The following is a 48,980-nucleotide window of genomic DNA, read 5'->3' on the forward strand; positions in this document are numbered from 1 at the left end:
AACCCCGTTATCGACATTTACTGTTGCAATAACGAGGCGGACCATACATTTTTGTTCTTATATCCTGTACTGCACACCCGCGCTCTGTATTCATCCTGTCCCCTTTGTATAAAGACACATACTTCATAAAGGACCCGCCCAAACTAAAATACAAGCCTGTAGTCCGTTCAGCTTATGAGTTGCCTTCCGGCGTCACGTAAGAGATTTCTGCTGCAACCCTCCGGGTGTAAAACAGGAAGATAAACGGTTAATTGTGCTCAAAGTGAAGACAGTGATTCATTGTCCCCACGTAAGGTTTTATTTATGAAATTTAATAAAATTATGAGTGTCGCCACACTGGTTGCGTCAGGGATATTCATCGTACCTGCACAGGCTACCAGTTGGAGCAGTAAGTGTGGCGATAGTCACACCGGCTGCTCAGCCAGTGACTACTTTGCTGAAGATTTGCGTTACATGATTGCCAACGATGGTATCACCAGCGCCGTTGTCGATGGCGTGACAATCAGTACAACAGCGTATTCGGATACGGGAGGCCAGGGCTTTTCTTCCCGTAATTACGATTACACCTACAGCCAGTCCAACGGCAAACATTACCTCAGCGATGACATAGTAGAAACCGCCAGCCTGATTAATTATGGCGAGGGTTACGGTATCATCAATAAAGATGTGACTAATACGCCGTTTACCAGTGACACCCGCAGTGGCGAATATGGTGTCCCCCAGCATGCCGCAGATAATATTAATCTGGACTGGTATGCCAGCGGTTATCACATAATTGAAACCGATTACGATTTTTACCTTATCTCCTTTGATGAAGAGGTTAATGTAACCGGAGCAACGTTCAGCTGGCTCTGGAACAGCGGTGATACGCAGGTATCTGTAGCAGCTCTGAACGACACCTCTATGCTGACATCCGGTGCAAACACCTGGGCAGATATAGCCGGAGAGGCGCTGGCAGTGGGTTCGTATGACGTACTCAATTGCGAAGACACCAATCTGGCGATGGTGGATATGGATACAACCTATTCCCAATACTGGCTGATTGGAGCGTATAACCTCGTGTTCGGAGATATTGGCGGAACCTTGTATGACGATGCCTTTAAACTGGCTTCTATCGGTTTTTCCAAAAAAGAAATGCCACAAACCGATGTACCTGAACCCGGTACTCTGGCGCTGTTCCTGATGGGTGGCTCACTGGCATTCTGGAGACGCAAACAACAAAAGTCTTCAGTGACTCAATGAACTCAGTTCATTAATGAATAAAAAAGACCCCTCTGCCAGGCAGAGGGGTCTTTCATTTTGTCCGGACATCTTATTTCCAAACCAGAGACGGAATGGCTTACATCACGATAAGGTGATCGTCCTTCACATCAATACGAATCGTTGATTCAGGCAACAACACACCGGATAACAGCTGCTGTGCCAGCGGGTTTTCGATTTGTGTCTGAATAGCCCGCTTCAGTGGACGGGCACCGAACACCGGATCAAAACCTGCGTCAGCCAGCTTATCCATGGCCGCACCGGACAACTCCAGTTTGTAACCTTTTTCAGATAAACGCTGACGTAATGATGCCAGCTGTATTTTAGCAATGGATTTAATTTGCTCTTTACCCAGCGGATGGAATACCACCAGATCATCCACACGGTTAATAAACTCTGGCCTGAAGTGCTGTCCGACCACGCCCATCACACGTTGCTTCATTTCGTCATACTGACTGTCGTCGTGGGTGTCCTGAATCACGTCAGAACCCAGGTTCGATGTCATGATCACAACGGTATTTTTGAAGTCTACCGTACGCCCCTGCCCGTCTGTCAGACGACCATCGTCTAACACCTGCAACAAAATATTAAACACATCAGGATGGGCCTTTTCGACTTCATCCAGCAGGATCACGGAATACGGTTTACGCCGCACAGCTTCAGTAAGATAACCCCCTTCTTCATAGCCAACGTAGCCCGGAGGTGCCCCTACTAAACGGGATACCGAATGCTTCTCCATGAACTCAGACATGTCGATACGTACCAGTGCATCTTCCGTGTCAAACAGGAAACCGGCCAGTGCCTTCGACAGTTCGGTTTTCCCTACACCGGTAGGCCCCAAAAACAGGAACGAACCAATGGGACGGTTTGGATCTGCCAGGCCAGCCCGTGAGCGTCTGATAGCGTTGGACACAGCATTTACCGCTTCCGCCTGCCCCACTACCCGCTTATGGAGTACATCTTCCATTCTGAGTAGTTTTTCCCGTTCACCCTCAAGCATTTTGGATACGGGAATACCTGTCCAGCGGGACAGCACATCTGCAATTTCAGCGTCGGTAACCTTATTTTTCAATAAGAAGGTTTCTTTTGTTTCGTTCTCCGCCGCTTTTTCCAGTTTCATTTCCAGCTCAGGAATACGACCGTACTGCAGCTCTGACATACGATTCAGATCTGACGCCCGGCGGGCGATTTCCAAATCGAGTTTCGCCTGCTCCAGTTCAGACTTGATGGTTTGCGTACCCTGCATCGCATCCTTTTCTTCGCGCCAGATTTTATCCAGACCGGACAATTTGTTTTCAGCCTGTTCACGCTCCAGCTCGATCATTTCCAGGCGCTTGTGGCTGGCATCGTCTGTTTCTTTTGCCAGTGCCTGCTCTTCCAGTTTTAACTGGATGATGCGGCGCTCAAGCCTGTCCATATCTTCAGGCTTGGAATCAATTTGCAGACGAATGCTGGAAGCCGCTTCATCAATAAGATCGATAGCTTTATCAGGCAACTGACGGTCACTGATATAACGGTGTGACAATGTAGCCGCCGCGACAATGGCCGGGTCGGTGATATCTACCGAGTGGTGAAGCTCATAACGTTCTTTCAAACCACGTAAAATGGCGATGGTATCTTCCACACTCGGCTCATCCACCAGCACTTTCTGGAAGCGACGTTCAAGAGCGGCGTCTTTCTCGATATACTGACGGTATTCGTCCAGCGTGGTTGCGCCCACACAATGCAGTTCACCGCGAGCGAGAGCTGGCTTAAGCATATTACCGGCATCCATCGCGCCGTCGCCTTTACCGGCGCCGACCATGGTATGGAGCTCATCAATGAACAGAATGACACGGCCTTCTTCTTTGGCCAGTTCATTGAGTACCGCTTTCAGCCGTTCTTCAAATTCACCACGGTACTTCGCACCGGCCACTAACGCGCCCATGTCGAGGGACAGTACCCGCTTATCCTTCAGCCCTTCCGGTACTTCACCATTAATAATACGCTGGGCAAGTCCTTCAACAATGGCGGTTTTACCTACACCGGGTTCACCAATTAACACAGGGTTATTCTTAGTCCGGCGTTGCAATACCTGTACGGTGCGGCGGATTTCGTCATCACGGCCTATCACCGGGTCCAGCTTGCCCTGTTCTGCCCGTTCGGTCAGATCAGTGGTGTATTTTTCCAGCGCCTGACGCACATCTTCAGCGTTAGGATCTGTCACTTTCTGACCGCCACGCATTTTATCAATGGCCGTTTCGATTTGATCCTTTGTCACATTCAGGCTTTTCAGCAAATCACCTAATTTGCCTTTGTCCTGAAGCGCTGCCAGCACAAAAATTTCAGATGTGATGTATTCATCTTTGCGCTGCTGGGCAATCTTGTCGCACAGGTTCAGCAAAATTCCGCTGTCCTTGCTTAACTGTACATCGCCACCGATGCCGTCAACCCGTGGAAGCCGCTCGATCGCTTCAGCCAGAGAAGAGCGTAATGCATTCACATTTACGTGGGCTTGATCGAGTAACGGACGTACAGAGCCGCCCTGTTGATTCAGCATGGCTGTCATCAGGTGCACGGGCTCAATAAACTGATGATCCCGACCCAGTGCCAGAGACTGTGCGTCGGAAATCGCTAATTGAAATTTACTGGTAAATCTATCTAATCGCATGAAAAATCCCCTGCAAAAGTAGTGCTATTTAAATAGGTATCGTACACATGCTATTCAAGTTCATTACGCAAAAAATTAGTGACGAACCTATCCACTTATTGACGTCAGTCAATCTTTTTAGTGGGTCATTTCGATTCTTCCTTCCACAATCGAAAAATTTGCAAACGGCTCTCACGTTTCGCGTACAGCGTTCAGGTTATGAACATGCCAGACAATCGCATTGTTCATTAGCTGGACATTTTCGATACCTATTGCCCGAAAACAGCGGCTGGCACAGGTGATGCTGTTAATCTGGCACAGGTGATGCTGTTAATAAGGTGTACATCGACACCGATGAATCATTCACTGGCTCTGAGAGCCTGAGCGAAAGAGGTTGTAATGACAGAATCATTCATTGCCAATGCGATTTGGCAGGAAAAACTATTTACCGGCAAATGGGTATCCGGTTCAGCCAAGCCGGTTATTGTGACTGAACCTGCGTCTGGAAAAGAACTTGGACAAATCGCCATGGCGAGTCCGGAAGATGTGAGTCGAAGCTGTACAACAGCGAAAAAAGCGTCTCCCACCTGGTCTGCCACCCACTTTGAAGAGCGGGCTGCGGTATTGCGCAAAGCCGCTCAGGTGATGCAAGAGCACTTTAACGACATCACCGATGTGTTGATCCGTGAAAGTGGTTCAATCAGAGCAAAAGCCGAATTTGAAGTTTCACTCAGTATAAAAGTACTGAACGAAAGCGCAGCCTTGCCTTCACAAAGCCAGGGAGAAGTCTTACCTGCCGCGCCGGGCAAAATCAGTATCGCCCGTCGTAAACCTCTGGGTGTTATAGGCGTTATCTCGCCATTTAACTTTCCATTGTATCTTGCCATTCGGGCGGTTGCTCCGGCGCTTGCAGTGGGCAATGCGGTTGTGCTTAAACCTGATCCCCGAACCGCCGTGTGCGGCGGCGTTACTATCGCCCGGGTGTTCGAATTAGCCGGATTACCTGAAGGTATACTGCATATGTTACCGGGTGATGGCGCGGCCGGTGCCGCATTAACCGGGCACCCGGATGTGGCGATGATTCAGTTTACCGGCTCGACCAGCGCAGGTAAAAAAGTAGGCGAAGCTGCCAGCCGCCACCTCAAAAAAGTGTCCCTTGAACTGGGTGGAAAGAACTCACTGATTATTCTGGACGATGCCGACATAGATCTTGCTATCTCGAACGCGACCTGGGGTGCCTGGCTACACCAGGGGCAAATTTGTATGTCTACCGGCCGCATTCTTGTGCAGCGTAAAATTTATCAGGCGTTTGTCAGTAAACTGGCAGAAAAAGCCGGGCAACTGCCAGTGGGAGATCCTGCCACCGGGCAGGTCGCACTTGGCCCAATCATTAATGAGCAACAGCGCGATAACATTAGCCGAATTCTCAAAGCGGCAGTAGAAGGTGGCGCCAAAATAGAGGCTGGCGGCGATTATTCCGGTTTGTTTTTCCAACCGACAGTGCTCAGCGGTGTGACGCCGGAAAGTCCGGCATTTAATGAAGAAATTTTTGGTCCGGTAGCCGTTGTTATCCCTTTCGATACCGACGAGGAAGCAGCGCAACTGGCGAATCAAACCGAGTATGGCTTATCAGCGGGCATCATCGCCAGTAATGTCGGGCGGGCGCTCAACTTAAGTCAGCAACTCAACACGGGTCTGCTTCATATTAATGATCAGACTGTCAATGATGAGGTAGTTAATCCATTTGGTGGAACCGGCGCATCCGGCAACGGCACCAGTGTGGGCGGCGCTGCTAATTGGGAAGAATTCACCCAATGGCAATGGCTGACTATCCAATCTGAAGCCCCTCGATATCCATTATAAGGAACAAGATAATGTCTGAAATTACGCAAATTCGCGCGGCAGTGACTCGCGCCAAAGGCGCCCCTTTTGAATTAGAAGAGGCGCAAATCCGTGCACCGAAAGACGATGAAGTATTGGTTAAAATAGTGGCAACCGGTATGTGCCACACGGATATGATTGTGCGTGATCAATACTATCCCGTCCCTCTTCCTGCGGTATTAGGTCATGAGGGTTCCGGGGTGATTACGGCGGTGGGCCCGCTGGTAAAAGATCTTCAGGTGGGCGACCACGTGGTACTCACATTCGGTTACTGCACACACTGTAAACCCTGTAACCACGGTCACGCCACCTATTGCCAGGAATTCTATCCCCGCAACTTCAGTGGCATAGGAACCGATGGCGAAACCGCTATTCAAGATGCCAATGGTAAGCCACTGCACGATCATTTCTTTGCTCAGTCGTCCTTTGCCACCTATGCACTGAGTTTGGAAAGTAACGCCATCAAGGTAAGTAAAGACGCCAAATTGGAGCTGCTAGGTCCGCTCGGTTGCGGTATTCAAACCGGTGCTGGTGCGGTAATTAATTCACTGAAAGTCACGCCGGGTAGCAGTTTTGTGTCTTATGGTTCAGGTGCGGTAGGCTTGTCATCAGTAATGGCGGCACGGGTTGCCGGCGCCACCACGATTATTGCAACCGACGTGGTTGAATCCCGTCTTGAACTGGCAAAGGAACTCGGTGCAACCCATGTTATTAACAGTAAAGACGAAGACGTGATTGAACGGGTAAAAGAAATTACCGGTGGTGGCGCCGACTTTGCCCTTGAGTCAACCGGCCGCCCTGCGGTGTTAAGACAAGGGATTGATGCCCTGGGGCTGATGGGCACCATTGGTGTAGTCGGTGCGCCAGCACTAGGAACCGATGCTACCTTTGACGTAAATGATGTACTGCTCGGCGGTAAATCGATTCGCGGTATCGTTGAAGGTGATTCCACCCCAAAAACCTTCATTCCACAACTTGTAGAATTGTTTAATCAAGGCCGCTTTCCCTTCGATAAATTAGTTAAATTCTACGAATTTGGCGATATCAATCAGGCTGCTGAAGATAGCGAAAAAGGCATAACCTTGAAGCCGATCATCAAAATCGGCGAACTGTAACCTTGCCGCCACTGGAAGGGGTGAAATCACTCCTTCCTGCCATCAATGGCCAACCGTCAATTTTACATTGTGATAACATCGACACCAGATAAACTGGTGAAGGTGTTGCCGTGTTCAATAATCATGATCAAGAACTTATGATAAATCCTGATTTGCTGGATGATGCAAGGCGCCAGTTATTATTGGGGCACCCTCTTCCAGAGAATCTGTTACCGGATGCGGTAGCCCGTTCATGGCAGCGTTCCCGGGATGCGGGTTTACACCCCTGGGAAAGCCGGTTAGCAAACCGCGTAAATGACAACTACCCACTGTCAGAAACCGATGAACACTTAGCAGCCACCGCCCAACCGGAAATCGACCGTTTATGGGACGTGTTCGGTGGTGAAGATTGGTGTCTTTTCTGTGTAAATAGTGACGCGGTGATAGTGCGGAGCAAAACCAATGCCGAAACCCCGCCGCTGAGCATGCTCAAGACAGGTGTACGTGTACAGGAAGCGGATATCGGTACCACGGCGCCAGCATGCACTTTGCGGGAAAAGAGGGCTTTTGTCTTCACCGGCCCACAGCATTATCTAAAAGAATTTGACCGTTTTTTCTGTGTATCAGTGCCGGTTTTTGGCCCTGACAATCAACTTGCCGGTGCCCTCGATATGACGGGGATCGGCGAGCGTAATACCCAGGTTGTATTCGAACAGCTGCGCTTATCGGCAATGGCAATAGAAAACCAGTTATTTACCGACCACTATGCTGGCTGTGATATTTTCAGTATTCAATCATCTCCCACGTTGTTGAACACACCTTTTCAAGGTTTAGTTGCTTTGTCAGCAGACGGCGATTTTGTGGCGGCCAGTCACTCTGCAAGACAATTGCTACAACTACGCATTTCTTCCCGGTCATTACCGTTTAATCAGAGCAGCCTGAAAAACCTTGGGGCCAGAACCGAAAAGCGCGCTTTACCCGATGGCACCTACATCTATGTGCGCAATCTTGCCGCTGGTGTCACCACATTTAGCAATGGTCAGCAACAAAGCTATGTGCCGGTAAGTGTAAGTACCGAACCGGCCATCGAAAAGCAGTTCGGGATTGCGGTAAAAGCGTGCAAAGCCGATATTCCCATTATGATTACCGGCGAGACCGGTACAGGTAAAGAAGTCTTCGCCAAAGCACTACACGACACTATTGATGCTGACTCGCCCTTTATTGCAATTAACTGTTCAGCAATGCCCGAAAACTTAATTGAATCGGAATTATTCGGTTACGAAGAAGGCAGTTTTACCGGCGCTAAAAAAGGTGGGGCGAGAGGAAAATTGGAAGACGCGGATGGTGGCACTCTACTACTTGATGAAATCGGTGACATGCCTCTTCGACTACAAACCCGCTTACTCCGGTTTTTACAAGAGCGACAAATCACCCGCATCGGCAGCTCAATGAGTCGCCCGCTATCAATACGCATTATTTGCGCTACCCACAGAGATTTACCTGCCATGGTGGCAAAGCAGATGTTCCGCGAAGACCTATATTATCGCCTGAAAGGTATGCAGGTAAAGTTGCCGCCACTGCATCTTCGTCAGGATTTACGCCGATTGATCACCACCATCGTGGCATCGTTCAACCACGCTGAAATTACTGAAGATGCCATGCAGTGGCTGATCAATCAGCCCTGGCCGGGCAACATCAGGCAATTGAGACAAACCATTCATTTAGCCACGGTAATCGCTGATGGAGAGAAAGCGCTAAAACCTGAGCATTTTGTCGAATTCGACGCCCAGCCTCAGGAAGTTGAGCTGCTAACGTTGGCTGATATTGAGAAAAATGCTATTGAGGCGGCGGTGCAGCGGCACCATGGAAATCTCACTGCGGCAGCGCGTGAACTTGGAATATCCCGCACAACCCTTTATAAAAAGCGGGGAAATTAACCCGGCTCTACGGCTTTCATACCAATAACAGAGACCATTCTGCCAGTGGTTTGATGGTGTTGATGGGTTGCACGACGGTGAGAAAAAAACCGTGTTTCGTCGCGATAAGTGCATAAACCTGAGTTCACTACATGCTTTACGCCACAAGCCGCTAATTGTTTCGCGGCTATGCCAGCCAAATCAAGTAATGACTTTCCGTCGACGCCCGCAGGTTTAATTACACCGTCGTGTTGGGCAAATCGACCCGCAAGGGAATCGGGCACTTCATAACACGCCTGACTGATAGCAGGACCAATCCAGGCGAGTAAATCCTGACTACAGGCATGCATGCGTTTAACGGTTTCAGCAATTATCTGACTTTCCAGACCTTGCCAGCCAGCATGAACCGCTGCGACTTCTGTTCCCGCTTTGTTAGTAAGCAATACGGGAACACAATCAGCGGTCATGATTGCGCAGGCAACATCTGGCGTTCGACTGAGTGACGCATCCGCATCAATGGCACTGGTTTCTGGTGCGAGTGATGTGGCATTCAATTCTACAACCGTGTTGCCATGTACTTGATTGAGCCATACCAGCCTGTCAGATTTCGGCAAACCCGCACGATTAGCAAGCACATGGCTGGCATTATCACCAACATGCAAGCCCACGTTGCATCCAGCGTAAATACCGGTGCTTCCCCCACCCTGGCGGGTCGAGGTATAAGCAAAGATATTTGATGGCGCTGGCCAGTCTGGAACAATCAGCGATAACAATTAATAGTCGTCCATGCCTTTAATTTTGGTGTCTTCACGCACAGTGGCGATCAGTTGCACCATGTCATCAGGTAGCGGCGCCTGCCAGGTCATCCATTCATCGGTTTCAGGGTGGAACAGAGACAATTGCGCAGCATGCAAGGCCTGGCGGGGGAAAGCACGTAACGCTTCAACACACGCCTCTGTAGCGCCTTTTGGCAAACGGGTTCTGCCGCCATAGGCAGTATCACCCACCAGCGGGTGCTTGAGGTGTGCCATGTGCACGCGGATCTGGTGTGTACGGCCAGTTTCCAGTTTCAGGCGCAGGTGCGTATGTGCACGGAACTTTTCGATAACCCGATAGTGAGTAACTGCCGGCTTACCGGTTTCACGAACGGCCATGAGTGTACGCTTAGTTGCATGACGGCCGATAGGCGCATCGACGATACCACCGGCGACCATAGTGCCGTATGCCAGTGCTTCATACTCCCTGCTCATCACCCGGTCCTGAAGTTGATTGACCAGATGGGTTTGCGCCGGAACGGTTTTCGCCACCACCATCAAACCCGTAGTATCTTTATCCAGACGATGCACAATGCCAGCCCGTGGCACCACTTCAATACCCGGTACATGGGCCAGCAACGCATTCAGCAAAGTGCCGTCCTGATTACCTGCACCCGGGTGTACCACCAGATCAGCAGGCTTATTCAGAATTAAAATCGAATCATCTTCGTAGACAATGTTCAGGTCGATTTTCTGTGGCAGGCTGGCGGTCTGCACTTCCATTTCAGCCGTGACCTGTACATATTCATCACCCAGCATTTTTTGCCGGGGAGTGGTCAAAACATCGCCATCCACAGTGACATTCCCTTCCAGAATCCAATTTTTTAACTTTGAACGGGAATATTCAGGGAACAAATCAGCCAAAACCTGATCTAACCTCTGACCAAAATGGTGTGGCCCGGTGTTTGCCTCAAGCTTGACGGTGTTTACAGGCTGGGTCATATAACTCTTTCGCTGTTACAAAAAAGCGCATTATACCAATCTTTACGTTAGTTAAACGGAAAGTTTCCGGTTTTTATGTGGAGTTTGCGTGTTTGAGTGCGCTAGAATGCCGCTATAATGCAAATGCAGTTAAACGTATCAGTCGGTTAAGCAGGAATAGACAACAGATATGAAATCAATTCGATTAGTGATGCCCCTTGTTGTTGGTGTCATGATTAGCGTAACGGGCTGCAGCTCGTCTGACGATTCAGAACAACGCGCGGCGCTGGCGAACATGGGTTCCCAGCAAATGTATGATAATGCCAAACGTAATATGCAGAACGGTAATTTCGGTGCTGCGTCTACCGCACTCAGTGAGCTGGATTCACGCTATCCGTTTGGTCCGTTGTCCAATCAGGTACAACTTGACCTGATCTACAGCTACTATAAATCAGGTAAAATTGACGAAACACTAGCGACCATCGACCGCTTCATCCGCTTAAACCCGAACCACTCAGACGTGGATTATGCGTTCTACATGCGCGGACTGACCAACATGGAAGCCGATGCAAACATGTTTCAGCAACTGATGCAGATTGACCGCTCAGACCGTGATCCCAGTAAATCGCGTGAAGCTTTCACAGATTTCAGACGTCTGATCCAGCAATACCCTGACAGTAAATATGCTGCTGATGCTAAAAAGCGGATGGTGTTTATCAAAGAAAGGCTGGCGAAGTATGAAATTGCCATCGCCCGTTTTTATATGCGCCGGGAAGCTTTTGTCGCAGCGGCAAATCGCGGACGCTACGTACTGGAAAACTACTCGAATACAGACCAGGTGCAGGAAGCGCTGGAAATCATGGTATCAAGCTATGACCAGTTAGGTCTGACTGAGCTGAAAGAAAATGCTATGAAAACACTGCGTCTGAATTTTCCGGACAGTGATTTCATCAGTTAATCAGATATCAACAAAAAAGCGCTACGGCGCTTTTTTTGTGTCTTGAGCATGCTCACAGAGCCGCTCAGCTAAGCTGAGAGAGGCTTATCTGAAGAAAAGATGACTGAACGGATTCAACAGTCTGGCGATACCTGATGTGAAATGCAGCGGTTCATCCAGTAAGGTAAATACCAGACATCCACTGATGTGATCCGAATAAGGCGCATGGGTATCTTTGCCATCCATCACCACAAAGTCTCCGGTGCGGTAATGGTGCTTGCCGTCATGAAATTCACCGTCCAGTACCAGCGTATACTCTACACCCCGGTGTGTATGCTCCGGTACACTGCCTCCCCGCCCCATGTAAATAAAGTTGGCGACACCGGCATATCCGAGATCGACCGGGGCCTGCCAAAGTTTACCAACAAGCCCTGACCACGAACCCGTTTTGTGGATAACACGCTGTAACGTCGGCGGAAGTTCGAAAGTCTGACCATCCAGTTCAATGGTTTTCTCTCCACGTCCCCGTTTAGCAGTGATAGAGCTTACAGAGGCGGCCTTTGTTGCCGGCTTTGCCGTAGCAGGGAGTTGGGTAATGTCAGCGAGCATGGCGCTGTAACTTTCCAGTTGCTCGTCTTGAGACAGTGAGGAAAAATCAAATACCTCTGCAGCAAACCGTGAAGTTTCTTCTGACGCTATTTTTCTGCATCTGGGACACAGATCGCAATGCGCCGAGACAATGAATGACTCGGCGGGGGATAAACTACCTTGAACAAATTGTGAAAGCTGGTTTTGTTCCGGATGGTGATTAATCATGATCCTGTAGCATGCCTTTCAGGCGTTGCAGTGCAAGTCGGGTACGGGATTTAACAGTACCCAACGGAATATGCAGTTCATCTGCAACTTCCTGTTGAGATTTACCATCAATGTAGATGGCTTCAATAACAGATTTTTGTTTTTTCGGTAACTCTTCAAACATATACCCGATTTGTTCAAGGGTGATCTGTTCGTCCAACGACTGTTCGTTCACGTCTGGTGTCTGCTCACAAAGAACCGGCCACAAGTCGTCAGAACACACATCTTCTTTTCTGTTCTGTAATTTCCGTAACATATCAAAACGGATGTTACGGGCAATCGTAAAAATCCAGGTTGAAGGACTTCCCTTCTCTGCATTAAACAGATGTGCCTTTTGCCATACGTTGGACATGGTATCCTGGACCATTTCCATGGCTAAAGCTTCATTACCCATCTGCTTTAACGCATAAGAACGTAAACGCGGAGCAAAATATCCAAACACCCTTGCAAACGATGCTTTGCAGCGCTGTTCGGCAACTTTAACAATATAGTCTGACATTTCTGCCGCACAATCTTTCGGCTTAATTACACTGTTACTTTGTTCCACTGGGATTCCAACTAACATAAGTATTTGTCCATATCCTATCAAGTTAATAGTTGCTACAGACGAGTGTTTCAAGCAGATTACAGAATTGTAATGGTTTCATGCCCCAACCATGTAAAGTTTACACGGTGATTTACTGCACAAGTGCCTTTAAGTAATCCAGTAACTTATGGCAATCGCGTTGAGCAAGAAAATACTGTTTCTGTTTAGCGTCTACGGGCAATAATTCGAGCCAGCGGTACATTACCCAAATGGGATTCCGAAACTCCGGAACATCATATAACTGGCCTACCTCAGCGTAGCGCTCAAAAATCTCCTGCAAACGTTCGTCTATAGGTGAAATTTGTTGAGAAGTAATATCACAGTGCCAGTCTGGTAGTGGCTGACAGTGTCCTGTACGCAGCCCGTCGGGCTCAGTCTTCACATTACTTATCTCTACACAGTTAACACCAGCAACCTTTATGCCAAGCAACCCGTCATCGAGCATATCGAAGTCGATAACAGTCGCTGCAGTGCCCACAGGATAGAAGTGTGTGTTGGCTTCCTTTTCACCCTGTGTGTTGAGCATACAAACCACCAGTTGACCATTACCGGCACATACCTCTTTAACCATGCGCACGTAGCGTGGTTCAAAGATTCTGAGTGCCATCCGGCCACCGGGAAGAAGGTGTGCTGACAAGGGAAATAAAGGGAGATTTTGAGCCGCCATAAATACAGTATTTTCATTATTCACTGAGCTTAACTACGGCGAAAAATAAATTTGGATCGGAGTATTTACACGCTTTAATAATTCGTCTGCCGGCCTGATTCTGATCCGCGACTAAGTAAAATTGGTATACATTCAGGACGATTTTACATACCTCATTACTCAGTCAGTAAATATTGCATCATGAGCATCATTGAACGGTTTTGTGAATTTTATTCTGAATTACATAAGGTCAACCCTGACGACCTTGATAGCATTTATACAGCTGACATCGAGTTCATAGACCCTATCACCACTCATCACGGGCTGGATAATGTGATTGCGTATTTCAGTAAGTTGCTGAATGAAACCCAATCATGCCGGTTCGATATTCACGAAACCCTGCTGTCTCAGAAAGATAACACCAGCGCATATACTGTTATCTGGACAATGCATTTAGTGCTGGCGCAACCTGCGAAAACTATCACGCTGGATGGTGTCAGTATTGTAACGGTTCGTGATGACAAAATTTTCTACCACCGTGATTATTACGACATGGGAGAAATGGTTTATGAACACATTCCGCTTCTCCGCTGGATTATCAAAAAAATAAAGGCAAGGTTAGCTTCATGAAAACAATGTTGGTTACCGGGGCTACGTCAGGCATAGGAAAAGCTTTCACGCTGCATGCCGCCCGTCAGGGATATCATGTTATTGCTTGTGGCAGAAATGAGGAAGCGCTGGCGGAGCTGGCATCTGAATCCAATATCACCACCGCAAAATTTGATTTAACAGACCCGGAAGCTACACGCACCGCCATCGCGCCGCTGCAATTTGATATCGCAGTACTCAATGCCGGCAATTGTGAATATGTAGACGTAGATAAATTCGAACCTGACATGTTCAGACGGGTGTTTGAGATCAACTTTTTCGGGATTATTCACAGTGTCGACGCATTATTGCCTAAACTTAAAAAAGGCGATCAGCTGGTAATCGTAGACAGTATGGCCAGGCTCATTCCGTTTACCCGCACAGAAGCTTACGGAGCAAGCAAAGCGGCTGTGCATTATTTTACTAAGAGTCTGGATGTGGATCTGGCAGAAAAAGGCATCATAGTTCAGTCGGTGTCTCCGGGCTTTGTGGAAACCCCGCTGACAGATAAAAATGACTTCGATATGCCTATGAAAATAACGGCAGAAGAAGCGGCAAAAGCGATGCTGGACGGCATTGAAAAACAAAAGAAGAGTCTGTTCTTCCCTACAGGGTTTGGCTGGATTATGCGCACGCTGCATAACCTGCCTGCAGGCATACAGAGGTGGCTGTCTCTGAAAATGAGACAACAGCAGTAAGGTACGAGAATAATGCAACGGCGAATTGCGATTATCGGAACAGGGATTTCCGGACTTACGTGCGGATATTTATTGCACAAAGAACATCAGATCACTGTGTACGACGCCAACGATTATATTGGCGGACACACGGCAACAAAATTAATAGACGTAAAAGGCAGACAGTGGCCCGTGGATACGGGCTTCATCGTTTTCAATGACTGGACTTACCCCCGCTTTATAAAATTAATGGACAAATTGGGGGTCCGGCGGCAGCCCACGGAGATGAGCTTCTCCGTCCGCAGCGAAAAAACCGGCCTTGAGTATAACGGAAACAACCTGAATACTCTGTTTGCACAACGACGTAACCTCTTCAGACCACGGTTCTGGCGGATCGTACGTGATATTTTGGCATTCAACAAAGCCTGCAAAGAACGCGCTGCGGAAAATCAACAAAGTGATTTCGACATCACACTTTTCGACTATATCAAGTCTCTCGGGCTCAGTGACGAATTCGCTAATTACTATATTTTGCCAATGTGTGCGGCAATATGGTCTGCCAGTCTGGAGCAAACGAAGCAATTTCCCCTGGCCTTCTTCCTGCAGTTCTTCAATAACCATGGTCTGCTTAACGTCACTAACCGCCCCCAGTGGTACACCCTGATAGACGGTTCTCACAGCTATATTCCTAAGCTGACAAAAGGGTTTGCAGACAATATAAAGTTGTCGACACCGGTTTCACGGGTAGAAAAAAACGGTAACGGCTGGCAGGTAACGGCAGGTGGTCAGGAACCTGAGCAATATGATGAGGTTATCTTCGCCTGCCACTCAGATCAGGCGCTGGCCATGCTGGCTGAGCCTACGCCCTCACAATCCGCCATTCTCAGTGCGATCCCTTATGCTAAAAATGAAGTCGTGCTGCACATGGATACCACTCAGCTACCCGAAAGAAAGCTGGCATGGGCAAGCTGGAACTACCGCCTGAAAGAAACACCTGAAGAAAATCATGCCCCGGCAGCTGTTACCTATAATATGAACATATTGCAGCGTTTCGACACCGCACCGGTGACCTTTTGCGTCACGCTCAATAATACTGCTGCCATTGATCCGGCAAAAATTCTGCGACGCTACGATTACGCTCATCCTCAATACAGTGCGCCCATGGTCGCAGCCCAGCAGCGGCGCGGCGAAATCTGCGGGAAAGACGGTCTGCATTTTTGCGGCGCTTACTGGTACAACGGATTTCACGAAGATGGCGTCAGAAGCGCTCTGGATGTGTGCGAACGCTTCGGAGCAACTTTGTGAGTCAGCAAGACATTTCTCAGACAGAAAGCGGCATCTACCTGGGCAAAACGTTCCACCAGCGGTTCAGGCCGGTGGAACACAAGTTTGAATACGATATCGCTTTGTTCTGGCTGAAACTGTCGGAAGCAGACAGTCTCGGTGAATCACTTAAGTGGTTTTCCGTACACAGCAGAAATTTCACCCGCTTCTACCGCCCCGATTATTGCGGCGACGCCAGCGTGCCCCTTGAAACTGCGGTAAAGTCTAAAATGACGTCACTGAACAAGGGAGCTGAACTCGACGGTGATGTTTACTTTCTCGGCCAGTTGCGCACCCTTGGCATGTACTTCAGTCCGGTAAATTTCTATTTTTTACGGCACCCTGCCTCAGGCATCTATACTCACATGATGGCTGAAGTCAGCAATACACCCTGGAATGAAAGACATTATTATCTGGTCGATATGGCCAGCCAACAGGATACGGAAAAAGCATTCCATGTGTCGCCATTCAACCCGCTGGAGATGACCTATAAATGGCAGATAACGCCGCCGGGTGAGCGCTTTTCCTTATCCCTGGCCTGTCACACGGAGAAAAAGGATTTTGTAGCCGGCGTAAACATGACAAGAATTTCACTTAATAATGAGAATCTGCGCTCTACACTGAGACGTATACCCAGTATGACAATAAAAACCGTAGCCGGTATCTATTGGCAGGCACTGAAATTATTTATCAAGCGCGCGCCAATTTACGATCACCCTAAAAGTCAGGAACCGAGATAATGTCACACGGCGAATCCACTTTTATATTTCAGCAGGAAGCCAGCAGTATTGACCGCGCTTGCAGAAGTGCATTTTTTAAAGTGTTGTCACTGTTACCCGAAGGTCACATGACAATCAAAGAACATGGCACTACCGTAGCCCAATTTGGCGATCCGGAAAGTGAGCTTAAGGCTGATGTAAACATACTCAACGTAAAAGCTTACCGTCATTTGCTGTTTGGCGGCAGTGTGGCATCAGGTGAAACTTACACTGACGGATTATGGACCAGCCCGGACCTGACTTCTGTGATCAGAGTGTTCGCCCGTAACTTACCCGTACTGGACAAGTGGGAAGAGAAATTCCGTCTGCTGGTGCTCCCTCTCCAGAAGGTACAGCATTTCTTACGCCGTAATACCGAAAGTCAGGCGAAGAAAAATATTGAAGCCCATTATGATTTAGGCAACAAGCTATACACGCGGTTCCTTGATCAGACCATGATGTACTCTTCGGCTATTTATCCGGATCCTAATGCTTCGCTGAGCGATGCCCAGACTCACAAACTGAAAACAATCTGTGACAAATTACAGTTGAAACCGTCAGATCACCTGATGGAAATCGGCACCGGCTGGGGCGGCCTGGCTGTTTATGCAGCAAAGCACTATGGCTGCAAAGTCACCACCACAACCATCTCTGAAGAGCAACATGCTTACGCTGCAGCCTGGATAGAAAGAGAAAATCTGAGTGACAGAATCACCCTGCTAAAACAGGATTACCGGACCCTTGAAGGCCAGTATGACAAACTGGTGTCCATCGAGATGATTGAAGCTGTAGGTAAACGTTACCTGGGCAACTTTTTTGATAAATGTGCCTCCCTACTGAAAGACGATGGTTTGATGTTATTGCAGTCTATTGTCATTGATGACCGTCGTTACGACAGCTACAGCAAAAGTGTGGATTTTATTCAGAAATATATTTTCCCGGGCGGGTTTCTGCCCTCGCAGCTGGTTATCAACGACTACCTCAAACGTTTCAGTGATTTATCTGTAAGAGATTTACAGGATATCGGGCTGGATTATGCCAGGACGCTGGATCACTGGTACAAAGCTTTCATCAATGCCAAAGAGCCGCTGATGCAGGATGGTTATGACGAGCGCTTCATGCGCATGTGGACTTACTATCTTAAATATTGCGAAGGCGGATTTCTGGAACGGACTATCTCCACAGTTCAGCTGGTCCTGTCAAAACCTCACTTCAGAGACACAATACAACGGGGAGCGTAGCGCTTTAGCGCTGCGCCCTTCTCCCGCCCTGCTATTCTTCCAGCACCGAAATAGGTTCAGACAATAACGGTTTGCCCTGATTGATGTTAATTTCTACCCGGCGGTTGCGGGCACGGTCGTCAGCAGTGGCTGCGTTTTCAACCAGAGGTTTAGTGTCAGCCAGACCGGTCACGGACATGCGTGACTCATCAAATCCCGGCGCTTTGCGGATCTCTTCCGCCACGGCCACAGCGCGTTGTGCAGACAAATCCCAGTTAGAGCGGTACAGCTCATTGGCAATATGCTGGCCGTCACTGTGTCCTGAAATTTCTATTTCACCGGGCATTTCTGCGAGTAAAGTGCCAATTTTTCTCAACACGGGCTTAAACTGAGGCTGCAAAAATGCCGAACCGGCGGAAAATGAGCCGTTTTCTCTGATCCGGATAGTCAGTTGCTGACCCAAAGACTCCATTTCAATAGAGCCGTCCGCCACTTCTTTTTGCAGTTGTTCAGCCACCTTCTTCATCATTTCGTTATCCTGCTCTTTGTCAGAGCTTTTTGATGATGAAGCCGCAGAATCTGATGCAGTTTGCTGAGCCTGACCACCACGCTGGGACCCGCGTTGTGTTTGCCGGCCACCGGATGAGTCCTCATCCCCTGCCTGAAACTCCAGCGTTGGCTGAGTCATATCGATGGTTTGCTGCTGAATGGTTTCAATAGGCGTCGGATCCGGACGGCCCGGGCGAAACTCCATCGCGATAACACTGGTTCCTTTGGGAATGTCTTTAACTTCAATTTTATTCTGCACGCCGAAGGCAAACTTCATGGAGCCGGCGATTTGCTTAAATTTCAGTACATCCATTTCCGAGAAAGACAGCAACAGAACGAAGAAGCACATCAACAGAGACATCAGGTCAGCGAACGTCCCCATCCACGCCGGCAGGCCGGGAGGGGGACATTTAGGGCATTCATCTGACATAGCAGATTACTCCTCGTCCCCGCCGCCACGTTTGCCGGCAGCGATGTAGTTTTTCAAAATCCCCTCAATGACTTTCGGGTTTTGACCGTCAGCAATACCGACGATACCGTCAAGGACCAGAGACTGATTCAGTTTCTCTTCCTCTTTACGGTTTTCCAGTTTAGCGGCAATCGGCAAACAGATAACGTTTGCCAGGAAGGCGCCGTAAAGTGTTGTTAAAAGTGCTACCGCCATGGCAGGACCGATTGATTTAGGATCATCCATATTTGATAACATGGCAACCAGACCAACCAGTGTACCGATCATCCCCATCGCCGGCGCAACATCGGCCAGACCTTTAAAAATTGAACCACCGAACTCATGGCGCTCAGTGGTCATCTGAATATCTTTTTTCAGCGTTTCTCTGACCACTTCAATGTCGTGGCCATCTACCAGCATATCTACGCCCTTTTGCATAAAGGCATTATCGATTTCGGCTTCTTCCAGTGCGAGAAACCCGCCTTTACGGGCCGCATCTGCCATTTCAACGATTTTTTCAATCAGCACTTCCGGCGGATCGATTTTGAACATGAATGCTTTGCCGGCCACTTTACCGGCACCGAAAAACTGACCCAGCGTAAACTGAGACATCACTACGAAGATAGAACCACAGAATACAATGAGCACTGAGGCAACATCGACGAACATGCCCAAATCCCCACCCAGGATCATGGCCATGACAATAAAGCCGATACCACCTAACATGCCTATGACGGTTGCTAAATCCACTTATTGCTCCTCAAAAAACTCTCTTATCGCGATGCCATTAACTCTATCGGCCGGTATTATGAATTCTATAATCAAAATACAAGATTACCAGATGAATGCTGATTATTAGGTATCGTCAATAAAACCAGAGAGATACCCGCCGTTTGACCACACAGGAACAGGACAAACCAATTGACCCCGCGTGCCTGCCCGGTTAATGTGCGCGATTATCATTAAAACTGCACCGGATATCCGACGTGACCACAGAAAAAACGCCATCTGCGCCCTCTTTTGAAGCATCACTGGCAGAACTTGAAGCCATCGTGACGGAAATGGAATCGGGAGAATTGCCGCTGAATGAAGCTTTAGAAAAATTCGAACGTGGCGTAAAATTATCCCGTCTGAGTCAACAGACTCTCGCGCAGGCAGAACAGAAAGTCAAAATATTGCTCGCTGAGCAAGGTGAACAAACGCTGGTTGATTTCACCCCTTCTGAAGACTGATAAAATCTGGCGGAGAGACCGCTCCGCTCCACCTTGTTATACAGGTAATTCATGACAAATATTGACAGCTTACGTCAGAAGATTAAGCACGACACTGACGAAAGCTTGCTGCGCCTCGTTGCCGCACTTCCTGATCACGCACCACAACTTCGCGCAGCCATGGAATATGCGCTCCTTGCCGGTGGCAAACGTATGCGTCCGTTACTGGTACATATCATAGGTAACACACTGGATATTCCCGGTCAGGATCAGGCCGCAGTGAGCATGGCGATAGAATGCATTCATGCTTATTCTCTGGCTCATGACGACCTGCCGGCAATGGACGATGACGATCTTCGCCGCGGAAAGCCCACCTGTCACATTCAGTTTGATGAGGCGACGGCTATCCTTGCCGGAGATGCCTTGCAAACCCTGGCGTTCAGTATTCTTGCTGATGCTCCCATGAGCGACTTCGCCAATGGTCAGCGCGCAAAACTGGTCAGTATTCTTGCCAGAGCCTCTGGATACGCCGGCATGTGCGGTGGCCAGGCGATAGACCTTGCAGCTACCGGTTCCACGATAGACATTGCGTCCCTTACCCGCCTGCATCGCCTTAAAACCGGCGCATTGCTGCAGGCCTGCGCGGAAATGATTACGGTACTTTGCAGTGATCTTAAACCGGAGCACCGGGAAGCACTGACGGGTTACGCGGGAGACATGGGACTGGCCTTTCAAATTCAGGATGACATTCTGGATGTGGAAGGTGATGCCGAAGTCACCGGCAAACCGCAGGGTTCCGATATTGAACTTGGCAAAAATACGTTTCCGGCATTACTGGGAATGGCACAGGCGAAGGCTGAATTAAACCGTCTTCATGCCAGTGCCCTTCAAGCTTTAGACAGTTTGCCCTACAATACCGGATTGCTGTCTGAGTTTACGGACCTGATGGTAAAACGGACATACTGATTTATGCTAAACAACATAATGAAACGATAACAATGAGTTTAGAATTAACGCACTATCCTGTTCTGGCACAGGCACTGACGCCGGATGAACTCAGAAAGCTGCCACAGGAAAAACTCCGTGAACTGGCTGATGAGTTGCGACAGTTTTTACTGGCTTCAGTTAGTCAGACCAGTGGCCATTTTGCTTCCGGCCTTGGCACAGTAGAACTGACCGTGGCTTTACACTATGTGTATAACACCCCATTCGACCGTTTATTGTGGGATGTTGGCCATCAGGCTTACCCGCATAAAATTTTGACCGGCCGTGCCGGCCGCATGTCGACGATCCGACAAAAAAATGGTCTGCACCCGTTCCCGTGGCCCCCGGAAAGTGAGTACGACACCTTTGCTGTCGGTCACTCGTCTACATCCATCAGCGCCGCACTGGGTATGGCTGTCGCAGCAGATAAAGAAGGCAAAGACCGTAAAGTGGTTGCTGTTATCGGCGACGGTGCGATGACAGCAGGTATGGCGTTTGAAGCGTTGAACCATGCCGGGGACATAAACAAAGACCTGGTGGTGGTACTTAACGACAATGAGATGTCTATCTCGGAAAATGTCGGTGCACTGAACAGTCACCTGGCCCGTCTGCTTACCGGTAACTTTTTCAATAAAATCCGCGATGGCGGTAAAAAGCTGCTGAGTAATGTTCCGCCGATTAAAGAGTTTGCCAGCCGTGCAGAAGAGCACATCAAAGGCATGGTAGTGCCGGGCACTATTTTTGAAGAGCTCGGGTTTAATTACATTGGTCCCATTGACGGCCATGATGTTAATGGCATGGTCGATACCCTGCGCAACATGCGTCAGTTCTCAGGCCCGCACATCCTGCACGTAGTTACACGAAAAGGGAAAGGCTACCCGGTAGCGGAACAGGATCCGATAAAATTCCACGCTGTTCCAAAATTTAATCCGGAAGATAACGCCCTGCCTAAATCTGCACCTTCAGCCCCCACGTTTTCGGCCATTTTCGGCCAGTGGTTGTGCGATATGGCGGCTCAGGATCCCAAACTCATGGCTATTACCCCTGCCATGCGTGAAGGATCTGGCATGGTGAAGTTTTCCCAGCAGTTCCCTGAACAATATTTTGATGTGGCCATAGCAGAACAGCACGCTGTGACCTTCGGTGCCGGTCTTGCCAAAGAAGGGTATAACGCCGTTGTTGCCATTTACTCTACCTTTTTGCAAAGGGCTTACGATCAGTTGATCCATGACGTGGCGCTGCAAGACTTACCTGTGCTGTTTGCCATCGACCGCGCCGGTGTGGTTGGTGCCGACGGTCCAACTCACCAGGGCGTATTTGATATAGCGTTTTTACGCTGTATTCCTAACATGATCATTATGACCCCTGCTGATGAAGATGAATGTCGTCAGATGCTTTATACCGGTCATAAGGCGCAGAAGCCTGCTGCTGTGCGTTATCCACGTGGTGCGGGGAAAGGCATCACGCCGCAGCAAAGCATGACTGAAATCCCGTTAGGCCAGTCACGTACGCTTCGTAAAGGTAACAAGCTTGCTATTTTGAATTTCGGTACATTGCTACCATATGCAGAGGAAGCTGCTGAATCTCTCGATGCCACAGTGGTTGATATGCGTTTTGTTAAACCTCTGGATACAGCGGTTATAGATGAAATCTGCAAGGAGCACGAAGGCATAGTGACCCTGGAAGATGGCTGTATCATGGGCGGTGCCGGTTCTGCAGTAACAGAATATCTGCAATCTGCGAAGCAAAGAATGCACACACTCCATCTTGGTCTTCCTGACAGCTTCATTTTGCAGGGTACCCAGCAGGAAATGTATGCTGAACATGGTCTCGACACCGCCGGTATTATCCGTCAGGTAAAGTCGTATTTTGCCGACTGAGAAAGGTTACTGTAAAAGATAAACGAAAAAACCGTTCTGCTTCACACAGAACGGCTTTTTTATTCGATAAGCAGTGAGTTAACCTATAGCGGGAACCAGCCATATGAGACCATGCAGGCACACACAAGCCATGATCCCCGCAAGAATATCATCCAGCATGATGCCAAGTCCCCCGTGAACCGTTTTATCAACCGGTCCGATAGGCCAGGGCTTCAAAATGTCAAAAATGCGGAATAACACGAAACCGGCTATAAGCGTAGACATACTCAGCGGAACAAACAGAAAAGTGAGAAGCATACCGGCCACTTCATCCCAGACAATGGAGCCGTGATCATGAACGCCCATATCTGTGGCAGTTTTACCGCAAAAGTACACGCCGGCGATGCTGCTCAATATCGTCGCCGTTATAAAAATAACGTTACCGGCCGGCGCAAGGAGCAGAATTAAGGGAATCGCTGCCAGAGAACCAAACGTCCCCGGCATCAACGGGATCAGACCGGAGCCAAAGCCCAGTGCACAAAAATGCACCGGATTTTTCATTGATACTCTGGCACGGTACTCAGGTTGCATTAAAAATCGTGCTCGTAGCCCGCAACGTCTTTCAGTTGATACGGCTCGTCATACAATTTTAAGTCTGTTTTGCCTGCCTGCCCCGTTACCTGACCGATACAGGTAGCCTTTACACCTGTGCTGGCCAGAGACGTTTCCAGATTGCCACGCTGCTCTTCGTTTACAGTGAACACCAGTTCATAATCATCACCGGCAGTCAGCGCATATCGGTAGGCATCCTGTGCACCCACACAATTGAACAAGGCCGAAGACACGGGTAAGCGGTCTACGTGCAAAGTTGCACCGCAATTTGATGCTTTCAGAATGTGATTTAAATCAGCCAGCAGGCCGTCTGACACATCAATACAGGAAGAGGCAATGCGTCGCAGTGCCGCTCCGACAGCTACACGCGGAGTGGGATACAAATGACGTTTAACCAGAAACTCCCTGTCTTCCTCTTTGGCTTCACGTGACCCTTTGAGAATATCCAGACCCGCGCCGGCATCACCGGTAGTGCCGGTAACATATATCCAGTCGCCGGGTCTCGCCGTGCTGCGCTTCAATGCAGCTTCAGGAGGAATGAAACCCTGTGCAGTGATAGTCATCGCCAGAGGACCGCGTACCGTATCACCGCCAATGAGCTGCACAGAATAGTATCTGGTGAGCTCATACAGGCCACTGGCAAATTCTTCCATCCAGGCTTCGTCCACATGAGACATAGACAGGGAAAGAGAAATCCAGGCTGGCTCTGCACCCATTGCGGCGAGATCGCTGAGATTAACAGCAACTGCTTTATAGGCTACGGATCTGGCAGGCGCATCTTTAAGGAAATGCACGCCGGACACCAGTGTATCAGTGGTAATGGCGAGCTGCTGATTTGCAGGAACAGACGTAACAGCACAGTCATCACCGATGCCGACGATTACGTCTTTTCGTTGATGGCCGCCATTTGCAAAGTAACGGCCAATAAGATCAAATTCTTTCACGTTTTACCGGTTAATTCAGTGTCGTCGTGTCATTACGTACAGGTACGTAAATAGATCGCTGTTAACGCTCGTGCTGACGTAACGTCTTCACCGCTTTATCTAACGCACCATTGATAAACTTATGGCTTTCTTCGGCACCAAAAGATTTAGCAAGTTCAATGGCTTCGTTAATAATTACGCGATAAGGCACGTCCATGCGCTCAGTTAATTCATAGGTAGCAATACGCAGAATCGCTTTTTCGATAGGATCCAGTTCTTCCGGTAAACGGCCAAGGTATGGCTTAATTTTTACGTCTAATGCTTCTGCATTTTCCGCAACACCGCGCAACATGGCCTGGAAATACACCATGTCGACTTTCTGCATATCGTTACTGGTCGCAAGTGATAACTCCACCTGGGCGATATCGTTCTTGCTCATTTGCCATGAATAAACACCCTGAAGGGCAAGTTCTCTGGCTTTATGACGTGCGGATACTTTCACGTAACCCCCGGTTAAAGATCGTTAAGCGCTGAAACAACGTTCACCATCTCAAGGGCACCCAGTGCAGCTTCTGCACCTTTGTTCCCCGCTTTGGTACCGGAACGCTCAATAGCCTGTTCGATAGAATCTGTAGTGATAACACCGAAAGAAACCGGAATACCATACTCCAGTGATACCTGCGCCAGACCTTTGTTACACTCACCGGCAACAAAATCAAAGTGAGGCGTACCACCGCGGATCACCGCACCTAAAGCGATAATCGCATCGAACTGGCCTTTTTCTGCCAGTTTTTTTGCTGCTACAGGTAATTCATATGCACCCGGCACGCGAACCAGTGTGATGTCATTGTCGCTGACTTCACCGTGACGCTCTAACGTATCCAGCGCACCTTCAAGCAAGCTTTCTACAACAAAACTGTTGAAACGTGACACAACAATCGCGAATTTCTTGCCTGTCGCGCGAATATTACCTTCAATTACCTGCATGGTATTCCACCCCTATGAAAAAACGGCGCGCAGTATAGCATAACTGCGCGCAAACTAAATCGAATGTTCACGAATTACACGGGAACTAATTATGAATGTATTCCACCACATCCAGTCCGAAGCCGGACAACGCGTGGTATTTGACCGGCTTGCTGAGCAAACGCATTTTTTTGACGCCCATAGTCGCCAGAATCTGACTGCCAACACCTACTGTACGTGACGAACCGGTCCAGGTTTTTCCTTCAGGCTTTTCACCGCGGTCTTCTGCAGCAAATTGTCTGACCTGCCCTTCCAGGTCTTCTTCTTTACCCAGCACCACCAGCACACCACCTTCGTCTGCAATGCGCTTCATGGCATCAGGTAAGGTCATGGTGCGGTTTATCGCGCGGGTAGAACCCAGTAAATCGCTCAGAGTATTATGCAAGTGAACACGCACAAGTGTAGGTGTTTCCGGGTCAATGTCACCTTTCTTCAGCGCAAAGTGAATCTGATTATCGATAACATCTTTAAAGGTATGCAGTTCAAACTCACCATATTCCGTAGGCAGGCTGCACTGGGCAACTTTCTCTATAGTGGTTTCGTTCAGATTGCGATATTCAATCAGATCCGCAATTGTGCCGATTTTTATATCGTATTTTTCGGCGAATTTTTCGAGCTCAGGACGACGGGCCATGGTGCCGTCTTCATTGAGGATCTCGACAATAACAGCAGCTGGCTCACAGCCACCAAGACGGGCAAGATCGACGCTTGCTTCGGTATGACCTGCACGGTTCAGCACACCGCCTTCTTTAGCAATTAACGGAAAAATGTGGCCCGGCTGCACAATGTCAGTTGCTTTAGCATCTTTACCTACCGCGGCCAGAATCGTGGTCGCGCGGTCTGCAGCAGAAATACCGGTGGTTACGCCACGGGCTGCTTCAATGGAAACGGTAAAGGCGGTATGAAATTGTGCGCCGTTTTTATCTACCATCAGCGGTAAATTCAAACGTTCACAGCGCTCCTGCGTCATGGGCAGGCATACCAGGCCGCGGGCATGAGTAACCATAAAGTTAATCGCTTCCGGCGTCACATGCTCAGCGGCCATGATGATATCGCCTTCATTCTCGCGATCTTCATCGTCCATCAGGATAACCATTTTACCCTGACGGATATCTTCAATTATTTCAGCTGTGGTGTTGAGTGCCATAATTTCACTTATGTAGGGTTATTTTCTAAGAAAACCATTTTCGGCCAGGAAGGCCATACTAATGTCTTTTTTGGTGGTCTTTTCTGCTGCCTTGTCACCCATCATCAGGCGTTCCAGATAGCGGGCAACCACGTCTACTTCCAGATTGACCCGGCTGCCGGCTTTATACGTGCCGATCACCGTTTCCTGAAGGGTGTGAGGGATGATCCACAACATTAATTCATTGCCATCCACCTCATTCACAGTCAGGCTGACGCCGTCCACCGTGATACTGCCTTTATGGGCAATATACTTTGCTAACTCAGTGGGGGCAGAAATCCAGATTTCAATGTAAGTGCTGTGTTTAACAATCTTTTTTACTTCACCAACGCCGTCCACATGGCCGGATACAATATGACCACCGAAGCGATCTGTGGGGCGCATGGCTTTTTCCAGATTCACGGTACTGCCGGGTTTATAATTGGCAAAACCGGTGTAACGGATGGTTTCGGCTGACACGTCAGCACAATAATAATCTGTACCGAAGTCGGTTACTGTGAGACAGACACCGTTTGTGGCAATACTGTCGCCAAGGGCCACATCAGACATATCCAGCTTTTCTGACGACACAGTCAGCTTGATGTCTTCGCCCCGGTGATCAAGAGACTGAATCGTCCCCAGGGCCTGAATAATTCCGGTAAACATCGTATACCCTCTACAAAAGCGTTACTTAATTATATCGTATGACAAGCGGATATCAGGGCCGGTTTGCCGTACGTCAGTCAGTGACAGTACCGGCGTTTCATCCAGCGACACAAATTCATCCAGCGTGAGCATGCTTTGTGCTTTGTCACCTAACAGTTTGGACGCCTGATACACCACAAGCCGGTCAACTTCACCGGCAGTAAACAATGCACCGGCAAGACCCGGGCCGGCTTCCACCCACACATCATTAATTTGTCTTTCTCCCAGCTTCTCCATGAGCTGAGACAGGTCTATGTAATTGCCACGCATAGATACGGCCAGTGCCGGGACACTGGTTTGCGGCGCAACTGGCTGACCGGTTACCCGCAGGGTTTTATGTCCGTCTGTGAATAATTGCAAATCGTCCGGCAACCGGTTGTGGCTGTCTATCACGACCCTGAGCGGCTGCCTTACCGGCGAGACAGGGTAATCAGAAAAGTTGGCTTCATTTTCCCTGACCAGCAAAGACGGATTGTCGGCCAGTGCAGTGCCACTGCCGGTTAAAATGGCACAACTGGCAGCACGGTGTAATTGCACATCGCGGCGGGATTCAGCACTGGTGATCCACTGGCTGACGCCGTTAGACAAGGCTATTTTGCCATCAAGACTGATACCCAGTTTCACCGTTACCCGCGGTTTGCCTGATATCATGCGTTTGATAAATCCGGGGTTCAATGCTGCCGATTCGGCCGCCAGAACATCAGACACCACATCAATGCCGGCATCCTGAAGTTTTTTTATACCCCGGCCGCTCACCTGAGGGTTCGGATCAGTCATGGCGATAACCACCCGGCTGACACCAGCCTCCACTAACGCATCGGCGCAGGGAGGTGTTCGCCCGAAGTGACTGCAGGGCTCAAGTGTGACATAAGCCGTACCGCCACGGGCCTTATCGCCTGCTTCACGAAGAGCATGCACTTCCGCATGGGGTGTGCCGGCCTGTATATGGTAACCCTGTCCAGCTAAGTCGCCGTTACTGTCAAGAATAATGCAACCGACACGGGGATTCGGAGATGTGGTGAACTGACCCTGCGTGGCCAGTCTGATGGCTTTCGCCATCCAGGCGTAGTCCTGAGAAATGGAAACAACTGACGTGGTTTTCATGGCGGTTATCAGTCTCCTAAACGGGCAATTTCCTCACCAAACTCACGAATATCTTCAAATGAACGGTACACTGACGCAAACCGCACATATGCGACTTTGTCGAGCACCTTCAGTGCATCCATAATCAGATTACCGAGGAATTCACTGGAAACTTCCCGTTCACCGGTAGCACGCAATGCAGACTTCAGCGACAAAATCACTTCTTCCACTTTCTCCGTGCTCACAGGGCGCTTTTCCAGTGCCCGCTGCAACCCGGCGCGTAGCTTATCTTCATTGAACGGCTCTCTGGAACCATCCCGTTTAATGACTCTCGGCATCACTAATTCAGCACTTTCAAAGGTAGTAAAGCGCTCGTGACAGATAACACATTCGCGACGGCGACGTACCTGATGCCCTTCTGCCACCAGACGGGAATCGATAACTTTGGTTTCCTGTGCCGAACAAAACGGGCAAAACATAGCAGGTCCTTTTAACAACAAAGCCGCCAGGCAGCACAGGCTGCTCTGACGGCATCAACTCTTACTAACTAAGAGCGGGGAATTTCATACTGATAAAGCGGCTTACCCGTAAACCGGGAATGCTTTACACAGTTCTACAACTTCACCTTTAACACGCTCAACAACACTTTCATCACCCATGTTGTCCAGAATGTCGCAGATCCAGGTCGCAACCTGTTTCGCCTGCTCTTCTTTAAAGCCACGACGGGTAATCGCCGGACTACCGATACGCAGACCACTGGTCACGAACGGTGAACGTGGATCTTTTGGTACAGAGTTTTTGTTTACAGTGATGTTTGCACGGCCAAGCGCGGCATCAGCGTCTTTACCTGTGATATCTTTCTTAATCAGATCCAGCAGGAACAGGTGATTTTCAGTACCGCCTGACACTACGTCGTAACCACGCTCCAGTACCACTTCAACCATGGCTTTTGCGTTTTTAACAACCTGCTGCTGATATTCTTTAAATTCAGGCTGAAGGGCTTCTTTGAACGCTACCGCTTTAGCTGCAATAACGTGACACAGAGGACCACCCTGGTTGCCCGGGAATACAGAACTGTTCAGCTTCTTGTAGATGTCTTCGTCGCCACAGGCAGACAGGATCAGACCACTACGTGGACCCGCAAGGGTTTTGTGAGTCGTGGTAGTCACTACGTGTGCGTGAGCCAGCGGGCTCGGATATACACCGGCAGCAATCAGACCGGCAACGTGTGCCATGTCGACCAGCAGGTACGCACCTATTTTGTCTGCGATCTCACGGAAACGGGCCCAGTCAACCACTTTTGAATAGGCAGAGAAACCACCGATAATCATCTTAGGCTTGTGCTCTAAGGCCAGTGCTTCAACCTGCTCGTAATCGATTTCGCCGGTTTCTTCATTCAGACCATACTGTACCGCATTGTAGGTTTTACCTGAGAAGTTTACGTGAGAACCGTGAGTTAAGTGACCGCCTTCAGACAGACTCATACCCAGAACAGTATCACCGGCATTAATTAGAGCCATAAACGCAGCAGCGTTGGCCTGAGAGCCTGCGTGGGGCTGAACGTTGGCGTACTCAGCACCAAACAGTTGCTTAGCACGGTCAATCGCCAGTTGCTCTACCACGTCTACATGCTCACAACCACCATAGTAACGCTTACCGGGATAACCTTCTGCGTACTTATTCGTTAACTGAGAGCCTTGCGCCTCCATGACACGTGGACTGCAATAGTTTTCTGATGCGATGAGCTCAATGTGATGCTCCTGACGCTCAGCTTCTTTGGCCATGGCATCTGCCAGTTCCGGATCGTAATCCGCAATAGTCATATCGCGAGGTAACATGAAGGCTCCTTACTCTGCGTTTTATGGACAGCTAAAAAATGAGGGGCATATTTTAGTCATTTTAAGCCGCATGTATACTGCTTTATGCCCGTTTCGTTTATATCCGCAGCGGCAGCATTTCTTAACACTGCCCTGTCGCTTATACGCCGCGGCCTGCGGCCATATATAACGTTTAATTACAATTCAGAAAGATTTAACCTTTTTCCAGCGCTTTCACACGGTTAAAGAGATCATCGATCTGACGGGTCCGTACAGTCACTTTACGCCAGTCGCGGTTTTTCATGGCCGGCTGACCGGATGAATAAACGCCGGACTCGGTAATATCCTGCACAATCATGGTATAACCGGTTACCTGCACATTATCGCAAATGCTGATATGTCCATTCACACCACAGCCTCCGCCAAGTATGACGTATTTGCCGATATGACAACTGCCTGCAATGCCTGTAGCGCCGCAAATACAGGAGTGATCACCAATGATACAGTTGTGTCCTACCTGTACCTGGTTATCGATAATCACATTCTTACCGATGATGGTATCTTCCATAGCGCCACGGTCGATGCTGCTTGAAGCACCAATTTGGGAATCATCACCAATCTGCACACTGCCGGTTTGCGGAATGGGCAGCCATGTTCCTTGGTCGTTTGCGTATCCAAAACCTGCCGCACCAATAACGGTCTGGCTGTGAATAGTCACCCGCTTACCAATCACAATATCGTGATACACGGTGACGTTGGGATAAATTGTCGAACCCTCACCAATTTTCGTGCCTTTACCAATCACGGTATTTGCGCCGATTCTAACGTTATCACCCAGCATGACATTATCTTCAATAATGACATTGTGACCCAGCGACACATTGGTTCCCAGCGTGGCAGAAGAAGCCACAACGGCTGTTTCAGCGATACCGGATGCCACCTCAGGTGTGGTGTCGAACAACTGGGCTATGCGGGCAAAGGCTGCGTGGGGATTACTGTGAACCAGCGCAGGAACCGGGCAGTCGTCCAGCATTTTCTCATTCAGAATCACCGCTCCGGCGGCCGTATCAGCCAGTTGCGACTTGTATTTTACGTTGGTCAGAAATGAAATCTGGTGGCCTTTCGACCCGGCCAGAGTGCCCACACCACTCAGCTTTGTTTCGTTGATACGGGTTTCATCACCCGCCACACTGCCACCCACGTGGTCAGCCAGCTCAGTTAAAGTGTATGTGCGTTTTGCGTGTGCCGTCATAGCTTAACCTGTTAGTCAATTTCCTGTGTGTATGGTAATGCAAAATCGCGGATTCGTCCTGACCCTCACCATTAATTTCCTGCCATCCGCCATGTAAACGTTCAAAATTAACCCATTATTGAAAATCACTGCTGGCTTTACTGGTCAGATTGAGGACAAAGCGAGTACAATAGATGGCATATCATTTACTTATATTGAAGCAAGGACACTGTTCGGAACATGTCATCACAATACGTATATTCCATGCACAGGGTTGGCAAAATTGTGCCACCCAACCGTCATATTTTAAAAGATATCTCTCTGAGCTTTTTCCCTGGCGCCAAAATCGGCGTACTGGGTCTCAACGGTGCGGGTAAATCTACCCTGCTCCGCATCATGGCCGGCGTGGACACCGAAATAGAAGGTGAAGCCCGCCCGCAACCGGGTATCAACATTGGTTACCTGCCACAGGAACCTAAACTGGACGAGTCCAAAGACGTTCGCGGCAACATCGAAGAAGCGGTTGCTGACGTAAAACACGCCCTTACCCGTCTTGATGAAGTGTATGCCGCCTACGCCGAAGCAGACGCCGATTTTGATGCGCTGGCAAAGGAACAGGGTGAACTGGAAGCGATTATTCAGGCGAAGGATGGTCATAACCTGGACAACGCCCTGGAACGTGCTGCGGATGCCCTGCGTCTGCCGCCATGGGACGCCGATGTTTCCAAACTGTCCGGTGGTGAACGCCGCCGTGTAGCACTATGCCGCCTGCTGCTTGAGAAGCCGGATATGCTGCTGCTTGACGAACCGACTAACCACTTAGACGCAGAATCTGTTGCCTGGCTGGAACGCTTCCTTCACGACTATGAAGGTACCGTAGTAGCCATTACCCACGACCGTTATTTCCTTGATAACGTTGCCGGCTGGATCCTGGAACTCGACCGTGGCCACGGTATTCCGTGGGAAGGTAACTATTCTTCCTGGCTGGAACAGAAAGAAGCCCGTCTTGCCCAGGAAGAACGCACTGAAAATGCCCGCGTGAAATCTATGAAGCAGGAACTGGAGTGGGTGCGCTCGAACCCGAAAGGCCGTCACGCCAAATCTAAAGCACGTATGGCCCGCTTTGAAGAAATGTCCACGTCTGATTACCAGAAGCGTAACGAAACCAATGAGCTGTTCATTCCACCGGGTGAGCGCCTGGGCGATAAAGTCATTGAAGTAAAACACCTTAAAAAAGCTTACGGTGACCGTGTACTTATCGATGATATGGACTTCGTGGTACCGAAAGGCGCTATCGTCGGTATTATCGGTCCTAACGGTGCCGGTAAATCTACCCTGTTCAAAATGATTTCAGGGCAGGAGCAGCCGGACGAAGGTGAAGTGGTTATTGGTGATACCGTTCATCTGGCCAGTGTGGAGCAGTTCCGTGACCACATGAATGACAAGAATACCGTGTGGAAAGAAATCTCTGACGATTCTGACATTATCCGCATCGGTAACTTTGAAATTAACAGCCGCGCTTACTGCAGCCGCTTTAACTTCCGTGGCAGCGACCAGCAAAAATTCATCGGCGATCTGTCCGGTGGTGAGCGCAACCGTGTTCACCTGGCCAAATTGCTGAAAGCCGGCGGCAACGTGTTGCTGCTCGATGAACCGACCAACGATTTGGACGTTGAAACCCTGCGGGCACTGGAAAATGCCTTATTGGAATTCCCCGGCTGTGCCATGGTTATCTCGCACGATCGCTGGTTCCTCGACCGCGTAGCCACGCATATCATTGACTACCGCGATGAAGGTAAAGTTAACTTCTTTGAAGGTAACTACACCGACTACGAAACCTGGCTGAAAGAAAACTTCGGACAGGATGTGGTAGAGCCGCACCGCCTGAAATATAAGCGTATGGCGAAGAAGTAATACACAGGCCCCGCATTTGCGGGGCTTTTACTATCTGGTTGATTAATTTTCCGGCTTTCGCAGGATTAATTTGAACGATCAGGTTGACCTTACCCCGTTGTTTACACTAATAATTAAGGGGTAAGTTATCAGGAAGAACAATTGTGGATAAACGACAGTTTCAGCGTGTAGATTTAAAGGTACCGGGAGAGCTCAGTCTCCACGGTAACAGCATACCTGTTACTGTTGAGGATGTATCACTGCAGGGCCTGCGCCTCAGCGCTGCAGAAGCCATGCTGGACATGTTGCCCTTCGACAGTCACGACCCTTACACTGTGATGTTTAAAGCAAATCCCGACAGTCCGTTAATGACACTGTATCTGATCCAGCTTTACCGCCAGTCTCCGCAAAAAGCCGGCGTCATTTATATCGGCTGTAAAGTCGATCACATCGATGTGGAATGTCTGGCCGAACTGCGCCGCCTGATCAACCTGAACAGCGGCGACGATGCGCTGAGCGAAAAAGACATGGACGCCCTGCTTAATGCAGTCTATCCCGGCAACTGAATGCTTAGCTGAGTGCATCCAGCGCTTCTGACAATTGACTCACAGGTACCACCTGCAATCCTGCTACCGGCTGTTTGGGCGCATTGGATTTGGGTACAATAGCCCGTTTAAAACCGTGCTTGGCGGCTTCTGTGATACGCTCACTGCCGTTCGGTACCGGTCTGATTTCACCGGCCAGACCCACCTCACCAAATACAATCAAATCCTTTGGTAAAGCACGATTGCGGAAACTGCTGACCATCGCCAGCAATAAGGCTAAATCAGCACTGGTTTCCGATATTTTTACACCACCCACCACGTTAACAAATACGTCCTGATCGTTCATCTGTACATTACCGTGACGGTGCAATACTGCCAGTAACATGGCAAGCCGGTTTTGTTCCAGACCGACTGCAATCCGGCGGGGATTAGACATCTGTGAATAGTCTACCAGCGCCTGAATCTCTACCAGCAACGGTCTGGTGCCCTCCCAGACTACCATCACACTGGATCCCGGCGCCTGATTTTCCCCCCGGCTGAGGAAAATGGCGGAAGGATTGCTGACTTCTTTAAGACCTCTTTCCGTCATGCCGAAAACGCCAAGCTCATTAACAGCACCGAAACGGTTTTTATGACTACGTAATGTTCTGAAGCGCCCGTCACTCTCGCCTTCCAGCATCATTGAACAGTCGATACAGTGCTCAAGGACTTTCGGGCCAGCCAGATTGCCATCTTTCGTTACGTGGCCAACGATAAACATGGCGATATGATGTTGTTTCGCAAAACGAGTCAGATAAGCGGCGCTTTCTCTCACCTGCGATACGCTGCCCGGAGCAGACTGTACATCAGCCACATTCATTACCTGAATCGAATCAATAACCATAATTTTAGGCTGCTGTGTCAGTGCCAGTTCGCAGATAGTCTCCACATTGGTCTCTGCCAGCATCATCAGCTTATCAGTGGGTAACCCTAATCTTTGGGCACGCATGGCCACCTGTTGCAACGACTCTTCACCGGTAACGTAAAGCGCGCTGCGTTCTTTGGCTAACTGACACATCACCTGCAGTAACAATGTACTTTTACCGGCACCGGGTGAACCGCCTATCAACATAGCCGCGCCGGGTACAATGCCACCGCCAAGTACCCGGTCCAGCTCTTTGAAGCCGGAGCTGAATCTGGGTAATGCTTCCAAATCGATGGCATTAAGAGGCTCTATACGGGCATTCGTCTGACCGGCGTAACCGCTGAATCCGGCCTTTGCTGTTTTAGCAGGGGAAACCACAAACTCTGAAATGGTGTTCCAGGATTTGCATTCGCTGCATTGTCCCTGCCACCTTGGAAACTCTGCGCCACAGTCAGAACAGACGTAGGCTGTTTTACGTTTTGCCATTTGAATTAATTTAAAGGTATTATTTTGCGCTATTCTAACGTTATTATGAAGGCACTGCATACCGGATTAAAGTAGGGATGGAGTCCGGGTAAATGTTCACTTACAGTCTCAGCGAAGTCTGCCGATAAGAAATACAACAGGGCAGCCAATTAAGATCAGTAGTTAAAATGGAAAAAGAACTTCAGCAATATGCAGACATCATAGAGCAGCTGAAATCATCAATCGGCGCCCCTGAATTCAATCAAATTTTGATGCAACTGACGCAGAACCTTCCGTCAGAAAAACGCTTTCTCATCAAAATGGAGTTGAAAAGACTGGCCAAGCCCTGTGTACGCTCAATTGATCTGCGCGGTCAGGTGGACGGTGAATGCAAGCTTTTCGAATACCGTGGCAGGAAGCACTATCTCGATGACGTTGCCATAGACGTTTTTAACCGCCAGGTGAATATCTTCGGAAATTACACCTTCGGTGTTTACGAAACGGTGATGGCAACAGAAAATAACTTCAGAGTAATGCGGGAGCGGGCTGAACAACAGGCTCTGCAGGGCACGGTTAAATCTGATGCTGAAACCAAACAGGAAAACCTTCATCAGTACTCTATACCTGTTGTTAATTTGCTGAACTATGCTCACCGTAATCAGGAACGGATGAACTTTGCTGTCGCAGTTGAAATACAGGATGAGAGCGGCAGTCAGTACAAAGCCAGCAGTGTGGATATTTCTACCGAAGGGCTCAGGTTGAAGTTACCGAAAGAATACCGCTTCCGGCCAGAACAGAAGTTACACATATTCTTCCGGGGCCTGGAAGATGAGTTTGCCATGGATAAGCGCTCGGGTATTGTTTATGAGGTCATCACCACCAAGTTTGAAAAATCAAATTATTACCTCATTCTGAAACGCAACCGTCAATTCCCTTCCCCATCATTCGACAAGTTTCTCGATAACTTCATTCACGGTAACAAACGCCGTTATAAGGTTAACCTGACGAACACCATTGATGCCATCATCAATAAAACTGCAGAGCAGTATATTTCCCCCTGTAGTCCTTCGCTTCCGGTATTCATCGACAGTATCAATGACGCATTACTTCCCCGTTATGCCATGCTCAACACCATCAACAAGGATATCCTGGATTACTGGAAGGATGAGACCGGTGAGATCAAACTGGGCTACTTGCTGAAACCTTCGCGACTGGCAAAATTGCAGGCTGATGCAGATAAACATAACGAACTGTATGTTTATTGTTTCACCCACATCCAGAACGGTGCAGTGTACTTCTACTCGGCGTCCACACGTGAACTGGAACAGAAAGAATCACTCAAGTCTGTTTTCATCGGATTTGGTTCCCGGAAAGTCAGCTGGCGGGTATTTAAACTGACAATGAGCACCATGTCACCGGATGAAGCGCATTGTCCGCTTTCTATTCCGGATGACGCAGGCAGTGTGGCAAAGAAACAAAACACGCCGCCTTCAGCCCGGCTGATGGCAAAACTAAAACGTCTTCAATACCTTGTGCATATTACAGATATCACCTCTGAAAGCGGTCAGCGGCAATATGCGGCGTTAAAATTTGACCGTAGTCACCTTGCTCATTTACGCATTTTTGCTCACCCCAGAAATAAGCAACCTGCCCCTATCCGCCCTTACCGTTATCGTTTTCAGGAACAACGGATGGAAACCCGCTACATTCTGCGGTCGCCGGTTGTGTTAAGTGGCCTGGATGAAACCATACAGTGCAAAGGGATTTCTGAAGATATCTCCATATCCGGCCTGCGCCTTGAAATTCCCGGCGAGTTTGACGGAGAAAAAGGCAGCCTGGTGAAAATTGCGCTGCCTGAACTGCAAGCGCTGACAACCAAACACGATGTGACCGGTTTGATTTACGAAGTAGTTTATTACAATACTGACCGCAATATTGTGCACCTTCGTGCCGCTGAAGGTGAACCGGGCGCTGCAGCCAGAAAGTTTTTTGATAATCTGATCAAGCAGAACAAACAGGCACTGAAAACCTATCCGGAAGAAGAAGAAATTCCGGGTATCGGTCACGCCCTGCGTTGTATTAACGCCCGTCACACACCTAATTTCGCTTTTCTGCTGGCCAAAAACGGTATCCGCTACGAGGCGGATATGGCTGTCATGAACGGGTTGAATTCTGTGTCAGCACGCATGCTGACCCATTTCACCGGCAGTGGTAAAACCAACGTTGAGTTTCTCTACCGGGATAAGAACCTGGAAGCTCCGCTCATGCTTCATGGCATTAAAACCATGAGGCTGGAAAATCAACCATTACGCCAGGAGCTTTTTATTGCTTATGATCCGGCCCGTAAAAACAGCAAACTGGCCATATTGCCTAAGCTGGATAAAGATTTTGCCAATGATGACACCAGAAAGTCCTTTATCACTGAAGCACTGGCAAGAGGTCACTTTATTGCCATGCAGGTTATTTTAACGACCACAGGTAAACCGGATCTGGACATGCTGCAAGCCGAATTAAGCTATGTCAGCATGTACGCATTACACCGCGCTAAAGAACTGGAAGAGAAAATCTGGGGTATGGGCGCATCTGTGCACCTTGTCGACATGACCAGCGAAGTAATGATGCGTTTTGGCTATGACAAAGCAACCATTTCCCGTAACAGTCAGCTAAAGGCCATCAGCGAATCGACTGCGCAGATTGAAAAAATCCTCAACAATTAAACAAAGAAGGCATGCTCATGGCATGCCTTCATCACTTTGCTCTGTTTCAGGTTGTTATTCAGCCAGCAAATACAGCATGCCGTGCAAACCTGAGAACCGGATGGCGGTATCAGCTTTTTCCCTTACCAGCGGTTTAGCATGACAGGCCACGCCTAATGCGGCCTTTGCCATCATCACCAGATCATTAGCGCCGTCTCCCATAGCGACGGTCTGTGACATAGGTATTTGCCATTCACTGGCCAGAGACTCAACCGTGCGCGCTTTCACTTCAGCATCCACGATCTCACCGGTCACTTCTCCGGCAAGCACGTCACCATCGGTTTTCAAGGTATTGGAGAATGCTGCATCCAGACCAAGCCGCTCTTTTACGTGATCGGCAAAATAAGTGAACCCGCCGGAGGCAACAGCGATTTTCCAACCATGCTCTTTTAACACGGAAACCAGTGGTACAACGCCCGGCATCAACGGAATACTGTCACGGATTTGGGCCAGCTGTGATACCGGCACACCTTTCAGGCAGGCCACCCGGGATATCAAACTTTCACTGAAAGCCAGTTCCCCGCGCATGGCCTTTGCGGTCACTGCGGCAACCTTGTCACCGAGGCCGGCCAGTTTGGCTATCTCATCAATACACTCTATTTGTATGATGGTGCTGTCCATGTCCATCACCAGCAAACCGGGCGCGGACAACGATGGCCGGACAGTCTGAACCACTACATCTACCCGCAATGATTCAGCCAGTTTTTCCAACAGCGGCTTTAACGCCGTCACATCAGCCGTTTTTATTGACCCCGTTACGACGGTTTCGTGGAATTTACCGCTAAGGGCATGTAACCGGAAACCGGAAAGCGTTGCGACTGGTGCCAGTGCGTCAGACACTTTTTCAAGTTGCCAGGCTGTCAGCGCCGGCGCATAGACAGTGATAACAGCGTCATTATTGTCTGAAGAGACTGCACCTGTGCTCTGCCACTGGCCGCCTGAAAAAACGATGCCGGCAGGATGCGTTTTCAGCGCAGTGATTAGCGCAGCATGAGAATGTACTGAAGATAAAGCTACTGAATTCAATGTAGGAGGTTCCGCTACTCAAAGTATGCGTATCCTAGCGAATTCAGTGACCGGGGAAAACAGCCATTTATGAATAGATTATGCTCATGATGGCAAAAACGGTATTATGACGGCAAATGCGCTTTTTCTCTGACTATGACTGATAAATACGCGGCCTGGAGAACACCGGCCCCGGAAAAGAAACACTGGTTTGCCTGGTTGCAACGCAGAAGTGTGCACATTACTGCATTCGCCCTGCTGATTATGGCACTGGTGAGCCTGTGTGTGATTGAGTCGCGGCATGCTTTACGTGAAGCAGTACAGGCAGCGTCAGCCCCGGTCGATGTGCTGGGCGAACAATACGCCCTTATTCTGGCAGGCCCGGTTTATTCAAAGAATGGCGATGTCATTGCACTACATTTAAGCCGCCTTGCAGAAACAAACTTCATTCTCGCTGCGGCAGTATTCGATAATAAAGGCAAACGCCTCGGTGTGGTGACACAGAAATCTTCAGTAACTGAAGAGTCCGGGGAACAAAATCAGCTGGTAAGACTATTTTCCGTAACAGACGACAACGGCAGTCAAACCGGCGTGTTGCAGATCACCGTTGACAGTGCCCGACTTCTCAACGACGAATACGCACTATTGCAGTCTGAACGTGCAATTCAGGCGGGGATCTTAATGACCGGATTATTTGCCGGATGCATTCTGACCGCAGCGGGCTGGCGATACCGCTACTATTTTATCAATAAAATGCGTTAGCCAGTGTAGCTCAGGGCTGAACAAACAGATCACGGAAATTGGCAGTGGTCTTCTTTGTAACCTCAGCCACAGACACACCAAATGCTTCTGCCAGCACCTGAGCAATTTGCACCAGCCGCGCCGGTTCATTCCGTTGCCCCTGAAACCCCTGTACGGGCATGTCCGGAGAATCGGTTTCCAGCAGAATATTATCCAGCCCGGCCTCAACCAGAGCATCCAGGGTTTTCTTACCACGGGGATAGGTAATTGTGCCCCCTGCACCTAATTTAAAGCCCAGGTCAACATACTGTGCAGCGACCTGTGCATTGCCGGAAAAAGCATGCACCACACCGCCACAGGAAAAGCCTGCCTGTTTAATCATTGCGGGCAAACGGTGATGAGTTTTAAGGTGGTGAAGGACAACCGGTAATTCACACTGCTTTGCCACGTCCAGTTGTGCGAGTAACCACTTCTCCTGTTCCGCAAGAGGCAGTTCGATTGTGGCATCGAGACCAATTTCGCCGATAGCGCATACCGACTTGCGGTGTTCTGTTACCGCCTTTTGCAATTTTGACACAGCATCATCAAGGGAGCCGCGAATAAACCAGGGGTGGATGCCAAAGGCGAGGAAGATATCAGAATGGCGGGCCTGAATGGCAAGCTGTATTTCCCAGCCTGCCGGTGTGGTGCCGGGGATCAGGAAGCCACTCACCCCTGCTTCCCCTGCCCGTTTAAGCACACCGTTCAGGTCGTGTTCAAAGGCGGGTAAATCGAGGTGACAGTGGCTGTCTATCATGTTGCCGGCATATCTCAGGGCATAAGCCGCTGAGTACTCCATGTACCGTCTTCTGTTTTATTGTACTCAAAACGGTCATGAAGCCGGTCTTCACCGCCCTGCCAGAATTCAATCTGATGCGGCTTTACACGGAAACCTCCCCAGAAATCCGGCACAGGAAGTTCCTTATTAGCAAACTTGTTTTTCAGTTGCTGAAATTGTGTCATCAGCAATTCACGGGTAGCAATGGGTTGGCTTTGTTTTGACGCGTATGCTGCCAGCTGGCTGTCTTTCGGGCGGGAAAAGAAGTACTTTGCATTTTCCGCAGTACTCAATTTTTCGGCCACGCCGCAAACGCGTACCTGGCGCTCCATGAAAAACCAGGGAAAATGCAGAGAGATTTTATTATTCTGCCCCAGCTCTCTGGCTTTACGGCTGCCAAGGTTGGTATAGAATAAAAAGCCTTCTTCACTCACATCTTTCAGCAGCACAATACGCTGGGACGGTTGCCCGCTGCTGTCTACAGTTGCCACAGTCATGGCTGTAGGATCAGGAATATTTGCGTTAATGGCATCGTTCAGCCACTGCCGGAACAACGCTACCGGATGCTCAGTTAACTGAGTATCATCCAGACGGCCAGCAGAATATTGCCGCCGCATATCAGAAAGAGACATAGCACCTCCTTACAACGGTGAAACAAAAAGTAGATTAATCGTCGCCGTAGCCTAATGAACGCAAGGCACGGTCGTCGTCAGCCCAGCCTTGTTTCACTTTAACCCAAAGCTCAAGAAACACTTTGTTGTCGAACAGGTTTTCCATATCTTTGCGGGCCTGCTCGCCGATAGTTTTAATATGATTGCCGGCTTTACCTATGACCATGCGTTTTTGACTGTCACGCTCAACCAGGATAAGACCGTTAATACGGTATACCCCGTTTTCCATCATTTTGAATTGTTCTATCTCAACCGTAGTGGAATAAGGCAGTTCATCACCGGTGAAGCGCATCAGTTTTTCACGGATGATTTCCGCCGCCATGAACCGGCTCGAACGGTCGGTAATGTAATCTTCGGGGAAGTAAAATTCGCTTTCCGGCAAAGACTGCTGCACGGTTTCCCGTAACGCATCCACCTGCTTGCCGTTTTTCGCACTGACAGGGAAAATATGCTCAAACGTGTGCAGTGACGACAGCTTCTGGATCTGAGCCATCAGACTTTCTTTGTCTTCTACCTTGTCGACTTTATTGACCACCAGGTAACAGGGTAAACGGCTGTTTTTCACCTTTTCCAGTACCATGGCATCGTCTTCGGTCCAGCGTGTGCCTTCCACCACAAACAGAACCAGACCCACTTCAGCCAGTGAACTCGATGCAGCACGGTTCATGTAACGGTTAATGGCCCGTTTCTCGTCCTGGTGCAACCCGGGCGTATCCACGTAAACCGTCTGGCTTTGTGCCTCGGTATCGATACCTAAAATACGGTGACGGGTGGTCTGGGGCTTTCTGGAAGTAATACTGACTTTCTGGCCCAGAATACGGTTCAGTAATGTAGATTTACCCACATTCGGACGGCCGACAATGGCCACGAGGCCACAGCGGGTATCAACATCTTCATTCAGATGCATGTTCAAGCTTCTCCAACGTTTCTTTTGCAGCTTGCTGTTCTGCTTTACGCCGGCTGTTCCCTGTGCCGAAAACGGGCTTTTCGAGTTGCGCTACAGTGCAACTGACTTCAAAAGTCTGCGCGTGATCCTTGCCGCTTATTCCTACCACTTCATACACCGGAAGAGGTTCACGGCGTGACTGTAAATATTCCTGTAAACGGGTTTTACTGTCTTTCGGATGTTCATTCGGATCGAGCCGGTCAATACGGGCAGACCACAAACTCAGAATCACTTTGCTGACGGTGTCGATGCCGGCATCCAGATAGATGGCACCCAGTATGGCTTCAACAGCATCAGCGAGGATGGAACTGCGGCGGTGACCACCACTTTTTAATTCACCCTGCCCCAGTTTAAGCAATTCACCTACACCGGCTTCTTTTGCCATTTCGGCCAGGGTATCGCCCTTCACCAGGGTTGAACGCATGCGGGTCAATTTCCCTTCCGGTACAGACGGGAAACGGGCGAAAAGTGCATCTGCGATGACCATCCCTAATACGGCATCGCCCAGAAATTCCAGCCGTTCATTGTGCTTTTTCGCTGCACTGCGGTGGGTTAACGCCTGCTCAAGCAGACCTTCGTCTTTAAAGCGGTAATCCAGTAATTTTGATAACCGTGCGTATCTGTCGATACCCTGCATTACTCTATGCCACCAATCCGGTTAAATCTGATACCTGTCGGTACCCAGCCCGGTAATACGCTGTCTGCCGGACGTTCAAACTCAAAACTGATCCAGATAGCCACGGCTTTACCTACCAGATTATCATCAGGAACAAATCCCCAGAAGCGGCTGTCACGGCTGTTTTCGCGGTTGTCGCCTAATACAAAGTACTGTCCTTCAGGAACAATCCATTCATTACTGCGGGTACCCGGTTGCGTGTAAAAATTTGATGCCGGAATACTGCGTCCGGGATTGCGCAAAATGTCGTGGGTCACATCACCAAGTTGCTCGGTGTAGCGCAACAACGGCACCATGTCCTGCACAAATTCGCCGCGCTCTTTAAATTCCAGCGGTACCGGTTGCTGTTTCGGGCAGTCGCTGCCGCTTTCACAGTATGGTTTAATAAAAACTTGTTTGTTCTGATACACAATGGTGTCGCCCGGCAGACCCACTACACGTTTAATGTAGTCTACATTCGGATCTTCGGGGTATTTGAATACCACGACATCGCCACGCTCCGGTTCACCGGTTTCCAGAAACTTGGTGCGGAACACCGGGTCTTTTAAGCCGTAGGCATACTTTTCTACCAGAATGAAATCGCCTACCAGTAAGGTAGGCATCATAGAACCGGAAGGAATTTGAAACGGTTCGTACAAAAAAGAACGTAACACCAGTACAAACGCGATTACCGGAAAAATTTGTTGTGATGTATCCACCAGCCAGGGCAACTCACTTTGAGGACCCGTTGATGAACCACCGGCTACCGCTTCACCACCTGCGAGCTTTTCCTTTCTTGCCGGTGCCCACAGCAAACTGTCCAGCAGCCAGATTAATCCGGTTGCTACTGTCAGGATCACCAACAAAATTGAAAAATAATTTGCCATTACTTACCTACCTTGAGAACAGCGAGGAACGCATCCTGAGGTAACTCAACATTACCTACCTGCTTCATGCGTTTCTTTCCTTCTTTTTGTTTTTGCAGCAGTTTTTTCTTACGGCTCACGTCACCACCATAACACTTGGCGATAACGTTTTTGCGCAGCTGTTTAACTGTGCTTCGTGCAATAATATGGTTACCGATAGCAGCCTGAATAGCGATATCAAACATTTGACGCGGGATCAGTTCACGTAACTTATCAACCAGCTCACGACCACGGCCCTGACTGTTTTCACGGTGGGTGATCATGGCCAGTGCATCCACACGTTCGCCGTTGATGAGTACATCAACACGCACCATGTCAGACTGCTGGAAGCGCTTGAAGTTATAGTCCAGTGAAGCAAAACCACGGCTGGTTGATTTCAACCGGTCAAAGAAGTCCATCACGACTTCAGCCATCGGTATTTCATAGGTTACCGCGACTTGCTTCCCATGATAAGTCATGCTGGTCTGCATACCACGCTTCTCAACGCAAAGTGTGATGACATTACCGAGGTATTCCTGAGGAACAAGGATGTTTGCCTCTACCATCGGCTCGTGAATCTCTTCGATTTCATTCACCGGCGGCAAATTGGAAGGGTTATCAACCTGTATGGTTTCCCCTTTGGTTGTAACAACCTGATAGATTACGGTTGGAGCGGTGGTGATAAGATCAAGATCGTATTCCCGTTCCAGACGCTCCTGAATGATTTCCATGTGCAGCATGCCAAGGAAGCCAATCCGGAAACCAAAGCCAAGAGCAGCCGAGCTTTCCGGCTCGAAAAACAGCGATGCATCGTTCAGGCTTAATTTAGATAATGCATCACGGAAATCTTCGTAATCGTCTGAACTGACCGGGAACACACCGGCATAAACCTGAGGTTTTACTTTCTTAAAGCCCGGCAGCGGCTTATCAGCCGGTTCACGTGCCAGGGTGATGGTATCCCCTACAGGGGCACCGTGAATTTCTTTAATACCGGCAATGATAAAACCAACTTCTCCGGCACGGAGAATACCGGTTTCAGTTTGCTTAGGAGTAAAGATACCCACTTTGTCCGCCTGGTGAGTCTGCCCGTTAGACATGATTTTAATTTTGTCTTTTACGTTCAGTTCGCCTTGTACAATCCGTACCAGAGACACGACGCCCTGATAGTTATCAAACCAGGAATCAACAATCAGCGCTTTCAGCGGTGCATTTCGTTCACCTTCCGGCGGCGGAACACGGTTAACAATAACTTCCAGTACGTCTTCAATACCCACGCCGGTTTTGGCTGAGCAACGCACAGCATCGATGGCGTCAATGCCGACGATGTCTTCAATTTCTTCTGCTACACGCTCAGGTTCAGCCTGTGGCAAATCAATTTTGTTGAGGATTGGCACCACTTCCATATCCATATCAATGGCGGTGTAGCAGTTTGCCAGAGTCTGTGCTTCTACGCCCTGTCCGGCATCAACCACCAGCAGCGCACCTTCACAGGCTGCCAGTGAGCGGGATACTTCGTAAGTGAAGTCCACGTGTCCCGGCGTATCGATAAAGTTTAACTGATAGGTTTCACCATCTTTCGCGGTGTAGTTCAACGTTACACTTTGCGCTTTGATGGTAATACCACGTTCGCGCTCAATATCCATCGAATCCAGCACCTGTTCGGCCATTTCCCTGTCAGTCAGTCCTCCGCAATGCTGGATAAGACGATCAGACAGTGTAGATTTACCGTGATCGATGTGTGCGATGATGCTGAAATTACGTATGTGCGACTGTTGCATAATGCTGGAAAATGTCCTGCGAGAATTAAGTTAAACAAACCGGATTTTATTTGAACCGGCAAAACCACAATACTTCTGCCCGGGAAAGTTAATACGGCAGCGCAAAGCGTGCGGATTTTACCTATTTCTTCACTGAAAAGCGAATCAGTATGCAAGCCTTATCAGGTTCAGCTCAGGGCTGATGTTGCTGAACGGCGCCGTTAGCAGGAATGGAAGAAAGAATAACAGGACGGAATCGGGTCTGGTCGCGCTTTTTCAGGTAACCTGAAATTACCGTGAAGGCGAGAAAAGTCACACACAGACTACCCAGTAAAACCCAAAATTCGCCGCGGACTCCTACAGCCGGCAGAAGTGCATTAAAGCTCAGCGCACTGGCAATAAAGATAATGAGAGGAATGACGTAAAGCCAAAGAGAAGCAGTCACAATGCCGGCTTCCGGCACGCCGATACTGACTTTGTCTCCTACCTTACAGGGCACCGGCGATTGTAAGGTCAGTTGCTGGGTTTTCGGCGACAATGCACGGGAAATCACACCGGAACCACAGTCAGATTGCGCCTGACAGGATGAACAGGTGGTTTTGATAGCGGCTTCGACGGTGATCACGTCACCGTCAACCGCAATAACCGTAGCGGTTTCTTTAATCACCGCTGACCTCTTTGAGCTTCAGAGAAGTGGCAATAGCATTGGCCGTCTGCAGAGGAATTTCCCCGATGACTGTCACCTGGGCCTTACCATCGGTGAGAGTCAGAAACGTACTCAGGTCATGGCGCAGGACTAAATCGGAACCGATAGCGTCACTGGCAGGCTGTACGTATACAGACACATCCACCAGCCCGTCAGAGAACAGTTTGTATTCCACCACCTGCCCTGTCATCGCCAGGCGGCGGATATCTCTTTTCACTTCGACCATACCATCAGGAAGATAATCGACTTCCCAACCTTGCTGACGATTTGTCGACGGCGTCAAAGCCAGCGGCCTGGGAAGAGAAGCACGGTTCACACGGGCAAAGTACGCAGGCGGCGTGTCTGACATTGTCAGTGAAGTAACCTGAATTTGCTCCAGCACATTACCCTGTAAATCCAGCGTATTAAGTTTCAGCAACATCCCCGACTGTTCGTCCAGCCAAAGCTGGTAACTGAAACGGGTATTATCACGACTGACGATCCTGATCTGCTGAGCTGGCCGGCCGGCCACACGGGCTCTGCCCACAGACACAAACTCGTAGCCTTTGGTCAGAGAAACCGGTTCGTAAAGCAACTCTCCGGGTATAGGACCATTGATATACTGAGAATGCAGACTGTAAGGCTGGGTATCCGGTTCAAATATACTGACCACATCCCCTACCCGGATGAGCTCTCTTCCGGGGCCGTTTTGCAGATTCAACTGCTCAACGCTGGTACCGTCTTCAAGTACACCGTGTCGCCACAAATAGGGCACAGTTTCCTGATTTAACCGGCTGACGACATAGGCCACCTGAAAATTCAGTGTACGGGTCGCTGCAGTCATTTTCTCCAGCCATCCGGTCACCGACTCCGGCTTAACCTGCGCTGATCCAACAGACTCCGGTTCTGCGCTGTCATTGTGTGCTGCGGCTTTCTGGCTGATCGCTTCTTCCGCTGTCACGATAGAATCGGGAGGTAAAATATCCTGAGACACCGGATTCTGAGCATCAGATTCTGCTTCGATTTCAGCAGCAACCTGCCGCGAAGCCCCTTCAGTCCCGTTTTCCTGAGCAGGAACAGGAGAAGAAAAAACGATAAAGGAAAACGTGCATGCCAGAAAAGCATGCCCTGAAAACGCGCGTACCAGCTCCACTGGAGCTGGTACGCGTTGTATAAATGATTTTGTCATTTAGCTCTTAATTTGGATTAGCGTCAGACTCAGCACGTTCTTCTACGGCTTTACTTTGATCTTCTGCCTGCTTCAGCTGAATCTGTTGTTCATGGTCAGCGATGATAGCATTGATCTTACGCTTTTTCTCCAGCACAACATTCATGTCATTGCGGGGAATCGTACGGGTCTGTTCCAGACTGACCGGAGAAAGACCACCCAGACGGGTATTCGTCTCAAACGTAGAGAACGGTTCTGCAGGTTCCGGCTGATTCATTTGTTGAACACCCAGAATCACCGCCACAGCTACGGAAGCAGCAACGGCGAATTGTCCACCTTGTTTGGCGAATGGCACCACACTACCGACCAGCGGCAATGACTTCCAGCCTGAACGCTTCGGCGCCATCACTGTAGGTTCACTTTCTAAGGCAGCGGCTACCGCAGCAGTAATGTCTAACTGAGGTGCGACCGTGGCTTCTTTACGTAAACCACTACGAATAACATGATATCGCTTCCACTTTGTTTTTAGCTCTTCATCATTAAGGATTGCATCCATGATGTCAGCGCTGTTTGTCTCGCCATCCATAAAGGCTGACAATTTTTCTTGCTGTTGCGTCATATTATAAAATCCTGATCGAAATGATCGTTTACCACCTTAACACAGCTAGTTAGTTCGTTTCATCCCGTGAAAGTTCAATTTCATCGTGAAAAAAAATCAATTTTCTAACAATGGCTGTATGACCTTGTCGATTGCCTCACGTGCCCGAAAGATCCGGGAGCGGACTGTACCGACAGGACACCCCATTACGCTGGCGATTTCCTCATAACTTAAGCCTTCAATTTCCCGCAGGGTAATTGCCATACGTAAATCGTCGGGTAACTTCTCCACAACACGGAATAATGTGGCTTCGAGCTCATCAGACAGCAAACTGCGTTCCGGCGTGGATTGCTCTTTCAGCGCATCACTGCCTTCATAGTAGTCTGCATCTTCAGCGTCGACATCATTTGCAGGCGGCTTTCGCCCCTGTGCCACAAGATAATTCTTAGCGCTGTTAACGGCAATGCGGTACAACCAGGTGTAAAACGCACTGTCGCCGCGAAAATTTGGTAACGCGCGGTAAGCCTTGATAAACGCATCCTGAGTGACATCTGCAACGTCACCGGAGTTTTTGACATATCGAGACACCAAATGCATCACTTTATGCTGATAACGGGTTACCAGTAAGTTAAATGCATTTTTATCACCGCTTTGTACCTTTTCAACAATCTGTTGATCGGTTATCTGCTC

The 48,980-nt window shown here is 49.2% G+C and carries 47 protein-coding genes; 17 read left to right on the forward strand and 30 right to left on the reverse strand.

The window, feature by feature from the left end; all coding sequences use genetic code 11:
• The first annotated feature begins 303 nt into the window (after window positions 1-303).
• Window positions 304-1,242, forward strand: coding sequence for an exosortase-dependent surface protein XDP1 (gene xdp1, locus AC4PME_RS09125; RefSeq protein ID WP_491046916.1), 939 nt, complete (start codon window positions 304-306; stop codon window positions 1,240-1,242).
• Window positions 1,243-1,339: 97 nt separating this feature from the next.
• Here the strand turns inward: xdp1 and clpB are convergent, their stop codons facing one another.
• Window positions 1,340-3,910, reverse strand: a complete 2,571-nt coding sequence (gene clpB / locus AC4PME_RS09130; protein WP_119501907.1) for an ATP-dependent chaperone ClpB — start codon at window positions 3,908-3,910, stop codon at window positions 1,340-1,342.
• A gap of 378 nt (window positions 3,911-4,288) precedes the next feature.
• On the opposite strand from clpB, the gene AC4PME_RS09135 reads away from it, so the two are divergent.
• From AC4PME_RS09135 to AC4PME_RS09145, 3 genes are all read left to right on the forward strand, one after another.
• Window positions 4,289-5,752, forward strand: coding sequence for a benzaldehyde dehydrogenase (locus AC4PME_RS09135; protein ID WP_491226052.1), 1,464 nt, complete (start codon window positions 4,289-4,291; stop codon window positions 5,750-5,752).
• 11 nt (window positions 5,753-5,763) lie between these two features.
• Complete coding sequence (locus AC4PME_RS09140) at window positions 5,764-6,885, forward strand: NAD(P)-dependent alcohol dehydrogenase (protein ID WP_491226053.1); 1,122 nt, start codon at window positions 5,764-5,766, stop codon at window positions 6,883-6,885.
• A gap of 137 nt (window positions 6,886-7,022) precedes the next feature.
• On the forward strand, window positions 7,023-8,801 hold the full coding sequence (locus AC4PME_RS09145) for a sigma-54-dependent Fis family transcriptional regulator (protein WP_491226054.1): 1,779 nt from the start codon (window positions 7,023-7,025) through the stop codon (window positions 8,799-8,801).
• Here AC4PME_RS09145 and pgeF read toward each other — a convergent pair.
• Entirely contained in the window at window positions 8,798-9,553 is a 756-nt protein-coding gene (gene pgeF / locus AC4PME_RS09150) for a peptidoglycan editing factor PgeF (protein WP_491226055.1), read from the reverse strand. The two genes, AC4PME_RS09145 and pgeF, sit on opposite strands and share 4 nt — an antisense overlap.
• Entirely contained in the window at window positions 9,554-10,537 is a 984-nt protein-coding gene (gene rluD, locus AC4PME_RS09155; protein ID WP_491226056.1) for a 23S rRNA pseudouridine(1911/1915/1917) synthase RluD, read from the reverse strand.
• A gap of 169 nt (window positions 10,538-10,706) precedes the next feature.
• Between rluD and AC4PME_RS09160 the strand changes: the two genes are divergently transcribed.
• Window positions 10,707-11,474 (forward strand): outer membrane protein assembly factor BamD, encoded by a 768-nt coding sequence (locus AC4PME_RS09160; protein ID WP_119501909.1) that lies wholly within the window; start codon window positions 10,707-10,709, stop codon window positions 11,472-11,474.
• Window positions 11,475-11,558: 84 nt separating this feature from the next.
• Here AC4PME_RS09160 and AC4PME_RS09165 read toward each other — a convergent pair whose 3' ends face one another.
• From AC4PME_RS09165 to AC4PME_RS09175, 3 genes are all read right to left on the reverse strand, one after another.
• The gene (locus AC4PME_RS09165) at window positions 11,559-12,269 is read right to left on the reverse strand and encodes a ChrR family anti-sigma-E factor (RefSeq protein WP_490708762.1); all 711 of its coding nucleotides are present in this window, start codon (window positions 12,267-12,269) and stop codon (window positions 11,559-11,561) included.
• A complete protein-coding gene (locus tag AC4PME_RS09170) occupies window positions 12,262-12,873 on the reverse strand; it encodes a sigma-70 family RNA polymerase sigma factor (protein ID WP_119501911.1) in 612 nt (203 codons plus the stop codon). Before AC4PME_RS09170 ends, AC4PME_RS09165 begins: the two co-directional genes overlap by 8 nt.
• Before the next feature lie 112 nt (window positions 12,874-12,985).
• Complete coding sequence (locus AC4PME_RS09175) at window positions 12,986-13,561, reverse strand: LON peptidase substrate-binding domain-containing protein (protein ID WP_119503427.1); 576 nt, start codon at window positions 13,559-13,561, stop codon at window positions 12,986-12,988.
• A 180-nt stretch (window positions 13,562-13,741) separates the two neighbouring features.
• Between AC4PME_RS09175 and AC4PME_RS09180 the strand changes: the two genes are divergently transcribed.
• From AC4PME_RS09180 to AC4PME_RS09200, 5 genes are read left to right on the forward strand one after another with little or no spacing between them, the layout of a single operon-like run.
• Window positions 13,742-14,170, forward strand: coding sequence for a nuclear transport factor 2 family protein (locus AC4PME_RS09180; protein WP_119501912.1), 429 nt, complete (start codon window positions 13,742-13,744; stop codon window positions 14,168-14,170).
• The gene (locus AC4PME_RS09185) at window positions 14,167-14,886 is read left to right on the forward strand and encodes an SDR family NAD(P)-dependent oxidoreductase (protein ID WP_119501913.1); all 720 of its coding nucleotides are present in this window, start codon (window positions 14,167-14,169) and stop codon (window positions 14,884-14,886) included. The genes AC4PME_RS09180 and AC4PME_RS09185 overlap by 4 nt, the downstream gene beginning before the upstream one ends.
• A 12-nt stretch (window positions 14,887-14,898) precedes the next feature.
• On the forward strand, window positions 14,899-16,170 hold the full coding sequence (locus tag AC4PME_RS09190) for an NAD(P)/FAD-dependent oxidoreductase (RefSeq protein ID WP_491046175.1): 1,272 nt from the start codon (window positions 14,899-14,901) through the stop codon (window positions 16,168-16,170).
• Window positions 16,167-16,928: a DUF1365 domain-containing protein gene (locus AC4PME_RS09195; protein ID WP_491046174.1), complete on the forward strand. Its 762-nt coding sequence runs from the start codon at window positions 16,167-16,169 to the stop codon at window positions 16,926-16,928. The genes AC4PME_RS09190 and AC4PME_RS09195 overlap by 4 nt, the downstream gene beginning before the upstream one ends.
• Complete coding sequence (locus tag AC4PME_RS09200) at window positions 16,928-18,187, forward strand: class I SAM-dependent methyltransferase (RefSeq protein WP_491046173.1); 1,260 nt, start codon at window positions 16,928-16,930, stop codon at window positions 18,185-18,187. The genes AC4PME_RS09195 and AC4PME_RS09200 overlap by 1 nt, the downstream gene beginning before the upstream one ends.
• 31 nt (window positions 18,188-18,218) lie before the next feature.
• Here AC4PME_RS09200 and AC4PME_RS09205 read toward each other — a convergent pair whose 3' ends face one another.
• Both AC4PME_RS09205 and pomA read right to left on the reverse strand, forming a co-directional pair.
• Window positions 18,219-19,145: a flagellar motor protein MotB gene (locus AC4PME_RS09205; RefSeq protein WP_491046172.1), complete on the reverse strand. Its 927-nt coding sequence runs from the start codon at window positions 19,143-19,145 to the stop codon at window positions 18,219-18,221.
• A 6-nt stretch (window positions 19,146-19,151) separates the two neighbouring features.
• The gene (gene pomA / locus AC4PME_RS09210) at window positions 19,152-19,913 is read right to left on the reverse strand and encodes a flagellar motor protein PomA (RefSeq protein WP_119501918.1); all 762 of its coding nucleotides are present in this window, start codon (window positions 19,911-19,913) and stop codon (window positions 19,152-19,154) included.
• Window positions 19,914-20,149: 236 nt separating this feature from the next.
• Between pomA and xseB the strand changes: the two genes are divergently transcribed.
• Genes xseB through dxs form a run of 3 tightly spaced genes read left to right on the forward strand, consistent with a single transcriptional unit; the run spans window position 20,150 to window position 23,238 of the window.
• The gene (gene xseB / locus AC4PME_RS09215) at window positions 20,150-20,395 is read left to right on the forward strand and encodes an exodeoxyribonuclease VII small subunit (protein ID WP_491046171.1); all 246 of its coding nucleotides are present in this window, start codon (window positions 20,150-20,152) and stop codon (window positions 20,393-20,395) included.
• A 51-nt stretch (window positions 20,396-20,446) separates the two neighbouring features.
• Window positions 20,447-21,340 carry a farnesyl diphosphate synthase gene (locus AC4PME_RS09220; protein ID WP_119501920.1) on the forward strand — a complete coding sequence of 298 codons (894 nt, stop codon included), beginning with the start codon at window positions 20,447-20,449 and terminating at the stop codon, window positions 21,338-21,340.
• 32 nt (window positions 21,341-21,372) lie between these two features.
• A complete protein-coding gene (gene dxs, locus AC4PME_RS09225; protein ID WP_491046170.1) occupies window positions 21,373-23,238 on the forward strand; it encodes a 1-deoxy-D-xylulose-5-phosphate synthase in 1,866 nt (621 codons plus the stop codon).
• 78 nt (window positions 23,239-23,316) lie between these two features.
• Here the strand turns inward: dxs and AC4PME_RS09230 are convergent, their stop codons facing one another.
• The 10 genes from AC4PME_RS09230 to lpxD all read right to left on the reverse strand — a co-directional run bounded on the left by AC4PME_RS09230 (window position 23,317) and on the right by lpxD (window position 31,800).
• The gene (locus AC4PME_RS09230; RefSeq protein ID WP_491046169.1) at window positions 23,317-23,808 is read right to left on the reverse strand and encodes a phosphatidylglycerophosphatase A family protein; all 492 of its coding nucleotides are present in this window, start codon (window positions 23,806-23,808) and stop codon (window positions 23,317-23,319) included.
• On the reverse strand, window positions 23,808-24,773 hold the full coding sequence (gene thiL, locus AC4PME_RS09235; protein WP_119501923.1) for a thiamine-phosphate kinase: 966 nt from the start codon (window positions 24,771-24,773) through the stop codon (window positions 23,808-23,810). Before thiL ends, AC4PME_RS09230 begins: the two co-directional genes overlap by 1 nt.
• A 61-nt stretch (window positions 24,774-24,834) precedes the next feature.
• A complete protein-coding gene (nusB, locus tag AC4PME_RS09240) occupies window positions 24,835-25,254 on the reverse strand; it encodes a transcription antitermination factor NusB (protein WP_119501924.1) in 420 nt (139 codons plus the stop codon).
• A gap of 11 nt (window positions 25,255-25,265) precedes the next feature.
• Complete coding sequence (gene ribH, locus AC4PME_RS09245) at window positions 25,266-25,739, reverse strand: 6,7-dimethyl-8-ribityllumazine synthase (RefSeq protein WP_119501925.1); 474 nt, start codon at window positions 25,737-25,739, stop codon at window positions 25,266-25,268.
• 85 nt (window positions 25,740-25,824) lie between these two features.
• Complete coding sequence (gene ribBA / locus AC4PME_RS09250) at window positions 25,825-26,925, reverse strand: bifunctional 3,4-dihydroxy-2-butanone-4-phosphate synthase/GTP cyclohydrolase II (RefSeq protein WP_119501926.1); 1,101 nt, start codon at window positions 26,923-26,925, stop codon at window positions 25,825-25,827.
• A gap of 18 nt (window positions 26,926-26,943) precedes the next feature.
• Entirely contained in the window at window positions 26,944-27,609 is a 666-nt protein-coding gene (locus tag AC4PME_RS09255; protein ID WP_119501927.1) for a riboflavin synthase, read from the reverse strand.
• Window positions 27,610-27,630: 21 nt separating this feature from the next.
• Window positions 27,631-28,752 carry a bifunctional diaminohydroxyphosphoribosylaminopyrimidine deaminase/5-amino-6-(5-phosphoribosylamino)uracil reductase RibD gene (ribD, locus tag AC4PME_RS09260; RefSeq protein ID WP_119501928.1) on the reverse strand — a complete coding sequence of 374 codons (1,122 nt, stop codon included), beginning with the start codon at window positions 28,750-28,752 and terminating at the stop codon, window positions 27,631-27,633.
• An 8-nt stretch (window positions 28,753-28,760) separates the two neighbouring features.
• On the reverse strand, window positions 28,761-29,210 hold the full coding sequence (gene nrdR / locus AC4PME_RS09265; protein ID WP_119501929.1) for a transcriptional regulator NrdR: 450 nt from the start codon (window positions 29,208-29,210) through the stop codon (window positions 28,761-28,763).
• Between the two features lie 102 nt (window positions 29,211-29,312).
• Window positions 29,313-30,569, reverse strand: a complete 1,257-nt coding sequence (glyA, locus tag AC4PME_RS09270) for a serine hydroxymethyltransferase (RefSeq protein WP_491046168.1) — start codon at window positions 30,567-30,569, stop codon at window positions 29,313-29,315.
• A 193-nt stretch (window positions 30,570-30,762) separates the two neighbouring features.
• Window positions 30,763-31,800 (reverse strand): UDP-3-O-(3-hydroxymyristoyl)glucosamine N-acyltransferase, encoded by a 1,038-nt coding sequence (gene lpxD / locus AC4PME_RS09275; RefSeq protein ID WP_491046167.1) that lies wholly within the window; start codon window positions 31,798-31,800, stop codon window positions 30,763-30,765.
• A gap of 219 nt (window positions 31,801-32,019) precedes the next feature.
• Between lpxD and ettA the strand changes: the two genes are divergently transcribed.
• Both ettA and AC4PME_RS09285 read left to right on the forward strand, forming a co-directional pair.
• Window positions 32,020-33,693, forward strand: a complete 1,674-nt coding sequence (ettA, locus tag AC4PME_RS09280; protein WP_119501932.1) for an energy-dependent translational throttle protein EttA — start codon at window positions 32,020-32,022, stop codon at window positions 33,691-33,693.
• 143 nt (window positions 33,694-33,836) lie between these two features.
• A complete protein-coding gene (locus AC4PME_RS09285) occupies window positions 33,837-34,238 on the forward strand; it encodes a PilZ domain-containing protein (protein ID WP_232373373.1) in 402 nt (133 codons plus the stop codon).
• 4 nt (window positions 34,239-34,242) lie between these two features.
• Here AC4PME_RS09285 and radA read toward each other — a convergent pair whose 3' ends face one another.
• Window positions 34,243-35,607 (reverse strand): DNA repair protein RadA, encoded by a 1,365-nt coding sequence (gene radA / locus AC4PME_RS09290; RefSeq protein WP_491046166.1) that lies wholly within the window; start codon window positions 35,605-35,607, stop codon window positions 34,243-34,245.
• A 167-nt stretch (window positions 35,608-35,774) separates the two neighbouring features.
• Here radA and AC4PME_RS09295 point away from each other — a divergent pair, with 167 nt between their 5' ends.
• A complete protein-coding gene (locus tag AC4PME_RS09295; RefSeq protein WP_119501935.1) occupies window positions 35,775-38,303 on the forward strand; it encodes a PilZ domain-containing protein in 2,529 nt (842 codons plus the stop codon).
• A 54-nt stretch (window positions 38,304-38,357) separates the two neighbouring features.
• Here the strand turns inward: AC4PME_RS09295 and serB are convergent, their stop codons facing one another.
• Complete coding sequence (gene serB / locus AC4PME_RS09300; RefSeq protein WP_491046165.1) at window positions 38,358-39,368, reverse strand: phosphoserine phosphatase SerB; 1,011 nt, start codon at window positions 39,366-39,368, stop codon at window positions 38,358-38,360.
• A gap of 135 nt (window positions 39,369-39,503) precedes the next feature.
• Between serB and AC4PME_RS09305 the strand changes: the two genes are divergently transcribed.
• Window positions 39,504-40,109, forward strand: coding sequence for a hypothetical protein (locus AC4PME_RS09305; RefSeq protein ID WP_491046164.1), 606 nt, complete (start codon window positions 39,504-39,506; stop codon window positions 40,107-40,109).
• Window positions 40,110-40,119: 10 nt separating this feature from the next.
• Here the strand turns inward: AC4PME_RS09305 and AC4PME_RS09310 are convergent, their stop codons facing one another.
• The 10 genes from AC4PME_RS09310 to rpoE all read right to left on the reverse strand — a co-directional run.
• Window positions 40,120-40,926, reverse strand: coding sequence for a TatD family hydrolase (locus AC4PME_RS09310; RefSeq protein ID WP_491046163.1), 807 nt, complete (start codon window positions 40,924-40,926; stop codon window positions 40,120-40,122).
• Complete coding sequence (gene pdxH / locus AC4PME_RS09315) at window positions 40,899-41,537, reverse strand: pyridoxamine 5'-phosphate oxidase (protein ID WP_119501938.1); 639 nt, start codon at window positions 41,535-41,537, stop codon at window positions 40,899-40,901. The genes AC4PME_RS09310 and pdxH overlap by 28 nt, the downstream gene beginning before the upstream one ends.
• A 34-nt stretch (window positions 41,538-41,571) precedes the next feature.
• Window positions 41,572-42,483: a GTPase Era gene (gene era, locus AC4PME_RS09320; protein WP_491046162.1), complete on the reverse strand. Its 912-nt coding sequence runs from the start codon at window positions 42,481-42,483 to the stop codon at window positions 41,572-41,574.
• Window positions 42,470-43,159 carry a ribonuclease III gene (gene rnc / locus AC4PME_RS09325; protein WP_119501940.1) on the reverse strand — a complete coding sequence of 230 codons (690 nt, stop codon included), beginning with the start codon at window positions 43,157-43,159 and terminating at the stop codon, window positions 42,470-42,472. Before rnc ends, era begins: the two co-directional genes overlap by 14 nt.
• Entirely contained in the window at window positions 43,159-44,064 is a 906-nt protein-coding gene (gene lepB, locus AC4PME_RS09330; protein ID WP_119501941.1) for a signal peptidase I, read from the reverse strand. Before lepB ends, rnc begins: the two co-directional genes overlap by 1 nt.
• Entirely contained in the window at window positions 44,064-45,860 is a 1,797-nt protein-coding gene (gene lepA / locus AC4PME_RS09335; protein WP_491046161.1) for a translation elongation factor 4, read from the reverse strand. The genes lepB and lepA overlap by 1 nt, the downstream gene beginning before the upstream one ends.
• A gap of 172 nt (window positions 45,861-46,032) precedes the next feature.
• On the reverse strand, window positions 46,033-46,506 hold the full coding sequence (locus tag AC4PME_RS09340) for a SoxR reducing system RseC family protein (RefSeq protein WP_491046160.1): 474 nt from the start codon (window positions 46,504-46,506) through the stop codon (window positions 46,033-46,035).
• Window positions 46,499-47,713: a MucB/RseB C-terminal domain-containing protein gene (locus tag AC4PME_RS09345; protein WP_119501944.1), complete on the reverse strand. Its 1,215-nt coding sequence runs from the start codon at window positions 47,711-47,713 to the stop codon at window positions 46,499-46,501. The genes AC4PME_RS09340 and AC4PME_RS09345 overlap by 8 nt, the downstream gene beginning before the upstream one ends.
• A 7-nt stretch (window positions 47,714-47,720) precedes the next feature.
• The gene (locus AC4PME_RS09350; protein ID WP_119501945.1) at window positions 47,721-48,311 is read right to left on the reverse strand and encodes a sigma-E factor negative regulatory protein; all 591 of its coding nucleotides are present in this window, start codon (window positions 48,309-48,311) and stop codon (window positions 47,721-47,723) included.
• Window positions 48,312-48,407: 96 nt separating this feature from the next.
• Window positions 48,408-48,980, reverse strand: a 573-nt coding sequence (gene rpoE, locus AC4PME_RS09355) for an RNA polymerase sigma factor RpoE (protein WP_491529572.1), incomplete at its 5' end; no start/stop codon positions are given.

The sequence above is a fragment of the Alteromonas sp. genome (assembly GCF_984505615.1).

Bases quoted from the DNA above. Each gene is read 5' to 3' on its own strand.
- rluD (WP_491226056.1), bottom strand. From the start codon at position 10,537: ATGACCCAGCCTGTAAACACCGTCAAGCTTGAGGCAAACACCGGGCCA.
- AC4PME_RS09145 (WP_491226054.1), top strand. From the start codon at position 7,023: ATGATAAATCCTGATTTGCTGGATGATGCAAGGCGCCAGTTATTATTG.
- era (WP_491046162.1), bottom strand. From the start codon at position 42,483: ATGCATCTGAATGAAGATGTTGATACCCGCTGTGGCCTCGTGGCCATT.
- lpxD (WP_491046167.1), bottom strand. From the start codon at position 31,800: ATGACGGCACACGCAAAACGCACATACACTTTAACTGAGCTGGCTGAC.
- glyA (WP_491046168.1), bottom strand. From the start codon at position 30,569: ATGTTACCTCGCGATATGACTATTGCGGATTACGATCCGGAACTGGCA.
- clpB (WP_119501907.1), bottom strand. From the start codon at position 3,910: ATGCGATTAGATAGATTTACCAGTAAATTTCAATTAGCGATTTCCGAC.
- AC4PME_RS09345 (WP_119501944.1), bottom strand. From the start codon at position 47,713: ATGACAAAATCATTTATACAACGCGTACCAGCTCCAGTGGAGCTGGTA.
- AC4PME_RS09220 (WP_119501920.1), top strand. From the start codon at position 20,447: ATGACAAATATTGACAGCTTACGTCAGAAGATTAAGCACGACACTGAC.
- radA (WP_491046166.1), bottom strand. From the start codon at position 35,607: ATGGCAAAACGTAAAACAGCCTACGTCTGTTCTGACTGTGGCGCAGAG.
- AC4PME_RS09175 (WP_119503427.1), bottom strand. From the start codon at position 13,561: ATGGCGGCTCAAAATCTCCCTTTATTTCCCTTGTCAGCACACCTTCTT.
- AC4PME_RS09160 (WP_119501909.1), top strand. From the start codon at position 10,707: ATGAAATCAATTCGATTAGTGATGCCCCTTGTTGTTGGTGTCATGATT.
- AC4PME_RS09180 (WP_119501912.1), top strand. From the start codon at position 13,742: ATGAGCATCATTGAACGGTTTTGTGAATTTTATTCTGAATTACATAAG.
- AC4PME_RS09295 (WP_119501935.1), top strand. From the start codon at position 35,775: ATGGAAAAAGAACTTCAGCAATATGCAGACATCATAGAGCAGCTGAAA.
- AC4PME_RS09140 (WP_491226053.1), top strand. From the start codon at position 5,764: ATGTCTGAAATTACGCAAATTCGCGCGGCAGTGACTCGCGCCAAAGGC.
- nrdR (WP_119501929.1), bottom strand. From the start codon at position 29,210: ATGTTTTGCCCGTTTTGTTCGGCACAGGAAACCAAAGTTATCGATTCC.
- AC4PME_RS09135 (WP_491226052.1), top strand. From the start codon at position 4,289: ATGACAGAATCATTCATTGCCAATGCGATTTGGCAGGAAAAACTATTT.
- xdp1 (WP_491046916.1), top strand. From the start codon at position 304: ATGAAATTTAATAAAATTATGAGTGTCGCCACACTGGTTGCGTCAGGG.
- lepA (WP_491046161.1), bottom strand. From the start codon at position 45,860: ATGCAACAGTCGCACATACGTAATTTCAGCATCATCGCACACATCGAT.
- AC4PME_RS09165 (WP_490708762.1), bottom strand. From the start codon at position 12,269: ATGATTAATCACCATCCGGAACAAAACCAGCTTTCACAATTTGTTCAA.
- rnc (WP_119501940.1), bottom strand. From the start codon at position 43,159: ATGCAGGGTATCGACAGATACGCACGGTTATCAAAATTACTGGATTAC.
- dxs (WP_491046170.1), top strand. From the start codon at position 21,373: ATGAGTTTAGAATTAACGCACTATCCTGTTCTGGCACAGGCACTGACG.
- ettA (WP_119501932.1), top strand. From the start codon at position 32,020: ATGTCATCACAATACGTATATTCCATGCACAGGGTTGGCAAAATTGTG.
- AC4PME_RS09200 (WP_491046173.1), top strand. From the start codon at position 16,928: ATGTCACACGGCGAATCCACTTTTATATTTCAGCAGGAAGCCAGCAGT.
- ribBA (WP_119501926.1), bottom strand. From the start codon at position 26,925: ATGGCACTCAACACCACAGCTGAAATAATTGAAGATATCCGTCAGGGT.
- AC4PME_RS09230 (WP_491046169.1), bottom strand. From the start codon at position 23,808: ATGCAACCTGAGTACCGTGCCAGAGTATCAATGAAAAATCCGGTGCAT.
- AC4PME_RS09305 (WP_491046164.1), top strand. From the start codon at position 39,504: ATGACTGATAAATACGCGGCCTGGAGAACACCGGCCCCGGAAAAGAAA.
- ribD (WP_119501928.1), bottom strand. From the start codon at position 28,752: ATGAAAACCACGTCAGTTGTTTCCATTTCTCAGGACTACGCCTGGATG.
- lepB (WP_119501941.1), bottom strand. From the start codon at position 44,064: ATGGCAAATTATTTTTCAATTTTGTTGGTGATCCTGACAGTAGCAACC.
- AC4PME_RS09185 (WP_119501913.1), top strand. From the start codon at position 14,167: ATGAAAACAATGTTGGTTACCGGGGCTACGTCAGGCATAGGAAAAGCT.
- AC4PME_RS09190 (WP_491046175.1), top strand. From the start codon at position 14,899: ATGCAACGGCGAATTGCGATTATCGGAACAGGGATTTCCGGACTTACG.
- AC4PME_RS09255 (WP_119501927.1), bottom strand. From the start codon at position 27,609: ATGTTTACCGGAATTATTCAGGCCCTGGGGACGATTCAGTCTCTTGAT.
- pdxH (WP_119501938.1), bottom strand. From the start codon at position 41,537: ATGTCTCTTTCTGATATGCGGCGGCAATATTCTGCTGGCCGTCTGGAT.
- AC4PME_RS09205 (WP_491046172.1), bottom strand. From the start codon at position 19,145: ATGTCAGATGAATGCCCTAAATGTCCCCCTCCCGGCCTGCCGGCGTGG.
- AC4PME_RS09350 (WP_119501945.1), bottom strand. From the start codon at position 48,311: ATGACGCAACAGCAAGAAAAATTGTCAGCCTTTATGGATGGCGAGACA.
- AC4PME_RS09170 (WP_119501911.1), bottom strand. From the start codon at position 12,873: ATGTTAGTTGGAATCCCAGTGGAACAAAGTAACAGTGTAATTAAGCCG.
- ribH (WP_119501925.1), bottom strand. From the start codon at position 25,739: ATGCAGGTAATTGAAGGTAATATTCGCGCGACAGGCAAGAAATTCGCG.
- AC4PME_RS09310 (WP_491046163.1), bottom strand. From the start codon at position 40,926: ATGGAGTACTCAGCGGCTTATGCCCTGAGATATGCCGGCAACATGATA.